Source organism: Actinomycetota bacterium (assembly GCA_041658565.1).
GTDB lineage: Bacteria > Actinomycetota > AC-67 > AC-67 > AC-67 > JBAZZY01.
The window spans coordinates 1-55,327 of sequence record JBAZZY010000005.1 but is presented as its reverse complement, the minus strand read 5'-3'; the positions used below and the strand labels follow the sequence as shown (position 1 = coordinate 55,327).

General features: G+C 65.5%; 57 protein-coding genes and 12 tRNA genes (1 of these 69 cut by a window edge). 38 read left to right on the top strand and 31 right to left on the bottom strand.

Annotated features, from left to right (window positions below; all coding sequences use genetic code 11):
- On the bottom strand, positions 1-714 hold the 5' portion of the coding sequence (locus WDA27_04870; GenBank protein MFA5890265.1) for a methyltransferase domain-containing protein. Its footprint begins 162 nt before the window's first position; 714 of the gene's 876 nt are visible here — the first part of the coding sequence; the start codon lies at positions 712-714; its stop codon lies off the left edge, out of view.
- Between the two features lie 161 nt (positions 715-875).
- Here WDA27_04870 and WDA27_04865 point away from each other — a divergent pair, with 161 nt between their 5' ends.
- The 3 genes from WDA27_04865 (at position 876) to WDA27_04855 (ending at position 5,237) form a co-directional block, all read left to right on the top strand.
- The gene (locus tag WDA27_04865) at positions 876-3,779 is read left to right on the top strand and encodes a penicillin acylase family protein (protein ID MFA5890264.1); all 2,904 of its coding nucleotides are present in this window, start codon (positions 876-878) and stop codon (positions 3,777-3,779) included.
- An 86-nt stretch (positions 3,780-3,865) separates the two neighbouring features.
- Entirely contained in the window at positions 3,866-4,627 is a 762-nt protein-coding gene (locus WDA27_04860) for a helix-turn-helix domain-containing protein (protein MFA5890263.1), read from the top strand.
- The gene (locus WDA27_04855; GenBank protein ID MFA5890262.1) at positions 4,590-5,237 is read left to right on the top strand and encodes a nucleotidyl transferase AbiEii/AbiGii toxin family protein; all 648 of its coding nucleotides are present in this window, start codon (positions 4,590-4,592) and stop codon (positions 5,235-5,237) included. Before WDA27_04860 ends, WDA27_04855 begins: the two co-directional genes overlap by 38 nt.
- Positions 5,238-5,396: 159 nt before the next feature.
- On the opposite strand, the gene WDA27_04850 is transcribed toward WDA27_04855, so the two are convergent.
- Together WDA27_04850 and WDA27_04845 are read right to left on the bottom strand one after the other, a co-directional pair.
- Entirely contained in the window at positions 5,397-6,059 is a 663-nt protein-coding gene (locus tag WDA27_04850; protein ID MFA5890261.1) for a hemolysin III family protein, read from the bottom strand.
- On the bottom strand, positions 6,056-6,940 hold the full coding sequence (locus WDA27_04845; protein ID MFA5890260.1) for an alpha/beta fold hydrolase: 885 nt from the start codon (positions 6,938-6,940) through the stop codon (positions 6,056-6,058). The genes WDA27_04850 and WDA27_04845 overlap by 4 nt, the downstream gene beginning before the upstream one ends.
- A 111-nt stretch (positions 6,941-7,051) precedes the next feature.
- On the opposite strand from WDA27_04845, the gene WDA27_04840 reads away from it, so the two are divergent.
- Positions 7,052-7,684, top strand: coding sequence for a TetR/AcrR family transcriptional regulator (locus WDA27_04840; protein ID MFA5890259.1), 633 nt, complete (start codon positions 7,052-7,054; stop codon positions 7,682-7,684).
- 293 nt (positions 7,685-7,977) lie between these two features.
- On the opposite strand, the gene WDA27_04835 is transcribed toward WDA27_04840, so the two are convergent.
- The 19 genes from WDA27_04835 to WDA27_04745 form a co-directional block, all read right to left on the bottom strand.
- Positions 7,978-8,559, bottom strand: coding sequence for a hypothetical protein (locus WDA27_04835; GenBank protein ID MFA5890258.1), 582 nt, complete (start codon positions 8,557-8,559; stop codon positions 7,978-7,980).
- 82 nt (positions 8,560-8,641) lie between these two features.
- Positions 8,642-9,424, bottom strand: coding sequence for a slipin family protein (locus WDA27_04830; GenBank protein MFA5890257.1), 783 nt, complete (start codon positions 9,422-9,424; stop codon positions 8,642-8,644).
- A gap of 232 nt (positions 9,425-9,656) precedes the next feature.
- Positions 9,657-9,728: transfer RNA gene (locus WDA27_04825), tRNA-Thr, on the bottom strand.
- A 21-nt stretch (positions 9,729-9,749) separates the two neighbouring features.
- Positions 9,750-9,821 (bottom strand) — tRNA-Phe (locus WDA27_04820).
- Positions 9,822-9,828: 7 nt separating this feature from the next.
- A tRNA-Asp gene (locus WDA27_04815) sits at positions 9,829-9,899 on the bottom strand.
- Positions 9,900-9,907: 8 nt separating this feature from the next.
- Positions 9,908-9,977: transfer RNA gene (locus tag WDA27_04810), tRNA-Met, on the bottom strand.
- 7 nt (positions 9,978-9,984) lie between these two features.
- Positions 9,985-10,056: transfer RNA gene (locus WDA27_04805), tRNA-Gln, on the bottom strand.
- A gap of 4 nt (positions 10,057-10,060) precedes the next feature.
- A tRNA-Asn gene (locus WDA27_04800) sits at positions 10,061-10,137 on the bottom strand.
- 5 nt (positions 10,138-10,142) lie between these two features.
- Positions 10,143-10,216 (bottom strand) — tRNA-Arg (locus WDA27_04795).
- A 6-nt stretch (positions 10,217-10,222) separates the two neighbouring features.
- Positions 10,223-10,295 (bottom strand) — tRNA-Ile (locus WDA27_04790).
- Between the two features lie 37 nt (positions 10,296-10,332).
- Positions 10,333-10,407 (bottom strand) — tRNA-Ala (locus WDA27_04785).
- A gap of 4 nt (positions 10,408-10,411) precedes the next feature.
- Positions 10,412-10,483, bottom strand: a tRNA-Pro gene (locus tag WDA27_04780).
- An 18-nt stretch (positions 10,484-10,501) separates the two neighbouring features.
- Positions 10,502-10,572, bottom strand: a tRNA-Trp gene (locus WDA27_04775).
- A gap of 400 nt (positions 10,573-10,972) precedes the next feature.
- Complete coding sequence (locus WDA27_04770; protein MFA5890256.1) at positions 10,973-11,833, bottom strand: nucleotidyl transferase AbiEii/AbiGii toxin family protein; 861 nt, start codon at positions 11,831-11,833, stop codon at positions 10,973-10,975.
- Complete coding sequence (locus WDA27_04765; protein MFA5890255.1) at positions 11,830-12,828, bottom strand: hypothetical protein; 999 nt, start codon at positions 12,826-12,828, stop codon at positions 11,830-11,832. Before WDA27_04765 ends, WDA27_04770 begins: the two co-directional genes overlap by 4 nt.
- Before the next feature lie 260 nt (positions 12,829-13,088).
- A tRNA-Sec gene (locus WDA27_04760) sits at positions 13,089-13,179 on the bottom strand.
- A gap of 93 nt (positions 13,180-13,272) precedes the next feature.
- Positions 13,273-13,623 (bottom strand): DUF3024 domain-containing protein, encoded by a 351-nt coding sequence (locus WDA27_04755; GenBank protein MFA5890254.1) that lies wholly within the window; start codon positions 13,621-13,623, stop codon positions 13,273-13,275.
- A gap of 17 nt (positions 13,624-13,640) precedes the next feature.
- On the bottom strand, positions 13,641-14,483 hold the full coding sequence (locus tag WDA27_04750) for a hypothetical protein (protein ID MFA5890253.1): 843 nt from the start codon (positions 14,481-14,483) through the stop codon (positions 13,641-13,643).
- The gene (locus tag WDA27_04745; protein ID MFA5890252.1) at positions 14,480-15,601 is read right to left on the bottom strand and encodes a type IV toxin-antitoxin system AbiEi family antitoxin; all 1,122 of its coding nucleotides are present in this window, start codon (positions 15,599-15,601) and stop codon (positions 14,480-14,482) included. The genes WDA27_04750 and WDA27_04745 overlap by 4 nt, the downstream gene beginning before the upstream one ends.
- Positions 15,602-16,289: 688 nt before the next feature.
- On the opposite strand from WDA27_04745, the gene WDA27_04740 reads away from it, so the two are divergent.
- Positions 16,290-18,080 carry a CocE/NonD family hydrolase gene (locus tag WDA27_04740; GenBank protein ID MFA5890251.1) on the top strand — a complete coding sequence of 597 codons (1,791 nt, stop codon included), beginning with the start codon at positions 16,290-16,292 and terminating at the stop codon, positions 18,078-18,080.
- A 277-nt stretch (positions 18,081-18,357) separates the two neighbouring features.
- On the opposite strand, the gene WDA27_04735 is transcribed toward WDA27_04740, so the two are convergent.
- The 3 genes from WDA27_04735 to WDA27_04725 form a co-directional block, all read right to left on the bottom strand.
- Entirely contained in the window at positions 18,358-19,155 is a 798-nt protein-coding gene (locus tag WDA27_04735) for an HAD-IB family hydrolase (protein MFA5890250.1), read from the bottom strand.
- Between the two features lie 241 nt (positions 19,156-19,396).
- Positions 19,397-20,053, bottom strand: a complete 657-nt coding sequence (locus tag WDA27_04730; protein MFA5890249.1) for a TetR/AcrR family transcriptional regulator — start codon at positions 20,051-20,053, stop codon at positions 19,397-19,399.
- 89 nt (positions 20,054-20,142) lie between these two features.
- Positions 20,143-20,697 (bottom strand): hypothetical protein, encoded by a 555-nt coding sequence (locus WDA27_04725; GenBank protein ID MFA5890248.1) that lies wholly within the window; start codon positions 20,695-20,697, stop codon positions 20,143-20,145.
- A 127-nt stretch (positions 20,698-20,824) separates the two neighbouring features.
- On the opposite strand from WDA27_04725, the gene WDA27_04720 reads away from it, so the two are divergent.
- The 5 genes from WDA27_04720 to WDA27_04700 all read left to right on the top strand — a co-directional run bounded on the left by WDA27_04720 (position 20,825) and on the right by WDA27_04700 (position 24,844).
- A complete protein-coding gene (locus tag WDA27_04720; GenBank protein ID MFA5890247.1) occupies positions 20,825-21,826 on the top strand; it encodes a hypothetical protein in 1,002 nt (333 codons plus the stop codon).
- On the top strand, positions 21,823-22,980 hold the full coding sequence (locus WDA27_04715) for a TadA family conjugal transfer-associated ATPase (protein ID MFA5890246.1): 1,158 nt from the start codon (positions 21,823-21,825) through the stop codon (positions 22,978-22,980). The genes WDA27_04720 and WDA27_04715 overlap by 4 nt, the downstream gene beginning before the upstream one ends.
- Entirely contained in the window at positions 22,965-23,774 is an 810-nt protein-coding gene (locus tag WDA27_04710) for a type II secretion system F family protein (GenBank protein ID MFA5890245.1), read from the top strand. The genes WDA27_04715 and WDA27_04710 overlap by 16 nt, the downstream gene beginning before the upstream one ends.
- Positions 23,775-23,809: 35 nt before the next feature.
- Positions 23,810-24,547: a type II secretion system F family protein gene (locus tag WDA27_04705; protein ID MFA5890244.1), complete on the top strand. Its 738-nt coding sequence runs from the start codon at positions 23,810-23,812 to the stop codon at positions 24,545-24,547.
- Positions 24,548-24,625: 78 nt separating this feature from the next.
- On the top strand, positions 24,626-24,844 hold the full coding sequence (locus WDA27_04700) for a DUF4244 domain-containing protein (protein MFA5890243.1): 219 nt from the start codon (positions 24,626-24,628) through the stop codon (positions 24,842-24,844).
- A 66-nt stretch (positions 24,845-24,910) separates the two neighbouring features.
- Here the strand turns inward: WDA27_04700 and WDA27_04695 are convergent, their stop codons facing one another.
- Positions 24,911-25,567 (bottom strand): response regulator transcription factor, encoded by a 657-nt coding sequence (locus WDA27_04695; GenBank protein ID MFA5890242.1) that lies wholly within the window; start codon positions 25,565-25,567, stop codon positions 24,911-24,913.
- Between the two features lie 72 nt (positions 25,568-25,639).
- Between WDA27_04695 and WDA27_04690 the strand changes: the two genes are divergently transcribed.
- Positions 25,640-26,905, top strand: coding sequence for a GAF domain-containing sensor histidine kinase (locus WDA27_04690; GenBank protein ID MFA5890241.1), 1,266 nt, complete (start codon positions 25,640-25,642; stop codon positions 26,903-26,905).
- Here WDA27_04690 and WDA27_04685 read toward each other — a convergent pair.
- A complete protein-coding gene (locus WDA27_04685; GenBank protein ID MFA5890240.1) occupies positions 26,842-27,312 on the bottom strand; it encodes a hypothetical protein in 471 nt (156 codons plus the stop codon). The genes WDA27_04690 and WDA27_04685 overlap by 64 nt on opposite strands.
- Before the next feature lie 253 nt (positions 27,313-27,565).
- On the opposite strand from WDA27_04685, the gene WDA27_04680 reads away from it, so the two are divergent.
- The 3 genes from WDA27_04680 to WDA27_04670 all read left to right on the top strand — a co-directional run bounded on the left by WDA27_04680 (position 27,566) and on the right by WDA27_04670 (position 30,807).
- Positions 27,566-28,729, top strand: a complete 1,164-nt coding sequence (locus tag WDA27_04680) for an acyl-CoA dehydrogenase family protein (GenBank protein ID MFA5890239.1) — start codon at positions 27,566-27,568, stop codon at positions 28,727-28,729.
- A gap of 2 nt (positions 28,730-28,731) precedes the next feature.
- Complete coding sequence (locus tag WDA27_04675) at positions 28,732-29,877, top strand: acyl-CoA dehydrogenase family protein (GenBank protein MFA5890238.1); 1,146 nt, start codon at positions 28,732-28,734, stop codon at positions 29,875-29,877.
- 87 nt (positions 29,878-29,964) lie between these two features.
- The gene (locus WDA27_04670; GenBank protein MFA5890237.1) at positions 29,965-30,807 is read left to right on the top strand and encodes a hypothetical protein; all 843 of its coding nucleotides are present in this window, start codon (positions 29,965-29,967) and stop codon (positions 30,805-30,807) included.
- Positions 30,808-30,811: 4 nt separating this feature from the next.
- Here the strand turns inward: WDA27_04670 and WDA27_04665 are convergent, their stop codons facing one another.
- Entirely contained in the window at positions 30,812-32,626 is a 1,815-nt protein-coding gene (locus WDA27_04665) for an ABC transporter ATP-binding protein (GenBank protein MFA5890236.1), read from the bottom strand.
- Positions 32,623-34,359 (bottom strand): ABC transporter ATP-binding protein, encoded by a 1,737-nt coding sequence (locus WDA27_04660; protein ID MFA5890235.1) that lies wholly within the window; start codon positions 34,357-34,359, stop codon positions 32,623-32,625. The genes WDA27_04665 and WDA27_04660 overlap by 4 nt, the downstream gene beginning before the upstream one ends.
- 126 nt (positions 34,360-34,485) lie before the next feature.
- Here WDA27_04660 and WDA27_04655 point away from each other — a divergent pair, with 126 nt between their 5' ends.
- The 8 genes from WDA27_04655 to WDA27_04620 all read left to right on the top strand — a co-directional run bounded on the left by WDA27_04655 (position 34,486) and on the right by WDA27_04620 (position 40,722).
- The gene (locus WDA27_04655; protein MFA5890234.1) at positions 34,486-36,009 is read left to right on the top strand and encodes a long-chain fatty acid--CoA ligase; all 1,524 of its coding nucleotides are present in this window, start codon (positions 34,486-34,488) and stop codon (positions 36,007-36,009) included.
- A 47-nt stretch (positions 36,010-36,056) separates the two neighbouring features.
- Positions 36,057-36,590 carry an aerial mycelium formation protein gene (locus WDA27_04650; protein MFA5890233.1) on the top strand — a complete coding sequence of 178 codons (534 nt, stop codon included), beginning with the start codon at positions 36,057-36,059 and terminating at the stop codon, positions 36,588-36,590.
- 72 nt (positions 36,591-36,662) lie between these two features.
- Positions 36,663-37,061 carry a response regulator gene (locus tag WDA27_04645; protein MFA5890232.1) on the top strand — a complete coding sequence of 133 codons (399 nt, stop codon included), beginning with the start codon at positions 36,663-36,665 and terminating at the stop codon, positions 37,059-37,061.
- Between the two features lie 4 nt (positions 37,062-37,065).
- A complete protein-coding gene (locus WDA27_04640) occupies positions 37,066-37,860 on the top strand; it encodes an HD-GYP domain-containing protein (protein MFA5890231.1) in 795 nt (264 codons plus the stop codon).
- Between the two features lie 14 nt (positions 37,861-37,874).
- Positions 37,875-38,618 (top strand): metallophosphoesterase family protein, encoded by a 744-nt coding sequence (locus WDA27_04635; GenBank protein ID MFA5890230.1) that lies wholly within the window; start codon positions 37,875-37,877, stop codon positions 38,616-38,618.
- The gene (locus tag WDA27_04630) at positions 38,615-39,559 is read left to right on the top strand and encodes an asparaginase (protein MFA5890229.1); all 945 of its coding nucleotides are present in this window, start codon (positions 38,615-38,617) and stop codon (positions 39,557-39,559) included. The genes WDA27_04635 and WDA27_04630 overlap by 4 nt, the downstream gene beginning before the upstream one ends.
- A gap of 94 nt (positions 39,560-39,653) precedes the next feature.
- Positions 39,654-40,118: a helix-turn-helix transcriptional regulator gene (locus WDA27_04625; GenBank protein ID MFA5890228.1), complete on the top strand. Its 465-nt coding sequence runs from the start codon at positions 39,654-39,656 to the stop codon at positions 40,116-40,118.
- Between the two features lie 103 nt (positions 40,119-40,221).
- Positions 40,222-40,722, top strand: a complete 501-nt coding sequence (locus WDA27_04620; GenBank protein MFA5890227.1) for a hypothetical protein — start codon at positions 40,222-40,224, stop codon at positions 40,720-40,722.
- A gap of 156 nt (positions 40,723-40,878) precedes the next feature.
- On the opposite strand, the gene WDA27_04615 is transcribed toward WDA27_04620, so the two are convergent.
- Positions 40,879-41,715: a formate/nitrite transporter family protein gene (locus tag WDA27_04615; GenBank protein MFA5890226.1), complete on the bottom strand. Its 837-nt coding sequence runs from the start codon at positions 41,713-41,715 to the stop codon at positions 40,879-40,881.
- Positions 41,716-41,895: 180 nt separating this feature from the next.
- Here WDA27_04615 and WDA27_04610 point away from each other — a divergent pair, with 180 nt between their 5' ends.
- The 11 genes from WDA27_04610 (at position 41,896) to WDA27_04560 (ending at position 52,351) form a co-directional block, all read left to right on the top strand.
- Entirely contained in the window at positions 41,896-42,885 is a 990-nt protein-coding gene (locus WDA27_04610; GenBank protein ID MFA5890225.1) for a GNAT family N-acetyltransferase, read from the top strand.
- The gene (mshA, locus tag WDA27_04605; protein ID MFA5890224.1) at positions 42,885-44,219 is read left to right on the top strand and encodes a D-inositol-3-phosphate glycosyltransferase; all 1,335 of its coding nucleotides are present in this window, start codon (positions 42,885-42,887) and stop codon (positions 44,217-44,219) included. Before WDA27_04610 ends, mshA begins: the two co-directional genes overlap by 1 nt.
- The gene (locus WDA27_04600) at positions 44,216-44,923 is read left to right on the top strand and encodes a PIG-L deacetylase family protein (protein MFA5890223.1); all 708 of its coding nucleotides are present in this window, start codon (positions 44,216-44,218) and stop codon (positions 44,921-44,923) included. The genes mshA and WDA27_04600 overlap by 4 nt, the downstream gene beginning before the upstream one ends.
- 35 nt (positions 44,924-44,958) lie before the next feature.
- The gene (locus WDA27_04595) at positions 44,959-45,492 is read left to right on the top strand and encodes a GNAT family protein (GenBank protein ID MFA5890222.1); all 534 of its coding nucleotides are present in this window, start codon (positions 44,959-44,961) and stop codon (positions 45,490-45,492) included.
- Positions 45,492-45,950: a YbjN domain-containing protein gene (locus tag WDA27_04590; GenBank protein MFA5890221.1), complete on the top strand. Its 459-nt coding sequence runs from the start codon at positions 45,492-45,494 to the stop codon at positions 45,948-45,950. Before WDA27_04595 ends, WDA27_04590 begins: the two co-directional genes overlap by 1 nt.
- A 469-nt stretch (positions 45,951-46,419) precedes the next feature.
- Entirely contained in the window at positions 46,420-47,331 is a 912-nt protein-coding gene (locus WDA27_04585; protein MFA5890220.1) for a proline dehydrogenase family protein, read from the top strand.
- A gap of 66 nt (positions 47,332-47,397) precedes the next feature.
- The gene (gene proC, locus WDA27_04580) at positions 47,398-48,207 is read left to right on the top strand and encodes a pyrroline-5-carboxylate reductase (GenBank protein ID MFA5890219.1); all 810 of its coding nucleotides are present in this window, start codon (positions 47,398-47,400) and stop codon (positions 48,205-48,207) included.
- 52 nt (positions 48,208-48,259) lie between these two features.
- Entirely contained in the window at positions 48,260-48,820 is a 561-nt protein-coding gene (locus tag WDA27_04575) for a GNAT family N-acetyltransferase (protein ID MFA5890218.1), read from the top strand.
- Entirely contained in the window at positions 48,813-50,300 is a 1,488-nt protein-coding gene (locus tag WDA27_04570; protein ID MFA5890217.1) for an aldehyde dehydrogenase family protein, read from the top strand. Before WDA27_04575 ends, WDA27_04570 begins: the two co-directional genes overlap by 8 nt.
- Entirely contained in the window at positions 50,297-51,469 is a 1,173-nt protein-coding gene (locus WDA27_04565; protein ID MFA5890216.1) for an acetoin utilization protein AcuC, read from the top strand. Before WDA27_04570 ends, WDA27_04565 begins: the two co-directional genes overlap by 4 nt.
- 9 nt (positions 51,470-51,478) lie before the next feature.
- On the top strand, positions 51,479-52,351 hold the full coding sequence (locus tag WDA27_04560; GenBank protein ID MFA5890215.1) for a class I SAM-dependent methyltransferase: 873 nt from the start codon (positions 51,479-51,481) through the stop codon (positions 52,349-52,351).
- Between the two features lie 14 nt (positions 52,352-52,365).
- Here WDA27_04560 and WDA27_04555 read toward each other — a convergent pair whose 3' ends face one another.
- Positions 52,366-52,743 (bottom strand): hypothetical protein, encoded by a 378-nt coding sequence (locus WDA27_04555; protein MFA5890214.1) that lies wholly within the window; start codon positions 52,741-52,743, stop codon positions 52,366-52,368.
- Between the two features lie 55 nt (positions 52,744-52,798).
- Here WDA27_04555 and WDA27_04550 point away from each other — a divergent pair, with 55 nt between their 5' ends.
- The 5 genes from WDA27_04550 to WDA27_04530 all read left to right on the top strand — a co-directional run.
- The gene (locus tag WDA27_04550; protein ID MFA5890213.1) at positions 52,799-53,587 is read left to right on the top strand and encodes a phosphatase; all 789 of its coding nucleotides are present in this window, start codon (positions 52,799-52,801) and stop codon (positions 53,585-53,587) included.
- Positions 53,588-53,655: 68 nt separating this feature from the next.
- The gene (locus tag WDA27_04545; protein MFA5890212.1) at positions 53,656-53,859 is read left to right on the top strand and encodes a helix-turn-helix domain-containing protein; all 204 of its coding nucleotides are present in this window, start codon (positions 53,656-53,658) and stop codon (positions 53,857-53,859) included.
- 72 nt (positions 53,860-53,931) lie between these two features.
- The gene (locus WDA27_04540) at positions 53,932-54,816 is read left to right on the top strand and encodes a Clp1/GlmU family protein (protein MFA5890211.1); all 885 of its coding nucleotides are present in this window, start codon (positions 53,932-53,934) and stop codon (positions 54,814-54,816) included.
- Positions 54,817-54,861: 45 nt separating this feature from the next.
- On the top strand, positions 54,862-54,960 hold the full coding sequence (locus tag WDA27_04535; protein MFA5890210.1) for an AURKAIP1/COX24 domain-containing protein: 99 nt from the start codon (positions 54,862-54,864) through the stop codon (positions 54,958-54,960).
- Positions 54,961-55,082: 122 nt separating this feature from the next.
- Positions 55,083-55,327 (top strand): SAM-dependent chlorinase/fluorinase (locus WDA27_04530; GenBank protein ID MFA5890209.1); only part of this gene is annotated, 245 nt, incomplete at its 3' end.

The following is a 55,327-nucleotide window of genomic DNA, read 5'->3' as shown; positions in this document are numbered from 1 at the left end:
CGAGGGCGCCATGATCTTCAGGAGTCGTCCGAGCAGTCCCCGCGCGAGCACATGCTCGGCGCCGCGCACCTCACCGTCGTCCTTGAGCGTGCGTGCGAGTTCGGTAGCCGCGCGATCGGGGTCATCGACGCTGCAGAACACCAGGGTGACGACCGTCGTGTCGAATACGTTGTCGCGGAACGGCAAGGCTTCGGCGCGAGCACACACCACGAACGCACCCTTTGCTTGGTTCCCGGACTGCAGGGCGCGCAACGCTTCGGGATCGGGTTCCACGGCGACCAGTCGCACCCCGGGCCGATAGAAAGCAGCGTTGCGGCCGTTTCCCGCGCCGAGTTCCATCACCAGGCCGCGCGCGCCCGAGGCGATCCTGCGCCGCCAGCGTCGAAAGCCGAGCAAGTCAACCAGATCGATGAGGCGACTCACCGCATCCGCCTTGCCGCGCTCGATCGGAAGGCCGGCCTTCTCCCACGCCTTCACTCCACCGTCGAGCACGTACACCTCGCCGCGCATCCGCCCGGCGGCAATCTGCGCGCGATGTCCGCTGCGGCAAGCCACGACGGTGGGGCCGCGCGCGTTCACTCGCAGCGCGCGCAAGAGCGAGCGGTGCTGAAAACCAGGGATCCGCTCCTGTCGCCACTCTAATGCCGTGCGCACATCGAGCAGCGTGGGCGTCCACCCGGCCGCCAAGCGCGCCGCCAGTTCAGATGGAGTCATAGTCCGACGCACGGCCGGATGAAGCATCCTTCAGACCCCGCTGCGTTTCTCAGGAGGGCACGAACTCGCGGGTTCGTCCGAGAATTCCTCGCTGTTCATGGCTGAGGATTCTACGGGGTGCCCGGGAAGGAATCAGACCGAAGGCATCGAACCGGCTTCTTATGAAGACAAGAGTGCTCGCTCTCGCCGCTTGCCTCGCGGTCGCCTCGACGGGCCTTACCGCGACGGCGCAACCGACGCAGGAAACCGTCAAGATCCTTCGCGATTCGTACGGGGTGCCGCACATCTTTGCCGACGACGACCTCAAGGGCGCTTTCGCGTCCGGGTACGCCCTTGCCGAGGACCGGCTTTTCCAGATGGAGATCTTGCGGCGCGCCGGGAAGGGCCGGCTTGCCGAACTGGTCGGCGATCAGGATGCGATCGGCGGACAGACTGCGGCCGAGTTCGACATCGCCATCCGACGGGAGTTGTACACCGAGCCTGAGCGTCAAGACATGTTCGCCGAGTTGCAAAAGACCGATCCGGCGTCGGCGGACTCATTCATGGCTTTTGTCGATGGAGTGAATCTGCGCATCGCTGAGGATCTTGCCGATCCCGTCAACAAGCTCCCGTCCGAGTACCTCGCGCTCGGAACATTGCCGCAGCCGTGGACGGTGACGGACTCGATCGCATTCGCCGCAGTGGGTCTGAGCATCTTCGGCGCGGAGGGCGGCCACGAGGTGCAGAACGCCTGCATGTTGTCGGACCTGTCTTCGCGACTCAACAGTGAGCAAGAAGCGAAAGGTGTCTTCGACGACCTGTTCTGGATCGACGACCCGGACGCGCCCACGACCATCAACGAAGGCGAGGCCGTGTGGCCGAACAAGGTCGGGCGCTTCAGCGCCGCCCAAATGGCGCTCGTGAACGATCCGCAGATTGGGCCGGCGATATGCAAGGCGGCGGCAGCCCAGCGCGCCGAAGAGGCAGCCATCGACAGCGTCGGGAAGCGGCTCGGCATCGGCGGGCTGTTCTCCCCAGGTCATTCCAACGCTCTGGTCATCGCGGGCAGCCACACCTCGACCGGGCACCCGATGCTTGGAGGTGGGCCGCAAGTCGGCTACTCGACGCCGAGCTTCTTCTGGGAATCCGGCCTGCACACGCCGCACTACGACTCGGTCGGCGTCAATCTGCCGCTCGGGCCCGGCAACATCATGGGCAGAACCAGCACTTTGGCCTTCACGATCACGTCGGGGATCGACGATCAGATCGACACATACGTTGAGAGATTGAACCCCGATAACCTCCGGCAGTACGGCGAGCCGGGTCACTGGCAGGACATGGACTGTCGCACCGAGACCTTCCTCGTGCGCATGAACCCGACCAGTCCTCCCGATTCTCCCGGCGTGTCGCCCGACGATCCGGCGCGCGCGACGCCGCCGGTCCGCCCGGTCGTTCAAGAGTTGTGCCGCACCGTCCACGGTCCGGTCTTCTTCATCGACGCGGAGAACCACGTCGCATTCAGCCACAAGAAAGCGCACTGGATGCAGGATCTGAAGGGTGCGGCGACCTGGCTGAATCTCGGCCGGAAGACGACGCTCACCGGCCCGAACAGCGTCGAGGAGGCTCTTGAGGGCTTTCCTTTCACCTTCAACTTCAACTACGCCTCGACCAGTGGTGACATCGCATACTTCCATCGTGGGCTCACACCGCTGCGTCCCGACAACACCGACCCGCGGTTGCCGCTTCCCGGACTCGGCCACGAGTGGCGCAGAGGACCGGACGGCAAGGACTACGTCGCCAACTCCGCCATCCTGACCACCGACGGCAAGAAGGCGGCAACGATCGTCAACCCCGCACAGGGCTACTTCGCCAACTGGAACAACAAGCCGATCAAGGGGTGGGGCGGAGCCGGTGAAGCGCGCGAGTTGTGGGGGCCGAGGCACCGGATGGAAGGCATCTCCCGCGAGGTCGACCGCCTCATCGCATCCGATACTCCGATCAAGTTGAACGAGGGTGACGCCGACCCCACGACAGTTCCGAGTTGCTTCACGCAAGACGACTACCGGATCGGCACCGACCCGCTCGGCTGCGTGAGTTCGGTCAACGGCATCATTCGCAAGGCGGCCACGAGCGACATCCACGCGCTTACGGTCTTGCCCTTCCTTGCCAAGGCGTTTGCCGTCGAGGGAACGTCCGTAGACTCGGTTGAGTACAAGGCGTACGAGAAGATGAAGCAGTGGAGCGATGACGGCGCGCCGCTGCTGCGGTCGGGCTCGGAGCAGACGTATCGTTCGCCCGGGGTGGCGATCTACCGCGAGTGGCGGCGCCGCTTGCAGGGCGGTCTTCTAGACGGTGCGCTCGGGTCGTACAGCCGCAGCATGGACTTCCCGCTCGTTATCGATAGCAGCAACGAGGACGATCACGGGAGTTATCTCACACCCGACAGCGTGCTCTACCACGTCCTCACGCATGACTCGGAGTTCCAGGTTCCCGGGTTACCGGCGCCGACCACGCTGACGCCTTCGCGCAACTACTGCGCACCGCAATCGTGCGTGGAGTTGATGGTGTCGACCCTGGCCCAAACGGTCGCGGCGTTGAAGACGAGATTCTCGTCGGGTGATCAATCGACCTGGCGTGAACCCGTGATCGTGAGTTCGGTTCCCTCGCTTGGTGGGGCGCCCGACATCACGATGGAGCGCATGAATCGCGGAAGCTTCAACCAATTGCACGACTTCGGGGTTGGGCCGGGATTTCGCACGTACAACGTCGTGCCGCCCGGGCAGAGCGGCATGGTTGACATTCCGACGCTGTTGGCCGGCCAGACTGCCGACGATCCGGCGGCGGCCGTCGGTGCGGGCAACCCGCACGTGTTCGACCAGAAGCCGCTATACGAAGGCTGGCGCTACAAGCCCCTCATTCAAGACCAAGGTGCTCTCGCCGGTGCGACGGAAGAGGCGGTTCCGTACGTGCGCGGCGTCGTGCCGAATCTCAACACGGCAGCCCTGCGGAACCTCGCCCGGACCATCACCCAGGCCGGAGTCCCTCTTCCCGGTGTGGATCTGTTCGGCGAGGTCTCCAACAAATAGCAACTGCGTCATTGCTGGTCAGGGGCCTGGGCAGACGCGAGGTCGTGATCGCAATATGCTGTTCAAAACGCGCTACACTGGCGCATGTGGACACGATATATTCGCTGCCGGAAGTTGCGCGTGAGTTGGGCGTGTCGGTCGATCGCGTTCGCCGGACCGCGGCTGAACTAGGCATGCGGCTGGCGCGCGCCGGCAGCGCCCGGAACGCCACCACGGTCGTGCGCCCGCAGCAGCGCGCCGTCCTGCGCTCAACCATCGGGGCAGTGCCAACCGATCGTGCCGCGCGTTGGTCCCGTGCCGACGTGCAGGTACTGGCAGCGCTCGCTCGCGCGCCCCGCGGGTTGGTGTCGGCGCGCGCGCTCGCGCGTCGCGCCGGAGTGTCCCCCGCAACGGCCCTCAAGAGTCTCTCGATGCTCACGCAATGCGGCCTTGTGCAGCAGGAGCCGGAACGGCTCGCGCTTGGACGGGTGCGCGATACGGCTATCTATCGGATCGGTCGCTCGACTTCGCTTTGGAAGACCCTCGCGCCGCGGATATCGCGCACGCAACTTCCCGTCCGACCGAGCGCGCCATTGCGGCGCGTGCCGAATGAACTTCTCCATCTCTTTTGGAATACGCACTGGAATCAGCTCCGTCTCGACAGCTCGTCGGCGTACATCGCGCGCAGGCTTGTCACCAGCGGCGATCTCGATGGACTCGCGTGGGGCGCGGCGCATCTGGATGAGGCGGCCTGGAGGCATGCTGCACAGACCCGCGGCATCAACGCTCGGCGGCGACGGCTCGCCGAGAACATTGCGCAGGAGTGTGCCCGTGATCCCCGAAGACCTTCGCGGGTTCCTTCCCGCTGACACGGTGCGCACCTGGGAGTCCGTCGGACCCTTGGTGCCGGCACCTGCGTATCTTGCCGGCGGCACGGCGATCACCGTCCACCTCCGGCATCGGATCAGCCGCGACCTGGACTTCTTCTTTGACCACGATATCGATCTCGACGGTCTGGCGAGGGCGCTCGCGGAGGCCGGTCCTTTCGCGGTCACGATGCACACTGAGACGACATTGAGCGGAGTGTTCTCTGCAACCAGGATCCAGTTCCTCGACGCGCGCAGTCATCATGCCGTCGATGACGACAGCACCGTGGGCACGCTCCGCGTGGCGTCGATGCGCGATCTCGTCGCGATGAAGTTGAAGGTCATCGAGGATCGAGGAGAACTTCGCGACTACTTCGACCTCATGGCGATCGAGCAAGCCGAACGTGGCGCCGCCGAGACGGGCCTTGGGGACTTCCTGGACAGATATCGTCCGAAGGACTCAGGATCCGCCCTGTTGCACATCGTGGAAGCGCTCGGTTACCTCGACGACGTAGACGAGGACGATCTCGTGCCGCGCACGAAGAACGAAGTCGCGAGTTACTGGACACGCCGCCAACCAGCGGTGCTCCGTGCGATGGGCCGGATCTCGTAGCGCCACGCCGGATGTTCGACTCATGGGAAGCCGGCTACGCGGAGGCCGTCTTCACGATCGGCGAGAACCTGAACCTGCTTTTCAAACCACGATTCGCATCGGTCTGGCGGGAAGTCGGACATCCGCCGGACCCTTGGGGATCAGCGCCGCGCGCGCGCGTCAGCGCGCGAGGACGAGGGTTGTGATCAGAGCGTAGTGGCACAGGCTGCCGGCGATGACGAGCGAGTGGAAGACTTCGTGGTAGCCGAAGACGCGCGGGTTCGGGTCGGGGCGGCGGCGCGCGTAGACGACGGCTCCGGCGGAATGCAGCACGCCGCCTGCGACCAGGAGCACGATGCCGGCCACGCTCAGGTTCGCGACGATGCGCGGCATGCCGACGATCGCGGTCCATCCGAGCGCGACGTACAAGACGACGCCGAGTCGATCCATGCGCTCGATGCGAGTGATCTTGAGCGTGATCCCGAGCAGCGCGATTGCCCATACGGCAACCATGATTGACGCGCGCCACACGCCGGTGAGAACCAGCACCGTGACCGGCGTGTACGTTCCGGCGATCAGCACGAAGATCGTTGAATGGTCGAGGCGTCGCATGCGCCGGCGCGCGCGCGGCGACCAGGTAAGCCGGTGGTATGAGGCGCTGACGCCGTAGAGGGCGGCCAGGCTCAGCGCGTACACCGCCGCGGAGGCGCGCGCGAGCGGGGTGCGCCCCATCGCGACCAGGGTGATGCCCATCGGGATGGAGCAGATGAACGCGATCTGGTGCAGGCGTCCGCGCATGCTCGGACGCGCGACGCCGGTTTGAGCGAGCGTGCCGACGCTCATCGCGCGCCACCCGCGCGCAGTGCGTTCGCCGAAACGGCGGCAGGCTCGGTGTGCGACAGGAAGTCGCACAGCAGTGCCGCGAAGCGCTCGGGCGCGTCGCGATGCGGATAGTGGCCGGATTCGGGCAGGATCTCCAGACGGCTTCCGGGCATCGCCTCGTGCGCGGCGAGCGCGTGCGCGACGGGGATGAACGGATCGCCGTCGCCCCACACGATCAGGGTCGGCATCTCGGACGTCAGGTAAAGACGGTCGCGCGCGCTCACGCGCTGGCCGCCCAGGTCCACGACGGCGCGGAGCGTGTGGATGAACGCGGCGCGCGCCTCGGGATCGGTCAGCGATGCGTAGCTCCGCCAGATCTCGGCGGCGGCCGGAGCGGGTCGCAGGCCGAGCTTGCCGAGCCATGAGGCGACGGCGGCGCCCGCCTTCAGCACGAAGGGCGCGTAGCCGGCGGCGAGGACGTATTCGGCGCCCGGGACGGACAGTGCCCGCAGCAGCACGCTGACCTCGCGTCCGAGGCCGCCCGAGGACACGAGGGCGAGTCGTTCGCACCTCTCGGGGAACTGGTACGCGAACTGCATTGCGATGCCGCCCCCGAGCGAATGCCCGACGATCGTCGCGCGCTCGTGACCCAGTGCGACGAGCAAGTCGCGAATGCCGGCGGCTTGGGACCCGAGCGAGTAATCCCCGCGGGGCTTGGCGGACGCGCCGTGGCCCAGCAGATCCGGGGCGATGATCGTCCCATGCGCTGCGAGGGCCGGCATGATCGGTTCCCACGTCTCGGAACTGCCTGCCATCCCGTGGATCAGGACGATCGCGGGGCCTTGGCCCGTCGTCCGATAGCCGATGCGGTTCCCGTGGATGGTCGCGTGGGTTGTTTCCACGGCGTTCACCTCGATTCGCGGCGGGCGCGACGGACGGCCCGCCGTGTCGATATTACGCGAGCGTAACTTACGGAGCCGTAGGTTACGCTCGCGTAGTATGCTTGTCAACCGATGCCGGACGACAAGGACAAGCCGAGCCGCCTCAAGGCTTCCGCGCGACGCGCGCAGCTCATCGAGGTCGGCCGCCGCGTGTTCGCCGAGCGCGGCTTCGAGGCGGCGTCCGTCGAGGAGATCGCCGACCGCGCCAAGATCTCCAAGCCGATCGTGTACGAGCACTTCGGAGGCAAGGAAGGTCTCTACGCCGTCATCGTCGACCGCGAGATGGAGCACGTCGTCGCGCGGATCACCGAGGCGATCTCCGAAGGCACTCCAAGAGAACGGCTCGAAAGCGCGGCCCTTGCGTTCCTCACCTACGTCAAGGAGCAGCCCGACGGATTTGCGGTGCTCACTCGCGACGCTCCGGTCGAGACGGCGACCGGCGGCATGTCGGGATTGCTGAACGACGTGGCCGATCGAGTGTCGAAGATCTTCGCAGCCGAGTTGAAGAAGGCCGGCTACGACACCAAGGCCGCCCCGATCTATGCTCACGCGCTCGTCGGCATGGTCACCTTCGTCGGCCAGTGGTGGACCGAGACCCGAAAGCCCTCGGTCGAGGACGTCTCGAGTCACATCGCCGGGCTCGCCTGGATGGGCCTGCGCCATCTCCCCAAACGCCCCGTCCTGGCGTGCAAACGCCGCACCTAGCGCGCGCGAAGACAGCGGAGGCGGAGAGAATCGAACCCACCCACCGGCGTTGGCCGGCGCACCGGTTTTGAAGAGCCCTCACCTTGGCCCTGATGAATGCGATGGTGTGCGCGCGAATTGCGTTTGTGTACGTCAGCAACGGTTTGTATTCCGGCTTCGTTCGGCTCGGTCCGGGCGCGTGCGAGCGATTCCGCGAGAGAGTGGTGCAAGACTTGGCGCAATGGCGGAAGCAGATGCGGGCAGTTATCCATGGTTTCAAGAGAAGGGAGCGAGTCTCCCGCAACATAGAAAACTCAACCGTGAACTGCTTGCTTGAGGAACTCAAAAGAGTAGTACGCGGCCGTTGCGTCGTAGCCGGCATCATGCCAGCGTGGTTGGTCGTAGAACTCGGCGAGTCGTTCCTCGGCGAAGCGCTTCGAAGCGCGTTTCCAACCCCTCCATCCAAGGGTCTGGCCGGCCTTGCCGGTGTCGAGGATCTCCTTCTTCCCGGCAAGGACGAAGCACACGGACGTCAGCTCCACCGACCGGCGAGAGAGCCTCCGCCACGTCTCGGGCAGGGCCTTGCGTACGAAGGGCATGTCGAAGTAGCTCACGCCCCATCCGACGGGGTGAGCTTCGGCGCCTTCGAGGCGCTGTTCGAGCCATGCGAGCAACTGCGCATCCACGAACGCCGCGGACGGTGCGGCCTCAAGGCGGTCTCGCGTGAACCCGTTCACGGCGAGTGCCTTCGGGTCGAAGATGTGTGGTCGACTCGGAAGCACGTCTGAAACGAATGGGTCATGCCCGTTCAGGTAAACGCCGATCTGGCAAACGTCATGCACGTCCAGATTTGTGCCTGTCATCTCACAGTCGAGGCCCGCGTACACGTCGGCCATCTTTCACCTTCTTTCGTTTGGTCGGGAACCACATGCGCGAGCGGGCTGGATCCGAGACTGCTTCTCTCGGACCCAGCCCTCCTCACTCGGCCTCGCGCGGAGGCTCGCGCTCGTTCTTCGGCATGACCGGGAGCGCGCCCGGCACGCCGACCACGAGCGTGCTGCCCGGCTGACCGGCGACGGCCTGGAGCATCCGGAGCTGCAGCAGCGCCGGGTTCTCCTGGACCGCGCGCGCGGCGTTTGCCAGGTTGCGAAGCGCGGCCGTCTCACCACGCGCCTTTTCGAGCGCGGCGAGTCCCTCCTGCTTGGCCTGGACCACCTGCGCGAAGATCTTCTTCAGCTCGCCGGGGAACATGATGTCCTTGATGTCCGCGGCGAGCAGTCGCAGGCCGAGCGCCGCGACCGGCTCGACGGCGATCGTCGTGAGCCGCTCGGCAAACTGCGCGCGGGTCTCGAGCAGCTCGTCGATCTTCGCCTGACCGACGATCTGGCGCAGTGCCATCTGAAGCACGAGATACATCGCCGCCGTCGCGTCGGCCGTCTTGTTGAACGCGACGTCGAGATCGGCGATCTCGTACTGCGCGGCGACGCTGACCTTGAGCGTGATGCCGTCGGCGCTCAGGACCTCCTGACCGGGGATCGTCACGAACGCAGGCCGGATGTCGATCGCGCGCACGATCGTGTCGCGCGCCCGCAGCCAGTACCGGCCCGGCTCGAGCACGCGCACGAAGCGACCGCGCCGGTAGAGCATGCCGCGCTGGAACTCGAAGATCGTGACCTTCAGGAACGGGCCGCGACGCACGCCTGCCTGAGGGCCGAACATCATCATCTGAAACTGCCGCATCGGGAACTGCTGCATGGCCATCACTCCTTTCTTGTTGTCGATTTCGAATTGCGCGACGCTCGAAGGGTCACAGACTCGAGGCGGAGGTTCTAGACCTGCAGAGCCTTGAACCTGCTGCGGCTTGACCCGCCGACCCTTGCGAGCGTGCGCGGACAGGGACTCGAACCCATTCCCAACTAGTGGTTGCCACCAAGTCGGACCGATGCGCAGAACGTCGCCCGTGATGCGGGCGCGCTGCTGGGTTGTCCCGACGAGCCGCGTGCATGACTCGAACCTGCTCCTGCTGTTTACGAGACAGCTGCTCTTCCGTGTGAGCCATCGCGGCATGAAAAGCGTGCATCTCTTGCCGCCAGAGAAGGAATCGCACCTCCGTCTCCCGGGCTTCAACCGGGCGCTCTTCTTCCTGAGCTATCTGGCGATGTTCGCGGTTCCGGCGGGGATCGAACCCGCGCCGCCGGCGTGACGAGCCGGAGTGCTCCCACTGCACCACGGAACCAATTGAGTAGCGGGCACGGGGATCGAACCCGCATCGCGCGCTTATGAGACGCGCCGGGCGCCACGCCCAACCACCCGCATCGAAGCCCCGGGCCAAGGATTCGAACCCCGACCTGCACGTCCAGAGCGTGCCGTGCTGCCAGTTGCACCAGCCCGGGCCGGTGGCTGTCAGGGCGGGATTCGAACCCGCACGGACGCGGAGTAACAATCCGCCGCGCTACCGATTGCGCCACCTGACAATGAGCACGCCCGGAGAGATTCGAACTCCCAACCTCCAGGTTCGAAGCCTGGCGCTCTGCTCCGTTGAGCTACGGGCGTGTGCAGTAGGCGCGGGTGGAGTCGAACCACCTGTCTTCCGCGTATCAGACGGACGCTCTCGCCGTTGAGCTACGCGCCTTCGTCGCGCTGTGCAGTTGTCAAAGTGCTTGCGTTCGTGGACCCGGTCGGATTCGAACCGACAGCCTCCTGGGTGCAAACCAGGCGCTCTTCCGTCCTTGAGCTACAGGCCCATCGTCGAGACGGAGGGACTCGAACCCCCAACCCCCGGATCCCAAATCCGGTGCGCTACCGTTGCGCCACATCTCGTTGGAGCAGGCGGCGGTGCACGGGCGGGAGGGATCGAACCCCCGCCTGCTGGGTTGGAGCCAGCCGCGCTCCCACTACGCCACGCCCGTTCGAAGGCAAACGAAAAGGCCCTCTTCTTCGCGAAGAGAGCCCTCAACGGGAACGAGGACGAACTACCTCTTCGCGAAACCTCCGATCTGCGCGTGCAGCCAACCCGCGCGTTGACCCTTATTTAGGGCGCGCGCGGAGAAGGCAACCTCGATATCGAGGCGCCGCATCTCTTCAGCTAAGCGTGCTCGTCTCATCGTTTCCTCGCTCATAGGTAAGCGCGGCAATGGTAGGTGAAGGCACGGCGCTCTGGCAACGGATTTTCCATGTCGGATTCCGCTCCGCTTGGCGTGGGCCTTGAGAAGCTGGCCCCGTCGCATATCGTTTGAACAGACCCCGACGAAGACCGGTGAGGTTCGCAGACCGCGCCTCCGCAGCACCTGTCCGGGGATCGGGTAGTTGCTATCCGCTTCGTTCTATCGCATCGAGCAGTCCGGTGATCAAGCCGCTCGCGTAACGGCTGAGCTGCTCGAGCCTGGGCGAGTCACCCCCGACGGTCTGCGCGTACGCGACGGGTCCGGGTGCGGTGGGAGAAGCGAACAGGGCTCGCATCGTCGCCAGTGACTCGGTGATGAACGGCTCACCTCGCACGGCAGAGGCTTGGATGACGTGAGCGAGCGCGGCCGCGCCGTGTGGCTCGCCGGCGTCGTGGGGCCATGCGTCGCACAGCCACACGATGTCGTAGGCGTGCTTGGGCTTGTCGATGTCCGCGAGCGCCTGGGCCTTGAGCGCGAGCAGCGTCGTCGGGCCCACTACGCGAAGACCGATCGCGCCGCGTTCGCCGAGCTCTGTCACTTCTTCGTCCAAGGCGACTTCGACGAAGTCGCGGGCGGCCAACTCCACGCCTCGAACCTGCAGCGCCGCGAGTTCGCTGCCGCCATCGACTTCGACCTTCCTGCGGATGCGCCGCTGGATCTCCTCATCCTCCGGGCACAGGATCTCCAGAACGACTTCGATGTCGTCTTGGATGGCGAACCATCGGAAGGAGGGTTCATCGGGTTGTCGTTGGGTGAAGCCGCAGTCCTTCACGGCTCGAACGAGGGAGACATACGCCTCCTCCTCGGCGGCGAACACCCCCACGGCGAGATCGATGTCGGAGGTGCCAACGTGCGCGGCCACGCCCGGTGCCGGCTCGGGAACCAGGAAGGGTGGAACCAGGCCGCCGACCAATACGACGCGTTCGCCCCAGGCTCGTCCAAGCTTCCACCGCAACCGGTACAGGGCGCGACGAACCGCGCGCGTGAGCTCCGGGTCGTAGGTCATGTGATGGACTCCAGCAGCGCCTCGGCGAGCTCGTCGAGCCGAGGACCGGCTCGCGACGCGGTTTCGACGAAGGCCCGTGCCGGGGAGATGATCGGAACGCCGGCATGCGTTCGATGATGCGCGTACCACAGGGGTGCCCGGCCGCCTGCGAGCCGGCGGACGGTCAGGTTCGCGGCGTCGTCATCGACCGGCTCACCCAGCGCGATCGAAGGCTCCCACGCATCATCGTTCACCAATATCTCGACGGGAGGCGTCCGGGTCAGGGTCGGCTTCCACAGTTGCGCGGCAGCCGGACCTGCCACAACCCACTGACCCGGGAGGTCGGCCTTGGCGAGCAGTGACAAGACGGCGTCGGGATCGCGGGCGGTGACGTAGAGCGCCACGCTCCGCGTGACCCCTGGGAGGTACTCCTGCGACCATCGACGCAGAAGCTCGCCGCGCCGGACGTCGAAGTATCGAGTGAATCGCCGCCCGCGCGCGCGATCGACCTTGAGCAGGCCTTCGCCTTCCAGCCGCGCGAGCACTTTCTGGATCTGCGCGATCGACGGGCCGCTCTTGAGCGCTCCCGCGCAGAGTTCCTGCAACTTCTCCAGCGACGGGAGCTGATTCATCGGATGAACAACGAGTGCCTCGGCGACCAGCTCGGAAAGCCCCCGGAGCCTCGGGCCTCGCCGCTGTGGCTGAGGAAGCTCGAGAGGACGCTCGACGTCGACGATGAGGCCTTTGAAGCGAAGCTTCAGCAAGCCCGTGGACGTCGCCAACGCCTTTACGCGCCGAGGAGGATCGCGGAGCGCTTCGGTGAGCCGAGGCCCCGCGTCGACGAAGACATTGAATGCCCCAGGGGAGGCTTGGGATGCAGCGTCGGGCCCTCGGCCGCCGATGACCTTGAGGGGCAGCCGCACCAGGTTGCCCGTGCGAGGACGCACCGCGACATCGCCGTCCATGAGGTGCAGCGTGAGATCGCCGGACGACAGGGTGCTCAGTATTTCTCGCACTCGGCTTATTTCTCGCATGATGCGAGAATAGCATCGGATACGAGAAAAGCAAGGAGTGTGATCTCCGCCGCCCCTGGCATCTGGTATCCGTTCTCAAGAGAAACGGCTGGTCGGATGGCTCAGCGCGAAAACGTTGGCCGCAGTCGTCGGAGCAGCGTGTCCGCGGGGCTGCGGCGGTCGTGCTGCGTGCGGACGTCGGAGTACACGAGCTCGGTGAGGATAAGGGCTTTCTAGAGGCGGAGGCGGAGGCGAAAGCGGAAGCGGAGGCGGAAGGAATCGAACCCACCAAGCGCGGTTAAGCGCTTCACCGGTTTTGAAGACCGGGAGGGACACCAGCCCCCATTCGCCTCCGCGCGCAGTTTACGTGCGGAAACGCGGTACGGGCTTGTCGACGTGTCCCGTGGCTGAAGCCGGGCTTCGAGCCCCCACGACCCGATTGATCGATCACTCGAAGGCGCCGGTGCGGTCTTCTTGAACTATGCGCAGGAGCGGCTCGACGTCGTCGGCGGGCGGAGCGTCGGGCACCTTCAACCACCTGCCGTGCCGGTTCGCCCAGTACAGCGTCCATGTCATCGTGTCCGGGTCGTAAAGGAACCGGGCGATCTCTCGCTTGCTCCATTCCGGCCCGAAGTCCTCGCGCCACGGCGGTCGGTTCTCGTAGATCATGATCGAGCGCCCGCGCGTCTCGACGACCCACACGAGCTGATCGCGAACATGCTCGGGGATCTTCTGATCGCAGAATCGCTTCACCTTTGCGACCGCCAAGTCGGGTAGTGCGCTGCGTTTGGTCGCCATCTCAGCCTTCGCTCGGTTTAGATCGCAGACAGCAGAGCTTCGGTCCAAGCCATCGACACTTCCAACACGCGGGCTTCCGGCATCGCGATCCGAAGGGCGCGCCCAGCCATGATGATGCCCTCGCCTCGGCGCGACCCAAACAAACCGCGAAGATGCTCGAGCCCGTTGCGTGTGGGTGGCCCCGCCGTCTCGTGTTCGAGAAGTCTTCGCATCGTCACGGCGACGTCTTCCGGCTGCATCGACGACATGAGGCGGAACACGTCCGCGGCGTCTTTGTCGATGAGACGATCCGGCCGATCAAGACGGTCGTGAATCTTGTGCGCCTTGGCAACGATCAGCGCCGCCGGGCCCGCGACTTCTGCATCGATCTCGCGCGCGTCCACCGGATCGAGCGCGCGCAAACGCATGGGGGCGTGGTCGACGAGCGCCGCCTCCAGCCCAACGGCGCGTCGCGCGGCCATGTTGCCGTGAGGGCCGAGTCGGGCTCCGCGACGGCCGCCGGGTGGCGCGACGCCTTCGGGGACGATCAAATCAACGGGTATGAGTACTGCGACACCTTCGATGCGCGCAGTTGCCACCCACACACCAGGCTCTGCGGTCCCTGGGTTCGGCTCGGAGAGCGTGAAGCCCGCCGCAGTCATCGCGGCCCCGAGTTTCGGCGTGTCATCGAGCAACGTCGGATCGAGGGCGAGGTCGCCGTCGGTCGTGTACGGCGCGATCGCGATGTCGCCGTCACCTGTGTGCAGATACACGGCTTGAGCGCCGGCGACGATGACGGCGTCACGATGCGGCTGCAGCGCTACGAGCGCGTCGAGCAGCACGCGGCGCGCCTCAACGTATCGGGGATCGACCATCATCACGATGAGACCTCTTGTAGCGAATCTGCGCGCCAAATCGACTCGTTCTCGTTCATCCAGCTCAGGATGGCCTCACCTTCGGAAGGCATTCGACCGACGCCGGTGAGGCAATCGACTGCGATCTGCGAGGGGCTCACGTAGGTGACGTCGTTCTCGCGCACGCCACGATCCCATACGACTGTGTCGAAGGGACGCATCAAGAGGACGTTCGCGCCCTCGCTTGCGGGCAAGAGACGCAGGGTCTTCGCAAGAGAGCCGGGGTCATCTGTGTAGACGGTCAGCAGGGTGGGTGCGGCAACGGGGGAGAGCCGCACAGCCGCGAACGAACCGGTTACAGCCCAACGGGCCCGCGTGGACGATTCGCGTAGTTGGTCGAGCCACGCACCGGCGCCGCCGGCTGCGATGAATCGAAGCGTTTCGTTTGTCTTGAACACGTCGTAGATCTGCGCCCATCGTCGCAGCAACGGAAGGACCGCTACTTCGTCGACGCCACCGCGCGGTGATCGTTTGATCAGCGCTTCGGAGTCGAGCGTTTCGAGGAGCCGCGACACGTACCCGGCATTGAGTTCCGTTGCCGTAGCGATGTCACGGACGCCGTAGGGCGGGCGCACATCGATGAGCATCCGGATCAGCCGCGCTGCTCGCGCTCCGCTGAGTCGAGCGGGCCCTCGCGCCGTCGGCGACGGATCACGTTGCGCGCCGTCTGTCTTGATGAGGATGAACGGATTCTCGATCCGGAGGTAGGCGTTGCCGGTGAGATCCACGTAGTTGATCTCTTCCTTGGCGAGCAACTCGCGCGTCCGAAGACTGAGCCACGGGGCGATCACGAGGATCCCAAGATCCGGAACGAATGACCGGAGGCTGCGCGAGAGTCCCCCCATGAGCCTCTCGACATCACGCGGGCCGAAGGTTCGCTTGGCCTCGATGACCAGCGTCGCGCACACGCCTCCAGGGGGGCGGATTTCGACGGCCGCATCGACGCGGGTCGAATTGATGAGGGTGCCCTCGGTTCCGAGCCTGCTCGAAGGATCGACGGCCCACGTTGGAGGCAGGGTCGCGCGCAGCCAGGCGAAGGCCTTTTGAACGAGGTCTGTTTCCCGAGGCGCACTGTTTGCTTGCATGGCAAACTAGGAGGATACCTGAGATCGTTGCTCGGATGCGGATGTTTGCTGGTCCAGCAAACAGGCCTGTACTTGGCAACATAGGGCGTTTACCAGGGAGTTTGCCCATAAGAGGGACCGGCACATGCTCTGGGGCAAATCAGACAAGATTCGGGGGGGGATGATGGCGAACAGGCAGGCTATCCACCTCGTGTGCGACTGCTGTGGCCACGCCCGGGCATTCCGCGACTCGGAGGAGGCCTTTCACGCGGGGTGGGATGGCCCACCGAACTTCTCCGGCTACATCGCGTGCGATCTCTGTCCGAGCGCGTTCATCGTCCTCGGGCAGACGGAGCGGCACGAGGCTGCGCACCAACGATGGATCGTCGGCGGAAGGCCGAGCGCGTTCTGATCGGCAGTTGCCTTCGAACGTGCATGACACTTTGTATGACAACTACGGAGGCCGGGGGAGGACGGGCGCGGCTCAGCGGATCTCTGCGGGACTCAATGACGTGCAGCAACGCGCGAAACCCCAGGTCCTAGAAACCGCGTGGTCCTCTTTGAAGACCGGGAGGGACACCAGCCCCCATTCGCCTCCGCGCGCAGTTTACGCGCGCGCACGGGGACCGGGTCGAGCAGTTCGTAGCCCCGGGAGGAGGGCGCGCGCGCGGTGTCGAAGAAGCGGCGCACAGGGTGAGGGAGGGCGTTCATGAGGAAGCTGGTCGCTGTTGCCGTTGCGATGGGTTTGGCGCTTGCGGTGAGTGGGGTGGCGCGCGGCGGAACCGTCGAGGAGAGCGGCTATATGACCGCGCGCGACGGCACGCGGCTGCGCTATCACGTGATCCGCCCCGCGGAGGGTACGACCTTCCCCGTTCTTGTGAATTACGAGGGCTATGCGGCGGGAACCTACGCGGGCGACAACGGCGTGGGAACTTACCTCGACAGATTGCTTGAGCGCGGTTTCGCGGTGGTCGGAGTGTCGGCGCGTGGAACCGGCTGCTCGGAGGGCGTGTTCGATCCCTTTTCGCTTGTGATGGGTCGGGACGGCTACGACGCGATCGAGTGGGCGGGAACGCAGTCGTGGTCGGACGGGCGGGTCGGCATGATCGGCGTCAGTTTCGGAGGCATTACTCAGTTGTTGACTGCGGCGCAGCGACCTCCGCACCTGCGGGCGATCGCGCCTTCTTCGGCGCTGAGTGATCTGTATCGCGATGTCGTGTATCCCGGCGGGATCCTCGAATACGACTTCACGTTTGCCTGGACCGGGATTCAGAAGGAGGGCGGGACCCAGGCGCTCGTTCAGCGGGCCTTGCCCGAGGGCGACACCCAGTGTGCGGTCAATTACGGCACGCACGAGGCGGGGAACGCGAACAGGAGTTACTTCATTCCGACGCTCGTCGCGGACAATCCCTACGACGACGACTTCGACGGGCAGTGGAAGGCGCGCTCGCCTGAAGCCGGCATCCCGGAGATCGACGTGCCTGCGTTCCTGTTCAACGCGTGGCAGGACGAGCAACTCCCGGGCCGCATTTGGGAAGACCTTGAGTTGTTCACCCACCCGGACAGACTCTGGGTCAACTTCTCCAACGGAAACCACGGACGCGACTACGCCTCAGCCGAGGCGCAGGATCTCACGCTCGCGTTCCTGGATCACTTTGTGCGCGACGTAGACAACGGCTTCGAAAGCCACGCCCCGGTTTCGATTTGGATGGAGACGCAGATTCAAAACGGCGGGCAGGAGAACGTCAAGACGTGGGCGATCGATCTCCCGTCGATTCCGAACCCGACCCCGCGCGCGTTCTATTTGCGCGCCGGCGGTGGGCTCGACGATGCAGCACCCGTCGCCGACGAGGCGACCGACTCGTACGCCTACCCGCTGCCGTCTCCCGACGTTGGGGAGCCGGGTCAGCAGCAGAGCGGGTACACGATGGGTCAGTTCCTGTGGAAGGCTCCGGTGCCGCCGGGTGGATCCGTTGCGTATACGAGCCCGCCGCTTCAGAGCGACCTGGTTCTCGCGGGACCGGCCAGTCTGGATCTGTGGCTCGCCTCGACGGCGACCGACACCGACGTTCAGGTTACGGTGACCGAGGTTCGTCCCGACGGCCAAGAGATGTACGTCCAGCGTGGGTGGTTGCGCGCCTCGCATCGCGCTTTGGACACCACGCGTTCGACGGAACTGCGGCCTTACCAGACGCACCTGCGAGGGGACGCGCAACCCCTGACCGCCGGCGAGCCGACTCCTCTGCGGATTGAGGTCTTCCCGTTCGCGCACGCGTTTCGTGCGGGCTCACGCTTGCGCGTGTGGATCGACGCACCCACGAGCCACACCGGGTTCTGGGCGTTTGTTCCCACACCCGATCCCGCGATCAACACCATTCTGCACGACGCTGCTCATCCGTCTCGTCTGGTGGTCGGAGTGTTGCCGGGCCAATCCGCGCAGGCTGCGCTGTCGGCGTGTGACACCATCCGCAACCAGCCCTGCCGACCCGATCCTGTCTGATGGTTTGGGCGCGGGGGAATGTCGTTGTCGGCAGCGAACATGACTTGCGGATTCGGGGACACGCACCGAACTCGGGCATGAAAAAAGGGAGGGGGCGGCTATCAATCGCGCTCTGCCTCTCGAACACTTGGCTCGAGTGCGCCTCCCGCGGCTGACCGCGCGTGGGTACCGCGCCCTCCCTTACTAATCCAACACGCTAGCACCAAAAAAGCGCGGAATCCAGGGTCCTTCGCGATGTTTTCGAGCGAGCCGCACGACTCTGCCGCGCGCGCGCCGTTTATGCAGCGTGCGAACCGCCGCGGCGGCGCATGGCGCGCCAACCGATCGCCGCGGCAGCAAATGCCGCGGCTGCGAATGCGGTTGTCGGCGATGGCTTCGAAACGCTTGCCACGATTCGTGACCGCAGCGAAATTGGACGAACGAATTCAAGTATCGGCCACTCGCGTTCAACCGCGATCGCGCGCAATTCCTTGTCCGGGTTCACCACGTTGGGGTGCCCGACGACAGCGAGCATCGGCTCGTCGGTGACTGAATCCGAGTACGCGTACGACCCGGCGAGATCGATGCCGTATCGCTCAGCGGCCTCGCGCATCGCGATGGCCTTGTTCTCGCCATAGCAGTAGAACTCCAACTCACCGGTGTAGCGACCTTCGTCGTCAATGCTTGGACGTGTTGCGATGAAGTGCGGAACACCCAAGTATTCGGCCAATGGGCGCACGATTTCCTCAGCCGACGACGACACGATGTACACGCGGCGGCCGGCCGCGCGGTGCTCGGCGATGAGGTCCAGCGCCTCTTGGTAGATCAGCGGGTCGATGATGTCGGTGATCGTCTCGCGCACGAGTTGCTGGATCTTCTCTTTCTCCCAGCCGCGCGTCAGTTCCAGCAGCGCGACGCGCATCTTCTCCATCTTGGCCTCGTCGGCGCCGACCAGGTGGTAGACGAGCTGCGCGTACAGCGACTTGATGATCAGCGCGCGGCTGATCATTCCTTCCTTCATCAGCGGTTTGCCGAATGCGAGCGTCGATGAGCGCGCGATGACGGTCTTGTCGAGGTCAAAAAAGGCGGCCTGCATTGGGCGAATACTAGCGGCGACGGCTTCGTGTGGACGTCAAATGCGCACTCCTTCGCTAAATGGTCCGTTCTGACAAGACCGGAGCCGCCCTAGGGGCGGCTCCGGGTGTCTCGCAGGCGGGGGACTACGAGACCACACTTACGCAGGACTCCGACGAAACATGTCTGAATTCTTCCCCTAGGTCACCATGAACTCGGCCGTACGTCAAGGGGTACCGAGGGGCAGGGTTCGGATGGGTGATTCAGGCGGGCGCCGGACCGAGGTCGGCCCGGTCCCAGACCTGCGGGAGAACGACTTGCTCGAAGCCATGCATGAACCAACGCGCCGTCAGTTCGACCACGGCGGCGCTCGGCACGGACGGGTCTCGCAGGAGCCAACGGGCAAGTTCCTCGGCGACGGCGATGATTGCTCGGGGAAAGACCCCGGCGGCAGGCGGGTCGGGGGCCCCGGTTGCGGCGATGACCGTTCGGGCGCGCGCCCCCAACTGCTCAACCATGCGGTCCTTCACCTGCCGCGTTCGGCGCGCGATCTCGGGGTCTGCGGTGCCGGCGTCGCCGAAGATGACTCGGAATCCCAGCGGGTCCGCCTCGGCATAGCGCAAGAACGAGGTGAGCCCAACCCGCAGCGATTCCTCGAGAGGGAGGTGGAAGGTCTCGTCGATTGCACGCGTGACGTGTTCGGAGAAGACCTGCTCCTCGCGGTCGAGTAAGGAGTAGTAGATCTCTTGTTTGCCGCCGGGGAAGCAGTCATACAACACGGCCTTGCAGACTCCGGCGTGTTCGGCGATGGCTGCCATGGATGCGTCGGCAAACCCGCCCGCGGCGAAGATCTCTCGCGCCGCATCAAGAACCAACGGGCGTCGTTTCTCCGGTCCTAAGTACTCCGCCCGCTTCCCCATGATGACCTAAGTCTAGCCCGCTGGTGGTCTGCCATTGCCCGATGAAACGGACATAACGACAATTAAACCGTCTAGTGCGGGAAAAACCGTCAGGCGGGCCGGCGGGCGACTCGGCGCAGTAGCACGACCAGCGCCAGGATCGATGCGGTTCCGGCGATTGCGAAGAACCAGATCTCGGGTTCGACGTGGAAGGGGTTCGACGTGAACCCTCGTGCTGCTGTGCCGGCGGCGTACTCGGAGATAGTTCCGAAGTGCTCGAGGCGCGCGCGCGACGCGACTTGCCCCGCCGTCAGTGCGCCGGCAACCAAGACGAATACCGGCGTCATCATTCCGCGGCCGGCGAGAGCGGGAGCAACCGAGAAGCCGGCGAGAAACGCGAGTTCGTACATTGCGAACGACAGGATGACCACGGCGATGGGAAGCTGCGCCGAGGGAACCCAGTACATCCACATCCAGTCCGGGCGCATGAGGTAAAGCGTTACTGCGATCCCGAGAACCCCGACCTGCAGGTACGCAAGGCCAAGCCGGAACGCCCGCGTTGAAAACGCGGATGCGGCAGTGGCGATCTCGCGGCGACCGGCGAAGCCGAACATCAATCCGGCCGCAAGCGATAGACCCCAATCAAGGAAGAATGTTTCGACCACCCCCTTCGTCTCGGCGGTAATTATCACCCCGAACCCGCAATCGTGCGTTGTGGCTGGGTTCTCGCGCTCCTAGGCTGCCGTCCTCCCCGCCTTCCCGTCGGTCACCGCCTGTGGAGGGCCCTTGCGGATGGAAGACATCGGAGTCGTCGTCGCTCACGACGATCCTGCGGTATGCGAGCAGATCGCCGAGGTGCTGGAGGCGGCGCGGGGCTTGTTTGTGACGGCGACTTCGGCCGACGCCGAAACCGGGCACGTGCTCGTTGCCGGGGGCGAACGGCTGGTGATGTTGCGATCGCCGCGACTGCCCCTGGTGGCACTCGCGGACGGTGAGCCGCTGCGCGCGGCGCGCGCGGCGTTGGCGCTCGGTGCGCGCGACATAGTCTGCTGGCCGCAGGAGGCGGCTCGGCTGCCCGGAGCGGTGGTACGCGCCGCATCGGGCGGTGTGCGTCGCGCGGCGTCGGGATGGGTGTGCGCGGTGGGTGGCGCGCGCGGCGGAGTCGGCGCGACGATGCTGGCCGCCGCGCTGGCGCGCGCCTGGGCTCCCGCGGTAATCGTGGATCTCGCCCCGGGGGCGGGACAGCGGACCTTCGCGACGACCGATCCGGTACGAACGCTTCACGATCTTGTGGGTTTGGACGATTGCGCGCCCGAGTCGGTCGAGGGCGCGCTTGAGCCGCACGTTGCCGGCGTCCGCGCGTTGCACGCGCGTGCGTCGGCGGACCTTCCGCCGGTCGCCGCCGTGCACGGGCTGGTCCGGGCATGTCGCGAGACGTCTCCGGTGACGGTGTTGGACTGCGGGGGCGTGACCTCGGAATCGGCGCGCGCGGCCGCGGCCGCGGCGGACGCGAGAGTCGTTGTGCTCGCCAACGACGTCGCCTCGGTCCGCGGCGCGCGCGCCTTGGCTGAACGACTCCCAAGTCCGGTGTTCTTCGTCTTGCGGCGCGAGCGACGCTCGGGAATCGCAACCCGGGATGTCGCGGCGGCGCTCGGTGCTGAGATGCTCGGAGTTGTTCCGCAGGACGGCGGCGTCGCGCGCGCCGCCGACCTCGGAGCACTTCCTCCGGCGCGGGCCCGCGCGTCACGCACGATAACGACGCTGGCGCGCGCCTTGCGAACGGACCACGCATGAACGTCGACGCGGTCACGATGCGCTCGCGCGTGCAAGAGCGGCTTCTGGCGGAGGAGCCGGCGATGATGCATGAGCCGTCGCGATGGGAACGCCGCGTGCGTGTGCGTGCTGCGGTCGCGCGTTACCTGTCCGAAGAGCGCGTCGCCGTTGCGCCCGCTGAGATGGCAACGCTGGTGCGCGAACTGTCGGACGAGATCACGGGTCTCGGTCCGCTGGAGCCGTTGCTGCGCGACCCATCCGTGACCGAAGTGATGGTGAATGGGTGCTCGCGCGTATACGTCGAGCGCAACGGACGCATCGAGCGCGCGCCGGTTACTCTCTCGGGCGACGAAGCCGTGCGTCACGTCATCGACCGGATCGTTGCCCCGCTGGGGCTGCGTATCGACGAGAGTTCGCCGTGGGTGGACGCGCGCTTGCCGGACGGATCCCGCGTGCATGCAATCTTGCCGCCGCTCGCGGTTGGGGGGCCGACGATCACGATCCGCCGGTTTTCGGCGGTCCCGCTCACCGTCGACGACCTTGTGGCGCGCGGGGCGATGCCGGCCGAGTGGGCTGAGTTCCTGGTCGAAGCAGTGCGCGCGCGCCGCAGCCTTATCGTGTGCGGAGGGGCCGGCGCGGGCAAGACGACGTTGCTCGGCGCCCTTGCGGCCCACATCCCCGACCACGAACGGGTGATCACGATTGAAGACGCGGCAGAGCTTCGTCTCCAGCGCGATCACGTAGTCGCGCTCGAGACGCGGCCGGCGAACGTCGAGGGACGCGGCCGGGTGACCGTGCGGGATCTGGTGCGCAATGCCCTGCGGATGCGTCCGGACCGAATCATCGTCGGCGAGGTTCGCGGCGGCGAAGTGCTGGACATGTTGCAAGCGATGAACACGGGCCACGACGGCTCGATGAGCACCGCGCACGCGAATTCGCCGACCGACTTGCTGCCTCGACTGGAGGCGATGGCCGCGCTCGGTGAGGCAGGTCTGTCGCAGGCCGCCGTGCGACCGCAACTGGAAGCTGCGCTTGATCTTGTGGTTCACGTTTCCCGGGTAGCCGACGGCGCGCGCCGCCTGACTGCCGTGTGTGAGGTGGTTGCGCACGACGGTGCGCTCACGCTGGAGTCGAAGTTCCAAACCCGAGGGGGTGCGTCGTGGTCGGCGCGGTGACGCTTGCGGTATGTCTTGGGATCCTGGCGTGGTTCTCCGGGCGCGCGCGACTCGGCGCGCGCGCCCGGAGCCTCGGCGGAGTGCGGCTGCGTGCTGTTGAACGGCTCGCCGTGGCGGTGGATCGCGTGTCCTTGGCCCGAGCGACGGCCGGATTGCTCGCCGGTGCGGCAGCGGGAGGGTTGTCGCTCGCGCTTGCGGGAACGGCAGGCGGGCTTGCTTGGGAACCGCTGTCTCGCGCGCGCCTGCGGCGCGCGCGATCGCAACACGTGGATCGGCAGCTCCCGGACGCCCTACGAGCGACGGCGACGGCGTTGCGCGCAGGGCGTAACCTCGCGCAAGCGATTGAGTGCGCGCGCGACGAGGTCCCTGCACCGTTGCACGTCGCGCTTGATGCAGCGGTGCGACACATGCAAGTGGGAGCCCCTCTCGGCCGCGCACTCGATGTGTTCGCGGAAACCGCCGGATCGACGGAGGCCGCGGCGGCTGCCGAAACGATGCGAATCGGCCGCGCGGCCGGCGCGAACCTGCCGGCGATCTTGGACGCGGCGGTCGAGTCGTTGGTTGATCGCGAACGACTGGCGCGCGACCGTCGCGCGGCTACGGCGCAGGCACGAATGTCTGCGATGGTGGTCGGTTCGATGCCGTTGGCTTTCTTCGTGACGGCGGGGTCCGGTGGCCGCGCACAACTCCGGACGCTGCTTCACGACCCGATCGGATGGGTGCTGCTGGCTGCGGGACTTGGGCTTGAAGCGGTCGGGTTTCTCTGGACGCGTGCTTTGGTGAGGCAGGGGTGAGGCCGACGTCGCGAGCGCAGCGGTTGCGCGTCCGTATGGCGATTGCGCCTCGTGCGCACGGTTCGGGTGTTCTCGCGAAGCTTGGTCGCGTTCTCCAGTGCGTACCGTTGGTGCGGCGCTGGGCGGAGGCGACGGAACCGCGTGCCGTCGAGCTTCGCGCGGTTCTTGTCGGCCGTTGCGCCCTCACGGCCGTCTCGACGGCGTTTCTCGTGGGGAACTTCGCTTCCGGTGCTCGTTCGCTCGCAGCGGTTCCGCTCGGCGCGTGGGTGGGCTGGCGCGTCGGATGTTCGATGCACTTGCGCAGCGACCGCGCTCGCGCGCAAGAGGTTCGGCGCGCTCTCGCGCCGGCGCTTGATCGCCTCGCGACGTGCGTCCTTGCCGGGATGAGCATCGAGCGCGCGTTGCGCATCGTCGCTCCGTCTACTCCGGGACCGCTCGGCGAGGCCTTTTCAAAGGGTGTTCGCGCGCTCGAGGTGGGGTGTCCGCGCGCGCGCGCCTATCGCCACGTGGTCGAGCACGCCGGCGGCGATGAGATCCACAGCGTGATGGCGTCGCTGGCCCGCGCGGAGCGATTCGGTACCTCGGTGTCGAGTGCGCTGCTCTCTCAGGCCGCGGAACTGCGGGCGCGCGCCCGGGCTGCAGCCGAGACCGAGGCGCAAACCGCGCCCCTGAAGATGGTCTTTCCCCTTGTGTTCTGCTTCCTTCCCGCGTTCGTGCTGTTGACGGTTGCGCCGATCGCAGTGTCGGCGATTCGCACTCTGGGGGGAGCCTGAGCGGGGAGAAGCCCTGCCGGGATCGGGCGCGCGGCGTCCGAGGGACGGGTCAAAGCGAGGGAGAGGAGGGAATCGAAGATGGGTCGTTTGTTGTTCGAGAAGGTCTGCGCCGGGTTGCGGAGGCTTGCGGCGCGCGCGCGCATCGCGGGGCAGGCCGGTCAGTCCACGACGGAGTACACGCTCGTCATTCTGGTGGCGGCCAGCATCGCGTTGCTCATGCTGAACTGGGCCAAGGGAGGAGCCGTTGAGGGCTTCTTTCAGTCGATCATGGACAAGGTCACTCTGATGTTTGCCTGATTCGCAGGCCAGTGCCCGAACGACGGCCGGGACCGGCAATAGCCGGTTCCGGCCCCGCGGGCCGCCCTAGCGATCGACGATGCCTTCGCGAACGGCCGTCGCCACCGCTTCCAGCTTCGAGTGCGCCTGCAGCTTGATCAAGATGCTCTGAGTGTGGTTGCGGACCGTGTGGGGGCTGATCACCAGCGCTTCGGCGATCGCTCCGGTGGCGAGCCCGTCGGCGAGCAGGGTCAGGATCTCGCGCTCGCGGGGTGTCAGGTCCGATCCGAGGCCGCGGTAGCTGCGGTGCAAGCGCGGGAGCACGCGCGCAAGCATCGACGGCGAGATCAGCGCCTCGCCCGCGTGAGCCGCGCGCACCGCCGCGAGCACTTCCTCGGTGGCCTTGTGCTTGGTGACGTACCCCGAGCATCCCGCTTCGATTGCCGCGACCAACACCTTCTCGTCGGTGAACGAGGTGAGCATGACAACCTTGGTGGCCGGCAGGTCTTGCTTGATCTGGGTCGTCGCTTCGGCGCCGTTGCCGTCGGGCAGGTCGAAGTCCATAAGGACGACGTCGGGCTTGCCTCGGCGCGCGCCGGCGAGCGCAGCTTCGACGGAGTGGGCCATCCCGACCACCTCGATTCCCGGCTGATCCTCGAGTGCCTTCATCAGGCCTTCGGCGAAGACTTTGTGGTCGTCTACGATGAGAACTTTGATCCGTTTTTGTGAAGTTGTGTCTGTCATGACCTCGACCTCTGGGGTTCCTGCTTCTCCGATAGACTGGATGGACCGGGCTGGCAATGCAAGGAGGCCGGCGTGGAAAACGCCACCGACTCGGACCAACAACGTAGCGGAAACGACGAACAGGGCCGGTTGGCGGCTTTCACCAGCGCGGCCGTCGCTCTGGCTTCCGAGTTGGAGTTGGACGCCCTGCTGCAACGGATCGTAGATGTTGCGCGCGCGCTCATAGGCGCGAAGTACGGGGCGCTCAGCGTTTGGCAGGAGGGCCGGATCGTCCGATTCGTGCATGACGGCCTGACGACTGAGACCGCTGAGCGCATTGGTCATCCTCCCGTCGGCAAGGGCATCCTCGGTGTGGTGCTTCGCGGCGGCAAACCGGTGCGCTCGCAGGACCTTGGGGAGGATCCGCGTGCATCGGGGTTCCCGCCGGATCATCCTCACATGCGGTCGTTTCTCGGGGTCCCGATCCGACACCGAGGCCAGGTGCTCGGGGACCTCTACCTCTCGGAAAAGATCGGCGCGGACGAGTTTTCCGACGAGGACGAGGCGATGGCCGTCAGCTTTGCGGCGCTCGCCGCGGTTTCAATCGACAACGCGGCGATGTTCTCTCGTGACCACGAGACGGTTGAGCGACTGCGCGAACTCGACCGCATGCGCGCGGACTTCGTGGCGATGGTCTCTCACGAGCTTCGCAACCCGATTGCGACCATGCGTGGGTACGCGATTCTTCTGCGCGACCGGCCCGAGAGGTTCTCGGTGAAGGAGCACAGGCGGTTCACCGAAGTCATCGTCGACGAAGCCGACCGGCTCTCGACTCTTGTCGAGGACGTCATGGACGTCGCACGTATGGAAGCAGGGGAGTTCACCTACGCCTTCTATCCCTACGATCCCCGCGCCTTGCTTGAGGAGTCCATCGAGGAGATGCGCAGCGTCGCGCCCGAACGGATGCTGATCTCGGAGGTGCCCGGCGACCTTCCGCCGATCCGCGGGGATCGCGACCGGATGAAGCAGGTCGTCTACAACCTGCTGAGCAATGCGATCCGGTACTCGTCCGACGGCACGAGCGTGACGGTGTCGGCGCGCGCTGAGGCCGACACTCTTGTAGTAAGCATCGAGGACCATGGAATCGGAATCGCGCCTGAGGACCGTCCGCGTTTGTTCCAGCGCTTCGCGCGCGTTCGCAAGCCGGGGATGGAGCACGTCAAGGGCACGGGGCTGGGTCTGTACATCAGCCGCCAAATCGTCGAGGCGCACGGGGGGACGATCTGGGTGGAGAGTCAGCCGCGCCGCGGTTCGACCTTTTCTTTCTCGGTTCCGGCGAGCGGTCCGCGGCCCGAGTGATCGCGCCGGTCGGTCTGCAGCAGGCGTGAAACCGAGTCCAACACCGACGTCGGACTGTTGAACTTGCCGATCAGTTCGATCGGGCCCGTCCCCGGCAAATGCGTGGACCCGGTCACGAAGACCACGAGCAATGGGATGTGGCTGTAGCGCGGGTGGGAGCGATAGGCGCGAATCATGCGCGCGCCCTCAGAGGTCTGGCCTTCCAGCGGGGCGAACAGCCGGCACGAGAACAGGATGACGTCGACCGTCTCTGGGACGGCGCACACGCCGCAGCGGATGAGGTCGCAGCCGCCCTTGGGCGTGCGTGACCCGCCGCACATGACCACACAGTGGCCCGCGTCCTCCAGCAGTTTCGCTTCGTAGACGGCGAGGTCGGGCTCGTCTTCCACGATCAGGACGGTCGCCATTCGGTATCTGCTCCTTGTGCTCCAGCACCATCGCGGGAACGCGTAGATCGTCCCCGCGTGGTTGTTGTTGATGCGGGGTCGGCCGGAGGGCTCCCACATCTCCGATCGCCTCCAAAGCACACTCCCGAGCGGTCGTCGCGAAAAGACCTCTCGGCACCACCATTGGGTAGTGCAGATTCCTTAGTGCACATGCGCGAGGCCGATGCAGGGTGAGTTGGCGGTGCGCACGGGGTGTGCGGGTATCATGCGCGCCATGTCTACGACGGGTGCGATTCGCAGTTCGATCTTCAGCCCCGAGCACGACGCGTTGCGGGTTAGCGTTCGCGCGTTCGTCGAGCGTGAGCTGGCGCCGTACGCCGAGGAGTGGGAGGCAGCGGGGGACTTCCCGGACTGGGTGTTCACCAAGCTCGGGGAGCAGGGCTACCTGGGTCTGGCATTCCCTGAGAAGTACGGCGGTCAAGGTGGGGACTACATCTCCACCCTCGTGCTGAAGGAAGAGATCGCGCGCTGCGGCTCCGGTGGTGTCGGAATGGCCGTCGCCGTGCAAACCGACATGGCGACGCCTCCGGTCTTGGAGTTTGGGACCGAGGCGCAGAAGCAGGAGTACCTGGTGCCTGCGATTCGCGGCACTAAGATCGCGTGTCTGGGCATCACCGAGCCCGAGGCGGGCAGCGATGTCGCCAACATCAAGACGACCGCAGTGCGTGACGGAACCGACTGGGTGATCAACGGCAGCAAGATCTTCATCACAAATGGATGCCGCGCGCATTTCTGCACGCTGGTCGCGCGTACCAACAAGGAAGCCGGTTACGGCGGCTTCAGCTTGTTCATCGTCCCGACCGACACGCCCGGATGGAAAGTGTCCAAGCGGCTGCACAAAGTCGGGATGCTCTCATCGGATACCGCCGAGATCTCTATCGAAGACGTGCGCCTCCCAGCCGAGGCTCTGCTCGGTGTTGAGGGCGAGGGATTCAAGCAGATCATGTGGGAGCTGCAGGGTGAGCGTCTCGTCGGGACGGCCGGCAGCATCGCGGGGTCGCAGTTGCTGCTGGAGCGCTGCATCGCCTACGCGAAGGAGCGCAAGGCGTTCGGAAAGCCGATCGGCAAGTTCCAGGCGATCTCACATCGGCTCGCCGAGATGGCGACCGAGATCGAGGCTGCGCGCGCGCTCGTCTACGACGCGGCCTGGAGGTTCGGCAAGGGCGAGTACCCGGTAAAGGAGATCTCGATGGCCAAGCTCTACGGCGGCCTTGTGGTTAATCGTGTCGCCAATCACGCCATGCAGATCTTCGGCGGGATGGGGTACTCGATGGAGCTGCCGGTGCAACGCGCGTGGCGCGATGCTCGCCTCATCCGCATCGGTGGCGGCGCCGACGAAGTCATGCGTGAAGTCATCGCCAAGACGATGGGTCTGTAGCCATGGAGCCACGGTTCGAGTTATTCACTGAAGAGCACGACGCGTTTCGGGTGTCCGCGCGCGACTTCATTCAGCGCGAGATCGCTCCCAACGTCGAGGCATGGGAAGAAGCCGGGGACTTCCCCCGCTCGCTGTACGAGCGGATGGGTGAGCTTGGTCTGCTCGGTCTGAAGTACGAAGAGGCCTACGGTGGGTCGGGTCCGGACTACCTGGCCGACGCCGTCCTGACGGAAGAGATCGCTCTATGCGGCTCCGGCGGTGTTGCTGCGGGAATCGGCGGCCACAAGGATCTGGGTTCGCTGTACGTCTACAAGTTCGGCGACGAGGAGCAGCGTAAGCGCTGGCTAGTTCCCTCGATTGCCGGGCGCGCTATCGGCGCCTTCGCGGTGACGGAGCCCGACGCCGGCTCCGACGTGGCCGGACTTCGCACGCGCGCGGTGCGCGACGGCGACTCGTACGTGCTGAACGGCCAAAAGATCTTCATCACCAACGGCTCCAAAGCCGACTACGTGGTGGTGGCCGTACGCACCGGCGCAGAGGGCTACGGCGGGATCTCGCTCATCGTCGTGGAGAAGGACACGCCGGGCTTTTCCTCGCGGCGGATCGAAACGGTCGGGTGGCGGACGAGTCACACCGCCGAGTTGTTCTTCGACGAGTGCCGTGTCCCCGCCGAGAATTTGCTCGGCGAGCAAGACAAGGGCTTCGTCTACATCATGCAGAACTTCCAGTGGGAGCGTTTGATCATGGCGCTGGGCGCCGTCGCATCCGCCGAGAAGATTCTCGAGATGGGGATCTCCTACGCGCGCGAGCGCGTGGTCTTTAAGCGTCCGCTTGCGAAGTTCCAGGTCTGGAAGCATCGGTTTGCGGATCTGGCCACCGAGATCACCGCGGCAAAGGCCCTCACCTATCACGCGTTGCGCAAGTTCGTCGCGGGCGAGGACGCAACACGTGAGGTTTCGATGGCGAAATGGCTGGCGACCGAGCTCGACTGGAAGGTTTCCGACGAAGTGCTGCAGGTCCACGGCGGATACGGCTACATGATGGAGTTCCCCGCGCAGCGCGCGTGGCGCGATTCCCGGCTCGGTCCGATCGGCGGCGGCACGACCGAGATCATGAAGGAGATCATCGCCAAGACCTACGGCCTGTAGGCGCAAGGACGTGTCTTCTTCCCGGCAGGAACTCGCGATCCGCCGTCAAATCAACTAGCGGATGAGCACTTTCGGTGGAGGTCCGGCATGCGGCGAATCATCTCGACTCTAATCCTCGCAGTTGCCGTTGTGGCTGCCCCGGCGGCCGGTGTGCCGTCTTCGGGCTGCGGCCCGAACACGGCGTTCGAGAATGAGCAGGTGCGGATCTGGTTCCAGGGATTCAAGGGTCACATCAAGGTGGAGAATGTTTCCGCCGAGGGCTCGTCCTTCGACGTGAAGACGGTCGCGCTGACCGAGCGCGCGGGCGATCAGGTTCTCGGGTTGATGAATCTCGAGCGGGCTTATCCGCAGGACGCCTCGGAATGCACGGTGACCCAGGAGGGCGACGAAATCGTCATTGCGTTCGGCGTGACGGCTGATGTGCGCGCGCCCGGCGAAGGCGCCCAGGGGGGCGACCGTGGCGCCGTGGGCCAGGCCCGGGTTCGGTTCGTATTTCACTTCAACACCGCGGACAACGGCTCGAAGTTCGACCTCAGTGTCGAGGACTGGCCGTGGCAGTCAACCGAGAGCACGCTGGACTTCGACCTGAATCTGATTGTCGAGGATGCGACGATTGAGCCGGCGCAAAACGGGGTCGGTTTCCGTGACTCCGACGGGAATCCGCGCGGGTACTTCGCGTGGGACCCCGAGTTCGTCGCCACCTATAGCGACGAGCACGAGGAGACGGGAACGGTCGAGTCCACGACGACCGCTGAGGGGGGTGTCGCAGGCGTCCACCTGGAGTTCGCGGGGGTTACAGCCGGTTATCGCAGCCTGTTCTACGACCCGTGGATGGGAGTGGGCCCGTATGTCGTCGTGGGGCAGTTGCTGCTGGGGGATCGCCTGCTTGTGTCCCCCCTGGAGGTTCTGCGCGGGGCACCGTCGATCTGAGTTCTCACACGAGGCTGTCGCGCCAGGCGGCGTGAAGGGCGGCGTAGTGACCGCCGGACGCGCGCAGGTCCGCAGGACTTCCGTCTTCGACAATGTGTCCGTCGTCCACGACGAGCACGCGGTCGGCAATGTCCACCGTCGACAGGCGGTGGGCGATGATGATCGCCGTCCGGCCGGCAAGCAGCGTCTTCAGTGCGCGCTGCACCAACCGCTCCGACGGTATGTCCAGCGACGATGTCGCCTCGTCCAGGATCAGGACCCTGGGGTCGGCCAGGAATGCGCGCGCGAAACTGACGAGTTGACGCTGGCCTGAGGACAGCCGCCCACCCCGCTTGCGCACGTCGGTGTCGAAGCCCTGTGGGAGGGACTCGATGAAGCGGCGCGCGCCGATCGCCTCGGCAGCCGCCACCACCTCGTCGCGCGAGGCCTCGGGGCGTCCCAGCGCGATGTTATCGGCGACGGTGCCGGAGAACAGGAAGGACTCCTGGGTGACCATCGCGACATGTCGCCGCAGTACGGCGTCAGGGATCTGCCGAAGGTCGATGTCGTCGAGCAGAACCGCTCCCGTGGTGGGATCCCAGAAGCGCGAAACCAGTCGAGCTACGGTGGTCTTGCCGGCGCCGGTCCTGCCGACCAGGGCGACGACTTGTCCTGCCGGTACGTGCAGCGATACCTGGTGCAACACCGGGTCGTTCCGGTACGCAAACGTGACGTTGTCCAGGCGCACGGCTCCGGTGACCGCAAGGGGAACGACGGGATCGGACGGTTCGGGAATACCCGGAGTCTCCTCCAGAATCCCGGACAGATTCTGCAGCGCCGCCGAGGACGCCTGCAGAAGGTTGTAGACCTGGCTCAGTTCTTGCAGCGGTTCGAAGAACCGCCCCACGTACAGAACGAAGGAAACGAGCACTCCGATCTGGAGATCTCCGTCGAGGACTCGCGTCCCTCCGTAGATAAGAACAACGGCCGTGGCTAGGCGGCCGAACAAGTGCAGTCCCGGTGCCAGGATTGAAAGCAGGCGGATCGACTCGACGTTCGCGTCACAGTAGCGAGCGTTGACGTCGGCCATGATCTCTTCGTTGCGCGCTTCGCGGCGGAAGGCCTGGACCGCGCGGATGCCGCCGAGTGATTCCACAAAGTGCACGATGACCAGTGCGACCGTGCGCCGCGTCGTGCGGTACACCACCCGCGAGCGATCACGGAACCAGCGACTCAGCAGTATCACTGCCGGAAAGACCGCAAGTGTTGCTGCGGCCAACGGACGGTCGAGCAGGACGAGCGCGACTGAGATCCCCGCAATGCTCAGCATGTTGGAGACGAGGTCGGCGATCCCGGTGGAAAGCAGATCGGTAATTGAGTCGATGTCCGACGTTAGGCGCGCGATCACCCGTCCCGACGTGTAGCGCTCGTAGAAGGACAGGCTCAGGCGCTGGAAGTGCGTGAACACGCGCCGGCGCAGATCGCGTAGGACGTCCTGGGTCGTGCGCCCCATCACCCGCAAGAAGACCCAGCTCGTGATGGACTCCACGAGGACCGCCGCAGCGAGGCCGGCGAGAACCGCGAGCAGGGTGGGAGAGGGGTGGCGGTCGGACGGTCGGATCGCGGCGTCGATTCCTGCACCCACGAGGAAGGGAACGGTCAAGTCTGCGGCGGTGTTCAGCACGATCAAGCCCGTCCCCAGCCGGATGCGGCTCCGGTACGGGCGCAGCAGCGAGCCGAGCAGATGCCTGCTGCGCCGCTGCAAGAGAGATGCGGTCTTTCCCTCGAGCGCGTCGGTATCTTCGGCGGCTACGCCCCTCCAGGAGTCGGTTGCGTTCATCGCGCATCCTCCCGGGCGTCGTGGGACAGGACGTCGCGGTACAGCGGAACGCTCTCCAGCAGTTCGGTGTGCGTTCCGGTTGCGACGATGGTCCCGCCGTCCAGCAGGGCGACGCGGTCGGCGAGCGCGAGGGTGGAGGGGCGGTGCGCCGATAGCAGCGCCGTCGTCCCTGAGAGCACGCGCGCCAGTGCCGCTTCAATCTGCGCTTCGGTGTGCACGTCGACGGCCGACAGTGGATCGTCGAGCACCAACACGCGTGGGTTGCCGATGATGGCCCGCGCCAGCGCGAGTCGCTGCCGTTGTCCGCCCGACAGTGAGTGGCCTTGCTCGCCGATGCGGGTGTCCAGTCCCCACGGAAGGTCGTAGACGAAGGTGGCGTCGGCGGTCTCGAGCGCGCGCCGGATATCGTCGTCGGTGGCGCGCGCGCGTCCGAGCAACAGGTTCTCGCGCGCGCTCATCGAGAACAGGATCGGCTCCTCGAACGCCATCCCGATCTGGCCGCGGAGAGAGTGAAGCGTTGCGTCGCGTACATCGGTTCCGTCCAGCAAGACCCGGCCTCCCGACACGTCGTGTAACCGAGGCACCAGCGATGCGACCGTTGTCTTCCCGCATCCGGTCAACCCGACGATCGCCAGCGTTTCGCCGGGACGAACCTCCAGATCCAGCCCGTCGAGCACGCGCGCCAGCGAGCCCGGGTACGCGAACGCGACGTTCTCGAACCGGATGTGTCCCGCTGCCGCGTCGATCTTGACGGCGCGAGGGCGTTCGGAGACAGACGGTTGCGTGTCCAGGACTTCGAAGACGCGCTCGGCCGCAGTTCTGGCCTGCTCGGCGCCGGCAAGAATCCACCCGACGCTTCGAATCGGCCAGGTGAGTTGATTGAGATAGCCGACGAACGCGGCGAGTCCGCCGACCGACATGCGTCCGGTCGACACGGCCCATCCGCCGAATCCCAGGACCGCCATCAAGTTGAGGTTGGGCAGCAAGTGCAGCAGCGTCCAAAACGATGCAGTCAGCCGGACGGCTTCCATGCTCGAGTCGTGGACCACGTCTGTCTGCTTGCCGAATCGATGCGTGACGAACGCGGCGCGTCCGAATGCCTTGATGATCCGGATGCCCGTCGTGCTCTCCTCGATGATCGTCGTCAGATCGCCTTCGTTGTCCTGCACCTTCCGAGATATGTCGTGGTAGCGCAGGTCGAAACGGCGCGTGAAGAGCACGACGGGGATCGCGATTGCTGCCGTGAACACCGCCAGGGGTGCGTTCAGTCGAATCATCAAGTAAAGCGCGGCTCCGAACTGAACCACGTTGATGACCAAGAACACCAGACCGAAGCCTATGAACCGTCGGATGGTCGACAGGTCGCCCATGGCCCGCGAGAGCAACTGACCCGACTGCCACCCGTCGTGGAACGACACCGGCAAGCGTTGCAGGCGCGCGTAGATCGCGTCCCGCATGTCGCGTTCCATGCCGATTGAGGCGCGCGCGGCCGTGGTCCGGCGGACGTAGGCGAGGCCGGCCTCGGCGAGGCCGACGCCGACGACCGCAAGTCCGAGCACCACGACGGTGCGACGTTCGCCGGCGCGCAGCGCATCGATTACGGCACCGACGATCGGCGGAATCGCGAGTCCCGCGCCCATCATCCCGAACCCAACCAAAAGAGAGAACGCCAAGCCGCGCGCGTGCGGGCGCGCGAAGTCGCGGCATCGGAGCAGTGCGTTGTCGGATCTCAAGGGGCTTACCCCCCGTCGGGGTCGGGGCGGAGCGACGAGGGATGTGGGTGAGTCTAGCGGCCGGGGAAGAGCACCTGCCGCGCTTTTCTTGTGTGTTTCGCATGCTGCCGGGTACCGTATTCGGCCATGAACCTAGCCATCCTTGCCGAACGTCACGTCGAGCGATACGGGGAGCGCGTGTCGCTTATCTTCGAAGGCACCAGGCTGACCAATGTCTGGCAGTTGCAGCGCAGTCGGCATTTCGCTACCGCACTCGCCGAGATCGGAGTGGTGCCCGGCGACCGTGTCGGCGTCATGCTCCCGAATTCCCCGGACGTGCTTACGTCTTACGGCGCCATCACGCGCGTCGGCGCCGTCATCATGCCGATGGTGTTCTTGCTCGCGGTGCCGGAGGTGCAGCACATCTTGCACGACTCGGGCGCCAAGGTCGTCATCACCTCGCCGGAGTTCGCGCCGAAGATCGCCGAGTCGATCGCGGGAATGCCGAGTCCCCCGATCGTGATCGTGACCGGTGCGGGTCCGTTCAGCGATGGGACGCTTTCCTTCGAATCATTGCTCGCCGGCGCGACGACCGGACATCCGATCGTCGACAGGGATTCCGACGACCTCGCAGTTGTTTCCTACACGAGCGGGACGACGGGGCGGCCGAAGGGCGTGATGTTGACCCACGGGAACCAGTTGTTCAACGCAGAGACTTCGTCTAGGGCGGTTCCGATTCACGACGGGGATGTCACGGTCATGTGCCTGCCCTTGGCTCACCTGTTCGGAATCAGCGTGATGCTGACGGGGCAGATGGTCGACGCCACCGGAGTGATGCTGCCATGGTTCACTGCCGAGGGGTTCTTTGCAGCAGTGAACGATTACGGCGTGACGTCCAGCGCCATGGTCCCGACGATGCTTACTTACATGCTGCAGCACCCCGACTTCGAGAAGGTGAACTGGTCGACCTTCCGCTGGGTGGTCATGGGAGCCGCGCCTCTGCCGTTGGAGCTGACCGAGGAGTTCGAGAAGCGCACGGGCGCCCGAGTGCTCGAGGGGTACGGGTTGACTGAAACGAGCCCGACGGCGACCGTGATGCGAATCGAAGAACGCCGACAAGGGTCCTGCGGCCGGCCGGTGCCCGGCGTCGGGATCAGGATCCTCGACGACGACGACAAGGAAGTTCCCGTGAACACCCCGGGCGAGGTCTGCATCCAAGGCCCGAACGTCATGAAGGGCTACTACAACATGCCCGAGGAGACCGCTACGGCGCTGCGCGGCGGGTGGTTCCACTCCGGCGACATCGGTCACGTCGACGAAGACGGCTACCTCTACATCACCGACCGCAAGAAGGACATGATCATTCGAGGCGGCTTCAACATCTACCCGCGGGACGTCGAAGAGGTCCTCTACGGGCACCCCGCCGTGGGCGAAGTGGGGGTCGTCGGGATCCCCGACGCGCGGCTGGGAGAAGAGGTCCGGGCCTACGTGGTCTTGAAGCCGGGGGCGGAGGCGACCGAGGAGGAACTCCTTGGGTATTGCCGGTCGATCCTGGCCAAGTACAAGACTCCCAAGTCGGTTGTGTTCACCGATGCACTTCCCAAGAACCCGATCGGCAAGATCCTGAAGAAGGACCTGCGAGAGATAGCCCGGCAGGAGATGGGTCTGTAGGTCTTGGAGGACTCCATGGGTTGCCTCGGTGCGATAGAGTCGGGCCCATGAAGGAAGGAAGGCGCCGGCTGGATCGCGTGCTCGATCCGACATTCCCAAACGATCTGCAAAGCCGCACCACGGACGAGATCCGGGCGATGCGGATGGATTGCTCTGAGGAAGAAGCCTTGCTGTCCTACGAGCGCAGGCTGATTCACGGGCGACTCGCGATTCTGCGCGCCGAGTTGGAACTGCGGGCCGGCGGGGACGAATCCGACTCAATCGTCGATCGACTGCCGCAGATCCTCGCGGGAGAGAGCAGAGGCGCGCGCGGCAGCTTCACCGCCCGAGACCCGAACATCACCTTCCAGCAGGCCAGCCGACGGGTGACCAAGCTCGTATCGGACGACACTTTGATCAACTTGCCGTCGCTTAGCGACGAAGAGATTCGCGCGCACGTTCTGGAGTTGGAGGGTGCGGAACTCGAGGTTTCCGAGACCCGCGTCCAGGTGTTTGCCGTGCTCGACAGGCTCACCGAGGAGATTGCCCGCCGCTACAAGACCGGCGAGGCCAATCCCGGCGATCTGCTCGCGAGTCTGTAGTTCTCGCGGGACTCGTTGCGCCCGATAGGGCTATAGACGGGCGGTCTGCGCTGTCTATAAGATCACTCCTGGATGAGATCGATAGTGCGTGAGGGCAGCCGCGTGCAGGTCCTCGTCGTCGACGATGACCCGCTTGTCCGAGCCCTTTTGTCTGAAGTGCTGCACGAAAGTGAGTTTGACCTCCGACAGGCCGCCGACGGCACCGAGGCGCTGCGCGTTGCCGGTGAGAACGTCCCCGACGTGATCGTGCTTGACGTGATGATGCCGGGTGTCAACGGCTTCGAGGTCTGCCGCCGTCTACGGACGGACCCGCGATTCGAGGATGTCCGCATCGTCATGCTGACCGCGCGCGACACCCCCGAGGACAAGGCGCGCGCGTCCGCCGCCGGTGCAGATGCTTTCTTTTCAAAGCCGTTCAGTCCCTTGGACCTGATCGAGATCGTGGCGGGACCACGCAAGACCACTACGTGAGACCATGATGAGAGACGAGTTCGATTCACTTCAGGAGCGAATTTCCGATATCGGTGAACCGGGAGAGTCCCCGTACCTCAACGAAGCGGCGATCCGAGGGCAGTTGCTGGCGTTTGCGCGCGATCTCAGCCGGATTCATCGCAAGGAGCGCGCGCGCACCCGGGAGCTGGAGCATGCCGTCGCCGAGATCGAGGAGTCCTACATCGCGACGATCCAGGCGATGGCCTTCATCGTCGAGGCGCGCGACGTGCACACCTTCCACCATCTCAACCGCGCGCATGACTACGCCGTCGCTCTGGCCGAGCGTGTCGACACCGTGCTGGCCGACGACAAGGTGTTCAAGTTCGGCTTCCTCCTTCACGACATCGGCAAGGTTGGGATACCCGAGCACATCCTCACGAAGCCGACACCGCTGACGCGCGAGGAGTGGGAGGTCATGCAGACGCACCCGCTGCTCGGGGGGCAGATTCTCGCTCCGATTCGGTTCCTGCGCCGGGCGATTCCTATCGTTGAGTGTCACCACGAGAGGTGGGACGGCGCCGGGTACCCGCGAGGACTCGACGGCGAGGACATCCCCCTCGCTGCGCGGATATTCACCGTCGTCGATTCCTTCGACGCGATGACGTCGGACAGGCCCTATCGGCGCGCGCTTTCGGTTGAGGAGGCGGTCTCCGAGATCGTACGCGTGGCGGGAACGCAATTCGACCCTGAGTTGGCGCACGAGTTCGCCGCGTTGTGCGCGGAGCGGATGGACGCGTGGCCGCTCGATCGCGCGGCTACGGTCGCCGGGATTGGGTAGACGCCTCGGCTAGCATGACCGCAGTGCGAGTGGTCGTGTTGTCGGACATTCATTCCAACCTCGAGGCTCTCGAGGCGGTGTTGGTCGGTTCGCGGAGCGAAGAGGCCGATCTAACGGTGGTGCTCGGCGACATCGTTGGATACGGGGCCGATCCCGAGGCTACGCTGGGTCTGGTTCGGAGCGTATCGCCGCTGGTGATGTTGGCGGGCAACCACGACCTGGCTGCCGCCGGTGGATTCGATCTATCTTGGTTTAACCCTGTGGCTGCTGCGGCCACTCGGTGGACCGCCGAGAATCTGTCGCCGGATTCGCGCGCCTTCTTGCGGGACCTTCCGGTCCGACGCCTGCACGATGATGTCTTGCTGGTGCACGGATCAGTGGTGGATCCGGTCGCCGAGTACGTGGTTCGCCCTTCGGACGCGGCGCGGAGTTTCGGCGCCGCCGACTTCGCGAAGTGCCTCTTCGGTCACACCCACGTGCCGGCGGTGTTCATGCGGGATCTTTCCGGGATCCACCACCTCGTGCCGATCGAGGGCGAGTCGATCGACTTGCCGGCCTCTTCGCGGTGGATGTGCAACCCCGGCAGTGTCGGACAGCCGCGCGACGGGGATGCGAGAGCGGCCTATATGGTTCTCGACGTGTCCCAGTGTCGCGTGACTCTGCGCCGGGTGGCTTATGACGTCCAGAGCGCACAGCGCAAGATCTGCGCGGCCGGCCTGCCCGAGGTTCTGGCCGCGCGCCTGGAGATGGGGCGATGAGCGCAGACCCGCTTGTTGTTGAAGTCGTGCGATCGGGCGTGTGCGAGAGCGTGCATCTGCTGGATGTTGTCGTTGTGGACGGTGCGGGGAATGTGGTCGCGTCGGCGGGGGACCCTTCGTGTCCCGCAGCGTTTCGGTCGTCGGCCAAGCCGATCCAGGCGCGCGCGTCGATCCGAAGCGGATGGGTGCCGGTCGACGATTCCGCGCTCGCTATCGCGTGTGCGTCTCACGGTGGAGAGCCGGCGCATGTTGCTGCGGTGCGTGCGATCCTCACGGCCGCAGGATTGCCTGAGGCGGCGCTCGCCTGTCCGCCCGACGTCCCGGTTGATCCCGCAGCGGCGCTGGCGGTTTCGGCGCGCGCCGCCATTTACCACAACTGCTCCGGAAAGCACGCGGCGATGCTCGCTGCTTCGATTGCGGCCGGCTGGTCGCCGGAGCGGTATCTCGAGCCGGATCACCCCGTCCAGCAGGCGGTGCGGGAGCTGGTCGCCGAGCTCTTCGGGACCCGTCCGCGCGAACTCGTCGATGGTTGCGGTGCTCCGACGGTGGTGGCGGAATTGGCGGTGCTGGCGCGCGCCTTCTTGCGCCTCGATGGGGGACCGGAGGCCGCAGCGATGCGCGCACACCCGTTTCTCATCGGCGGAACCCGGCGTGTGGACACCGACGTGATGACTGCGGTTCCGGCGTTACTCGTGAAGTCGGGGGCTGAGGGTTTGACCTGCGTCGCCGGGCCGGGCATCGGAATTGCTCTCAAAGCCCGAGACGGAGCGGCTCGCCCGCGCGGCCCGGCCCTGCTGTACGTGCTGAACGCTCTCGGACTCATCGACCAATCCCAGACCGAAGCGCTTTTCGAGCATGGAACCGGGCCGGTTCTCGGGGGCGGCCATCCCGTTGGGCGGGCTCGCGTCCGGGGGCGGTTGTCCGGGTCGGGTATTCGCTAACTGGTGTTAAAAGAAACGCTAGCTGCGGGCTTGCACTCGGTGCGCGCTCCTGCTAGCCTCCGTATCAGTCTGCAACGATCACAAGGACGGACAAGTGGCGTTGAGCAAGGTAGGGGAACTCGGCAACTTCATCCGCGATCAGCGGCGCACTGCGCGGCTGTCGTTGCGGAAGATGTCGCAGATGGCCGGGATCTCCAACCCGTACCTCTCGCAGATCGAGCGGGGGTTGCGCCACCCGTCGGCGGAGATCCTCCAGGCGATCGCCAAGGCTTTGCGCATCTCGGCAGAGACGCTCTACGTCAAGGCGGGAATCCTGGAAGAGCGCGAGGGCCAGGACTTAGATCCGGTGACCGCGCTGCTTCGCGACGCGACCCTCTCCGATAAGCAGAAGCAGGTCCTCGTTGAGATTTATCAAAGTTTTCGTCACGAGAACGAACTGGAAGACGGTGGACGCGTCACGAGCGTGGCCGCCGCGAAGGGGCGTAAGAAGGCCGTGAACACGTCTTCCAGTGTCTCCGAGACTACGGTCCCGGTGAAACAAGTGAGTACAAGCGTATGAAACTGGCGGGGGGACGGAGACCGCAGGCTCTCGCAGCCCTCACCCGGCTGGCTCCCCTTCGTCCTCCCGCCGTCAAACCTGAATCCCTGAGAGGGGGTACACGATGAGTACTGCAAAGAAGGCCATCGCAACAGCCGTCGGTGCCGGAACTGCTGCTCTGACGAAAGCTCGCGAGCTGCCGCAGCGTGTAATCACGCTGTCGAGTCCGCTCAAGCCGAACGTCGTCATCGACCTTCGCCAGATCCCCAAGCAGATCCAGTCGCTCGGCGCTTCGGTGCCGTTGCTGGCCACGGAACTGGTCGACGAGGCCAAGAAGATCTCCGACTTGGCGACGACGCGTCTGACCAAGGCTTACGTCGACTTGGCTAAGTTGGCGCAGGGCACAGTCATCAAGCCGAAGGCAGCCAAGCCGAAGGCAGCCAAGCCGAAGGCAGCCAAGCCGAAGGCAGCCAAGCCGAAGGCAGCTTCCGCGCCCAAGGCAGCAGTCAAGCCGAAGGCCGCGTCCAAGCCGAAGCCTGTCGCGAACTCGAGTGTGGAGACCGCGTCGACTCAGGAAGCCGCGCCGGTTGTTCCGGTCGTCACGGAAGTCGCTCCGGCCGAGTAAGACCCGTCATTCTCAAAGAGCCCGGCTTGCCGGGCTCTTTGCGTTAGGCGGGTGTGCGCAATCCCTCGGGGATTGACGGGACGGAGGGTGGGTCCTTGCGTTAGGCGGGTGTGCGCAATCCCTCGGGGATTGACGGGACGGAGGGTGGGTCCTCCTTTACTGCCGAGGTAGTGAAAGGGTTTCCGGGGGCTTGTTGAACTCGTTCGGATACCGCGCTCCCGATAGGTATGCGTACGCGATGCCGACTATGACGCCGCCGACGATGTTCCCCGGTACCGTCCACGCGAGATTGCGGGCCATTTCTCCCACAGTTGCGGATCCCTGGAAGATTCCGAGCGAGAACAGGGTCATGTTCGCCACCGAGTGCTCGAAGCCCGCAGCGATAAAGGCCAGCAGCGCCCACCACAGGACGGCCAGCTTTGCCCCATCGCTCTTGGTCCGCATGGCCATCCACAGGCCGAGACATACGAGCATGTTGCATAGTGCGGCGCGCCAGAAGAGCTGCCCGCCGGTCGCCGCGTTCTTGGCCTCGATGAGTTTGTGAACGAGTGCAATGCCCGGCGCCGGTTTGCCGGCGGTCGCGCCGGCTGCGAGTGTGCCCGCTGCGTGAACGAGCGCTGCGAACGCGACCGAGCCCACGAGGTTGCCTATGAGTGACGCGACCCAAACCCCGGCCAACTCGCGGGCTTTCACGGCCCGGGTGCAGAGCCCTTGGATCATGTACATGTTGTTCCCGGTGAATAGATCCGCACCGGCGAACACCACGAGCGTGAGAGCGATGCCAAACACAGCCGCCCCGACCAAGGCGCTGAACGGCGATCCAGCCGCGACGAGAGGGGCCTTCACGCTCAGCAGAAGAACAACCGCGATTCCAACAAACGCACCGGCGAGTGCGGTGCTTGTGAGATAGCGCCCAAAGTTCTGCGAGTGACGCGCCTTCAGGGTCGCTGCATTGCCGGCCTCGGCCATCGCTTCCACAATCGAAATGGGCATGGTCGAACCCTCTGTCCGGCGTGGGACGAGGCGTGCCGTTGGGCGAGCCCCGTGGGTGCGGCGAGCACTCTATCACCTACGGTCTAAGTAGGAAATCTTGGCACAAGCGATTGCCGGACCCCTGTCGCCTCTTTTCGAGGTGGGAAATCGCCCCCCAGCCGATGCTACCCTTCGGGGTCCATGGACTCCGTCGTGCGTTTCGGCCTCGAATCCCTGACGGATGTCGCGGGGGCGTGGGCGTTGCTGTGGGAGTCCGATCCGTCCTCGACGCTGTTCCACCATCCCCAGTTTGCCCGGGCGTGGATCCCGGCGTCCGATCCAAGCGCGCGCCCGGCGCTGATCGAGGTTAGCGACGGTACGGATCTGGTGGGGCTTGCACCTGTGAGCGTCGGCCCCGATGGCGTTTTGCGCTTCTTCCTCGATCCCGAAGTTACCGACTACCTTGGTCCGATCTCGCGCCCGGAACTCCGCGACGTGGTGGCCGAGTGTGCGTTCGAGGCCATGGCGACGATTCCCGGGTGGACCGAAGCCGACTTCGCCGGGCTCGACGCCGACTCCGGGTGGGTAGAGGCGCTCGCGCGCGCGGCTAAGGCCGCAGGGCTCGAGGTGCAGGAAGAACCGATGGATGTCGCGCCCCGAGTGGGACTGCTCGGCGACTTCGAAGCGTATCTCGCGGGGTTGAACAGCAAACTTCGCCATGAGATCCGACGCAAGGAGCGGCGGCTTGCGCGGGAGCACGAGTACGCGATTCGGCTGTCCGACGTCGCAACGCTGGACGACGATCTCGAAGCTTTCTTCCGGATGCACCGCGCGTCGGACGGTCCGAAGGGGCATTTCATGCACGAAGGCGCGGCGAGCCTTTTCACACGTATCGCTTCGGCGTTTCTGCGACACGGGTGGCTGCGGCTTGCATGGCTCGAATCGGCCGGTGTTCCGCTTGCCGCGGTGTTCTCCTTCAGCGCGCGGGGCACTTGGAGTGTCTACAACTCGGCGTACGACCACCGTCACCGCGAACTTGCTCCGGGCATGGTGCTGATGGCGGAGACAATGCGTCTTGCGGCAGAAGAAGGATGCCATACCTTCGATTTCCTGAGGGGATCCGAGCCGTACAAGTACCGCTTTGGGGCTATCGATGCGTCGGTCCGGCGGTTGCGGGCGCGGCGAACGTGATGCGGTCGCGGACGGAGCGCCGGACTGAGAGCGGGGGAGATCGCGCCGTCGCTCGCGTAGCGCTTCTCTCGGTGCATACGTGTCCGCTGGACCAGCCCGGGACCGGCGACTCCGGGGGGATGAACGTCTACGTGCGCGCGGTTGCGCATCGTCTTGCCGAGATGGGTGTGTCCGTCGACGCGTTCAGTCGCTGGTCGGGAAACTCCGAGCGGGTTCGTGAGGTCGAGCCGGGGGTTCGGGTCATCCACCTCGCGGCGGGGCCGCCGTCTCCGGTACCCAAGCAAGACCTGGGGAACCACTTGTCGGAGTTCTTGTACTCCCTGCTGAACTTCGATGCGACCGAAGCGACGCGTCTTGGTACCGAGGGGCCTGTCTACGACATCGTGCACAGCAATTACTGGCTATCCGGGCGCGTCGGGCGACTCGCGGCCGAGCGGTGGGAGCGACCGCTCGTGCACTCATTCCACACGATTGGGCGGGTGAAGAACCAGAACCTCGGTTCGGGTGACACTCCCGAGCCGGCCGCGCGCATCGCGGCTGAGGATCGAATTGTTCAGACTGCCGACTGTCTTCTGGCACCGACCGCGGACGAGGCCGCCGACCTCATCGCCCACGGAGCCCGTCCTGATCGAGTGCGCGTGGTCCCTCCGGGGGTCGATACCGATGTGTTCAAACCTGGTTCGCGATCGGCTGCACGCCGCCGGTTGGGACTGGACGATCGGCGACCGGTGGTGTTGTTCGTAGGGCGTTTGCAGCCCTTGAAGTCCCCCGACATTGCAGTGCGCGCGCTCGCTGAGGTCGTCGCCGCCGACCCCGAACTCGATCCCGTCTTGGTCATGATCGGCGGCCCCTCCGGCGCCACGGGGATCGGTCCCGAGGGGATGCGCGCGCTCGCCGGGTCTTGTGGAGCCGCTGATCGCCTCATGCTTCGCGCTCCCGTGCCGCATGCCGAGCTGGCCGACTACTACCGAGCTGCGGATGTCGTCATCGTGCCGTCGCGAAGCGAGTCCTTCGGCTTGGTGGCGCTCGAAGCGGCGGCGTGCGGAACTCCGGTCGTAGCAACAGACGTCGGCGGACTCCGCACGACCGTGAGGCACGGCGCGACTGGGCTGCTTGTGCCGGGAGCTGATCCGGCCGCGTTCGCGCGCGCGCTTGCCGACATCCTGTCCGACCCGGCGCGCGCGGGGGCGATGGGTGATGCCGCGACGCGGTTCGCGCGCCGGTTCGACTGGCGGTGCGCCGCGGCGGGACTGCTCGAGGTCTATGAGGATCTCACGGGAGAACGAAGCTCCGCGCGTTCGGCCGAACACCGCGACGACCTCGTGTCGTCGTGACGGTCGCGGACGCCGGGAGCGCGGAGGTTCGGCGCGCGCTCATCGTTGGGGCACATCCTGATGATCCCGAGCTGTTTGCCGGAGGAACGGCCGCCCGGTGGGCGCGCGCGGGCGCCGCGGTCCGGTTCCTGCTGCTCACCGACGGCCGGATGGGGACACAAGATCCAGACGCCGATCTCGGGGATGTCGCAAGGAGTCGGATCGATGAGGCCGTCGCCGCAGCCGCTGTGATCGGGGCTGAGGCGCCGGTCTTCGCGGGTTTCCCCGACGGGGAGTTGGTCGCGCATAGGGCGGCGGCAACCGAGGTGGTCGCGCGCGCGATTCGGGAGTTCCGACCCGACGTCGTCGTTGGGCACGATCCGTGGCGCCCCTACGAGCCTCATCCGGATCATCGCGCAGCGGGATTCGCGACGTGCGACGGGGTTGTGGCCGCGCGCGAGTGGCACGCTCTCCCGGCGCTGCGTGCCGCAGGGCTTGACCCTCATCGTCCAAGGGAGGTCTGGCTGATGGGAACCGGCGCGCCCGACCGCTTCGTCGACATCACCGCGACTTTCGAGTCAAAGGTTGCCGCGCTCGCCGCGCACGCCGGCCAGTTCGCGTCGGTAAAGGGCTGGCGCCGTCGTGTCGAAGACTGGAACGCCAGGATTGGGGCCGAGGTGGGCTGCGGGTTCGCCGAGGCCTTCCACGATTTCGCCGTTTCCTGAAACCGGCGATACGTCCTTCCCGCTACACTTTGAGCATGTTCACGGGTAAATGGGTTGTTCTGCGGCGCGTGGAGCCGCGGGACTACGCCGATATTCAGCGCTGGCAGAACGACCCGGAGGTCTTTCGCTGGATGGACTACACCAGTCCGTTTAGCCTGGAGGACATCCGCGCATCTGAAGAGCGCGCCTGCGCGGAGGGTTATCCGTTCGTCATCACCATCGAGGGCAAGGCCGTCGGGCGCATTGGGTTGAACAACATCCGTCCGCGGGATCGGATGGCGTCGCTATACGTGTTCGTCGGCGAGGAGTCGGCGCGCGGCCGAGGGTACGGGCTGGACGCACTTGTGACATTGCTTGGGTTCGCCTTCGAGGAACTTGATCTGCGCAGGGTCGAGTTGTGGATGCTCGACGGGAACGATCGCGCCCTTGCCGTGTACAAGTCGGCAGGGTTTGAGGAAGACGCCCGCCTTCCCGAGCGCTCCTTCAAGGATGGGGAGTACGTGGCGCACGTAGTCATGAGCGTTGATCGCGACGGCTACGCCCAGGCGCGCGCGGCGCTAGAGGTGTGATGTCGGCCGCCGAGGTAGTGCAATGCTTCTTTGACGCTTCGGGGATCCAGCACCGGCGCGTGGACGATACCCACTGGATTGCTGAGTTGGCCGGCGAGCACAAGTCGTCGATCCCAATCGCGATTTCGCTTACGGGGCAATGCGTTGAGGTCGAGGCGTTCTTCATGCGGAGGCCTCAGGAGAACCAGGAGCGCTTCTACGAGTTGCTGCTTCGACGGAACACGCGCGCCTACGCCGTTTCGTTCGCGCTCGACGAAGCCGGTGACGTGTACCTGGTAGGCAGGCGCGCGATTGCCGGACTCGACGAGGACGAGATGGACCGCATCGTGGGCTCGGTTCTGGTCGAAGCCGATGGGTTGTTCGACGCCGCCGTTTCCATCGGTTTTGCGAGCTACCTCGAGGCGGACCTTAGATGGCGCGCGACCCGCGATGCGGAAGCCAATATCCACCGCGCATAGTGCTTGCAAAGATTCGCAAACTGGGTTTCGCCCTATGCGCACCCGCTGACCTGCGGAAATGCATCGCGACCAGGGGTTTTCCCCGTCTTGATTGACTGAATTGGCGTGATATCTTTTGCATGCCCCGAGCGGCCGGGAACGGCCGGAAGGGGGAACCGACCGGAAACGCGACGGACGGGCCGAGGCGACGAGCCGAGCCCACGCGGATCCGCAGGCAGACGGGAAGGACTTGTCCGGACCGATCGTGCGGCGGTAGACGCGAGGCGAGGTACGAGCCGAGTGACCGAACGGCGCCGACACCGGGAGGAGCCCTCTGAAAAGCCGGGAAAGTCGGTCGGGGCGCTAAGGGTCCGGGGAGTCTGAGGGCGAAGGAAAGCGAGGCGTTCGCGCCGAGCGGACCGAGCCGGTAGGACACCTCGGACCCTTTGCCTTGCCTTCGCAGCGAGGCATGGCCCCCTAGAATCAGGCCGTGTTGCGCTCCCTGGTGCTGGCCGTTGCGAATCGCCGGGTCGTTCGCCGCGCGGTCACCGGAGGCCTGGGACGCCGGGTCGCCTTGCGCTTTGTGGCCGGAGAAAGCGTTGACGATGCAGAAGTCGCCGCCCGCTCGCTGAACGAGGCCGGCGTCGACGTCTCGCTGGATTTCCTCGGAGAAAACATCGTTGACGTCTCGCAGGCGGACGCCGCGCGCGAGGTCTACATCGCGGCGATCGAGCGGATCGTGGATGCGGGCCTGCGCGCGAACGTGAGCATTAAGTTGACGCAACTCGGGCTGGATTTGGATACGGAGACGGCGATCTCCAACGCCGTCTCGATCGCCGCGCGCGCCGCCGTCGCTGGGACTTCTCTCACTCTGGACATGGAAGACCATCGATACACCGACCGCACGATAGACGGATGTGTTCGCGCAGCCGGTGAATTCCCGGGCAGTGTCGGAGTTGCGTTGCAGGCTCACCTCCGGAGAACGCCGGCGGACCTCGAACGCGTGAGCGCGATTCCCGTGCCCGTGCGGCTGTGCAAGGGCGCGTACCGCGAGCCCCATGCGATCGCGCTTACGCGTCGCCGGGACGTCGACTGTGCGTTTGCCCAACTCGCGACTCGGTTGATGGCCTCACAGGCTTACGCGATGATCGCCACTCACGACGAGCGGCTGATCGAGCATGCGGCACGTGCGGCGGCGCGCGCCGGGCGCGCGCGGGATTCGTTCGAGTTCCAGATGCTCTACGGCGTGCGCCGGGAGTTGCAGAGGGATCTGGTGGCCCGAGGCTTCCGCGTTCGGGTGTATGTGCCGTTCGGCAGCGAGTGGTACCCGTACTTGATGCGTCGGATCGCCGAACGTCCGGCAAACGTGCGCTTTTTTGCCGAGGCGATGCTGCGCGGATGACTCGAGCGCCCTGACGGGGGTTCGTCTCGGGTAGCATTCTCGCAAGCGCGGCAGTGGAGGCGACCAATGCACAGGCTTGCGATCATCGGCGGCGGCAAGATGGGAGAGGCGCTTGCGGGCGGACTCCTGCATGCCGACTGGGTGCCGTCGGACATCATCGTTGCGGAAATCCACGAGGAGCGGCGCGCATTGCTCGCGCGGACTCTCGGCGTGGACGTCACCGCCGATATCGCGCATGCCGCCGAGGATGCTGAGACGATCGTTCTCGCGATCAAGCCGCAGGACATGGAAGCCTTGCTGGAAGAGATGTCCGGGTTCGTGCGCGGGAATCAGTTGGTCATCTCGATTGCGGCGGGGATCCCTATCGAGATGATCGAGCGTCGTTTCGGCAAGGACGTTCCCGTCGTGCGCGCGATGCCGAACATGGCGGCAATCGTGCGGGAAGGGGCCGCCGCGATCGCTGCCGGTAGTCATGCTACGCCCGAGCACATGGCGCGCGCCGACGCCATCTTGTCGGCAGTGTGCCGCATCGTCCACCTGCCCGAGCGCTACCTGGACGCCGTCACCGGCGTTTCAGGGACCGGTCCCGCTTACCTCTTCTTCTTGGCGGAGTCCCTGATCGAGGCGGCGGTCGGCGTAGGCCTGCCGCGCGAGGTCGCCACTGAGCTGACCGTGCAGACCCTCGTCGGTGCCGCGCGAATGCTGCGAGAGACTGGGCGTCATCCCGTGGAGCTGCGCGAGGAAGTCACGTCTCCCGGCGGGACGACGGTGGCCGCGATGCGGGTGCTGGAGCGCGCCGGAGTTCGTTCGGCGTTCCTGGACGCGGTGCGGGCGGCGACCGATCGCTCCCGCGAACTCGCCGAGGGCCATTCCTAGTCCGGTGACTCGTTCTTTCCCCTTCCGCGCCCGAGACGGCCGGAATGGGGTTGTGCGCGTAGCCCGCTGGAGAGACGCGCGCGCCTGCCTGGCGATCACGTGGGAAGCGATGCATGAGCGGCCGCGGACGTTGTCGGTTACCGAGGGGGAGTTCTGGGACCGGCGTGAGTGGCGACGCAATCGCCTCGGGTGGGGTGACCGTGGGACGACGCTGGCTGCGGAAATCGACGGCAAGGTGATCGGGACTCTTTCGTGTGCGCGCGGCTCGCGCGCGGCCAACCGTCACGCCGCGGAGTTTGGAATCATCGTTGGGCGAGCCGCGCGGGGGCTGGGTGCCGGGCGCGCGCTGATCACCGCGGCCGAGGTCTGGGGAGTCGAACATGGGGTTCTCCGGATGACCTTGGGGGTCTTCCCCTACAACGAGCGCGCGCTGCGGCTCTACGAGTCGCTTGGGTATGTGCGCGAGGGCGTGGAACGCGACGGAGTGATGTTCCCGGAGGGCGGTATCGACGTGATCCGCATGTTCAAGCGAATCGGACCCCCTCGGGTGCGCGCGCGCGGCTACGATGAGGTTCCGGCAACCGGCGCGACGGAAGGTGAGGGCGATGGTTGAACAGCATCGGTCCATCTATGTCGGAGGGAAGTGGGTTCCAGGCCATTCCGGCGAAGTCTTCGAGGTCCGCAATCCTGCGAATCGTGACGACGTTTTAGCGGAGTTCGCGCGCGGTGATGCTGCCGACATCGATGCCGCCGTAGGGGCCGCGAATGCGGCCTTTGGATCTTGGATGCGCACGCCTGCCCCTAAACGTGCCGATTACGTTCTGCGCGTCGGCTTGATGCTCGAGCAGCGCAAAGAGGAACTGTCCCAACTGATGGCGCGCGAGATGGGAAAGACACTCAGGGAGTGTCGCGCCGACGTGCAGGAAGGCATCGACTTCGCTATCTACATGGCCGGAGAAGGCCGGCGGATGTTCGGAGTTACGACCAAGAGCGAACTGCCCGACAAGTTCTCGATGACCGTGCGGCATCCGATCGGCGTCGCGGCGCTCATCACGCCGTGGAACTTCCCGATCGCGATCCCGACGTGGAAGCTGTTCCCCGCGCTGGTTTCGGGGTGCACGGTTGTCTTCAAGCCGGCGGAGGACACGCCGCTGCTCGCGATGCACTTGGTGCGCATGTTCGAGGAAGCAGGACTCCCGGCCGGAGTGTTGAACTTCGTTCCCGGCATCGGCGAGGAGGCGGGGGCGGCTCTGGTCGATCACGCCGATGCCCGCTGCATCTCGTTCACCGGATCGCTCGATGTCGGTCGGCAGATCAGCGTCAAGGCGGCCGGACAGATGAAGCGGGTGTCGCTCGAACTCGGTTCGAAGAACATCTTGATCGTAATGCCCGACGCGGACCTCGACGTCGCCGTTGAGGCCGGCGCGTGGGGTGCCTTCGCGACGAGCGGTCAACGGTGTACGGCGACGAGCCGAATCGCGGTTCACGGTTCTGTGATAGATGAGTACCGGGAGCGTCTTCTGGCGCGCGTCGGCGGCATGAAGGTCGGCGCCGGAACGGACCCCGCCACCGATCTTGCTGCCGTCATCAACGACAAGCAGAAAGCGCGCATTCTCGAGTACATCGACATCGGACGCGGTGAGGGTGCGCGAGTGCTGACGGGCGGCTACCCGCTCGAAGACGGTGAGTTCGCCAAGGGGAACTTCATTGCACCGACGGTGTTCGATGGGATGACTCCAGACATGCGCATCGCGCAGGAAGAGATCTTTGGTCCGGTAACCGGTTTGATCGAGATCGGGTCCCTCGACGAAGCGATCTCGGTGGCGAATTCCACGCAGTACGGCTTGTCGTGTTCGATCTACACCCGCGACATCACCAACACTTTCAAGGCTATCGAGGGGCTGGAGTTCGGGATCGTCTACATCAATGCACCCACCATTGGAGCGGAAGTCCAACTTCCGTTCGGCGGCATGAAGTCCACGGGCAACGGTCACCGCGAAGCGGGGCCGGTGGCGCTCGACGAGTTCACCGAGTGGAAGTCGGTGTCCGTCGACTACTCCGGGCGCGTGCAGAAGGCTCAAGGGATCGATTGAGCGAGCGCGTCGCCGTCGTCTGGGACGATGATTACCTCGCGTACGACTTCGGGATGAAGCATCCCCTGAAACCGATTCGCGTGAAGCTCGCCGTCGAGCTGTCGCGCGCGTGCGGGCTGCTCGATCTGCCCAACGTGACGATTGTCCGGCCGCGCGCGGCCGCGCGCGCCGAACTTCTCACAGTTCACCTTCCTGAATACGTCGATGCCGTTGAGTCGATCTCGACCTTGGATCCGTCGCCTTACGCGGACTACGGGTGGGGGATCGGGGTGTCGGATAACCCCGCGTTCGCGCACATGCACGACGCGAGCGCGCTGATTGCGGGCGGATCGATCGTGGCGGCAGAGGCTGTGTGGAGCGGATCGGCCGAGCACGCGTTCAATCCCGCCGGGGGACTTCACCACGCGATGGCCGATCATGCGTGGGGATTCTGCGTTTACAACGATCCCGCGATCGCAATCCGGTGGCTCCTGGACAACGGCGCGTCGCGCGTTGCCTACGTAGACGTGGACGTCCACCACGGCGATGGGGTTCAGGCTGCGTTCTTCGGGGACCCGCGGGTTCTGACGATCTCACTGCACGAGACCGGTGAGTATCTATTTCCGGGCACTGGGTTCGTGGGTGAGATGGGACGCGGCGACGCGGAAGGAACGAAGGTCAACGTCCCGCTCCCTCCCTTTACTTCGGACGATCCCTATCGCGCCGCTTTCGAGCGCGTCGTGCCGCCGCTGCTGGAAGCGTTCCGTCCGGAAGTGCTCGTCACGCAACTCGGGTGCGACACGCACGCGACCGACCCCCTGGCCGACCTCGCCCTCACCACGCGTTCGTACCGCTACCTCGCGGAAGCGTTTCACCGCCTGGCTCACGATGTGTGCGGCGGGCGCTGGGTGGCCGTCGGCGGCGGCGGATACCAGATCTACGAAGTCGTTCCGCGCGCGTGGACGATCTACCTCGCCGAGATCGTCGGTGGGTCCGTGCCCGAGATGATCCCCGCCGAATGGGTGGATCTCGCACGGTCCAAAGGGGCGCAGGTATTGCCGACGCGCTTCGACGATCCGAGGGTTGTGCTGCCGGCCGGTCGACGTGAAGAGGCGGCCGAGCGCGCGCGCCGCTCCGCCGACGAAACCGCCGCGCGCATCTTCCCCTTCTTCGGGATCGGCTCTGGCTAGGATCGAGGGATGATCTGTCCCATCTGCCGTGAATCGTCGGTTGACCTCAAGGCGACGCCGAAGCCCTACACGTTTTACCGCTGCAGAGCATGTGGCGTGTACTTCGCCGATCCGCGTCCCAAGCCTGAGCAGACCGGGGAGTTGCACACCGACGCGTACTACGCGGGGGGGGCGCGTCCAGACGAAGACGTCCACGAGGCAGCCTCGAATGAGGTCGCTGCCTACCGGAGTCGGGAGCTTCTCGAATTGCTGGGCCGGCCGGGCCGGTTGCTCGATGTTGGATGTGGGACCGGATTCTTCTTGGCTGCTGCACGCGACGTCGGGTGGCAGGTTCAGGGCGTCGAGCCAAGTGCGGCTGCCGCAAACCACGCGTCCGCGGTTTTTGGTGTGCCTGTGTGGGAAGGGTTTCTGGAAGAAGCGCAATTCCCTGATGGCAGCTTTGACGTCATCACGCTTATCCACGTCCTCGAGCATTTGCCCGATCCGCGCTCCCTTATCAAGGAGTCGCGCCGGTTGCTGGCCCCTGGAGGAATTCTGCGCATCGCTGTGCCCAATGCCCGTGGGTTGCTGTATGCCGCCTACAACATTGTTCACAGGTTGCGTGGGCGCTACGGCCGGACCAAGTTCTCGTGCAGCCTTTTCCCGCCGTTTCATGTCTTCGCGTGGGATGCCGGCTCATTGCGCACGCTGCTTGAGATGGAGGGATTCGCGATCCAACGTATGTTCACGGTCGGCAAAGGAGATGCGCGCTACTACGCCGTGGCCGATTGGCGAGCGACCGGCCGGCATTGGCGGATGACCGCAGGCATTGAGCGTGTTGGAGCGGTGCTCGGACGCGGAACACTGTTAGAGGCGAGCGCAAAGAAGGCGCTTGGCGAGTAGTGCGCAGGCAGGACCTAGAACCGGTCGGGTCCGCGCGGGGTGCGAGAGTTCCCTTGCCATGAGTTCTTGCGGCCGCCGGCAAGGGCGCGCGCAAGTAGCAGCACGCCGACCACGACGAGCGCGCCGGCGAAGATCGGGACGTTGCGGTCGCGGCCGAGCAGGTCGTTGACCCCCGACAGTAAGAAGCCGAGACCACCCGCCCACAAGATCAGTCCGGCGCTGTGCCCGGCGGCCTTCTGTGCGATTGCGGACAGCAGCAGGATTCCCCCGGCTACCGTCGCGGGGATTCCCGTGGAGAGGTCCGCCGTGATGACGATGCCGGCCCAGATCAGCAGGAGGCCCCAGGTCGCGGTCTCAATGCGGCGTTCGCCGGCGGACTTTAGGAACCACATGCGTCCGATGCTACACCGGCGCCGTCGGCGAACGCTCGATAGACTCGCTGCTCATATGACCCCCGAACTTCGAACCAGGCTGCGCGCGCACCTGTTGGCATCACGCATCTCCGGCGACACCGGAACCTTGCGCGGGCACTGCGTATACAACGCCGAGGCTCTGGCCGACGGCGACCCGGACAAGTTCTTGGGTGTCGGCGCGCGCGGGCGTGACGCGGCCGGCATCATGCGCGCAGTTGCTGCGTTGTGCGGCTGTTCGGAATCGCTGGAGGAGCGTGATGGGCCCGGCGTTATCGACCCCGACCGAACGCTCGCGGGACTCGAGGCACTGGGAGATCGGCTGGGGGACGCCGCAGCGGCGGGGGAACGCTTGCTTATCGTTACGGGCCACCCTTCGGGCCTGTTGCCCCTTTATCAAGCACTGGCGCGCGCCCTGAGCGACAAGGGGGCCCGACTGCTCACGCCGATGGAGGATGTCGACTTGCGGCCGCCCGACGGACGCTCGAACCGCTGGTGGTTCCGCTACTTCGACGGCGTCGCGGTGCTGCTTGGCGGCGTCGATTTGGTGCATACCCACGAGAGTTGGCCGATGGATGCCCTGCTGGATTCGCCGGAGGTTCCCGACCTCGTTCTGGCGGACCACGGCTTCGCCGGGGCCGCCGCGACGCGCGGGTTCGACACTGCGTGTCTAACCGACGTCAACGACCCTGCGATCGCCGTTGCCTGGGAAGACGGGCTGATCGGTTGTGCCGTTCCGCTCGACGACAACCTTCCGCCCCGTGCGTACGCTCCGCTTCAGGAGTACCTCGTCGGCCGGATCGCAGGGGCTGGAAGAAACGGCTGAAACAGAAGACTCATTTATCACCAGACGTGTACAGGTGTATCCTAGGGGTCTCAGCGGAAGGAGCTCGGTTGGCGAGTGAGTCCTCGTCCAGCGGCCCCCGATTTCTTACTGCTTCGGAGGCCGCTGAGCGTATGCGCGTTTCTAAGATGACCGTGTACCGGCTGATTCGGGCGGGCAGCATTCGTGCGGTCCAGATCGGCAAGGCTTATCGCGTTCGTGAAGACGATCTTGAACGGTACCTGGATTCGAGCTACGTGAACTCGGCCGACTGATCCGCCGAGGTTGACGCACGGTATCTCGCTACCGCCTCTGCTGTGGGGCCGTTACGACGTGGGGCGGATTGCATGGATCAGTACGACAGGCTGCTTGCTCGGATCGTCGAGCGCGGGGGGATGGTCGTCGCGCTCGGGGGGTTGGATTCGGGCAAGACGAGTTTCTGCCGCATGTGCGCGGCGGTCGCAGTGCGCTTGGGGAAGACGGTTGCCTACATCGACGCCGACGTAGGGCAAACCACCGTCGGGCCGCCGGCTACCATCGGGCTGAAGTACTTGTCGACCGACGAGGATCTGGAGCCGGATCGCCTGGCGCGCGCCGACGCGCTGTACTTCGTGGGCTCGACTTCGCCGCAGGGGCACCTGTTGCCGATGGTCGTTGGGTCGATGAAGCTCGCCGAACAAGCGCGCGCGACCGGCGCGCATCTGATCGTGGTTGACACCACGGGCTTCATCGGCGGGACCGTCGGTCAGGTGCTGAAGATGTACAAGGTCGAGGCGCTGGGTCCGGATTGGGTCGTTGGGTTTCAGCGCGGTGAGGAACTTGAGCCGATCCTCGGCGCCATCCGTCGAGCGCTTCCGCCGGAGGTTGAGTCCCTTCCAGTGCATCCGCAAGTGGTTCCTTCCGGGGTTGAGCAGCGGTCCGAGCGACGCCGCAAGCGCCTTGAGGGGGTTTTCGAACCGCCGCTTCAGCGGTGGAAGGTCAAGGCCGGCGTGTTCGTGCCGGCGATTCCGCCCGAACTCGACCCCGCAATGCTCGAAGGCCTGCTGGTCGGTATGGAGGACGGCAAGGGCAATTGCATCGGGTTGGGCATCCTGGAATACACCGCCGAGGGCTTGCACATGGTCTCCGCCGTCTCGGAGGGCGCTAAGGCCCTTCGGTTGGGAACTTTGCGCGTGTCATCCGACTATCACACCACCCCGGTGGACCTGCGGGAGATCTTCATTTCCGACTAGCGCGGTTTCCCGGTAGACTTCCCGGTCTCACGCACAGGAGACTTGATGGGTTCGATCGTAAAGAAGCGACGCAAGAAGATGCGCAAGCATAAGCACAAGAAGCTGCTGAAGAAGACGCGCTGGCAGCGTCGCCAGAAGGGCTGATCCCCCCGGCGCCGCGCGCCGGTCTATCTCCACACTCCGCGTGCACCGCACCGGCCGTGCCGGGTCCGCTAGCATCGGGCCTGTAGGGCCGTGTGCCGGTGTGCGCCCGAGGAGGTGGAAAGATGAGCCTTGCCTTCCGGTTTCTGACGTTTCTGTCGGACTACGGCCTGGAGGACGAGTTCGTCGGCGTCTGCCGCGGCGTAATAAAGCGTTTCGCGCCTGAGGTTGAGGTGCTCGACATCTCTCACGGGATTCCGCCGCAGGACATCTCCGCGGGCGCCGCGGTGCTGGCGCAGGCGGTTCCGTACATGCCGTCGGCGGTGCATCTTGCCGTGGTCGATCCCGGTGTCGGAACGGACCGGCGGGC

What these genes read in the sequence shown, in the direction of transcription:
- WDA27_04865 (MFA5890264.1), top strand. Translation starts at nt 876, where the DNA reads ATGAAGACAAGAGTGCTCGCTCTCGCCGCTTGCCTCGCGGTCGCCTCG.
- WDA27_04850 (MFA5890261.1), bottom strand. Translation starts at nt 6,059, where the DNA reads ATGAGCGTCGGCACGCTCGCTCAAACCGGCGTCGCGCGTCCGAGCATG.
- WDA27_04840 (MFA5890259.1), top strand. Translation starts at nt 7,052, where the DNA reads ATGCCGGACGACAAGGACAAGCCGAGCCGCCTCAAGGCTTCCGCGCGA.
- WDA27_04835 (MFA5890258.1), bottom strand. Translation starts at nt 8,559, where the DNA reads ATGGCCGACGTGTACGCGGGCCTCGACTGTGAGATGACAGGCACAAAT.
- WDA27_04830 (MFA5890257.1), bottom strand. Translation starts at nt 9,424, where the DNA reads ATGGCCATGCAGCAGTTCCCGATGCGGCAGTTTCAGATGATGATGTTC.
- WDA27_04770 (MFA5890256.1), bottom strand. Translation starts at nt 11,833, where the DNA reads ATGACCTACGACCCGGAGCTCACGCGCGCGGTTCGTCGCGCCCTGTAC.
- WDA27_04755 (MFA5890254.1), bottom strand. Translation starts at nt 13,623, where the DNA reads ATGGCGACCAAACGCAGCGCACTACCCGACTTGGCGGTCGCAAAGGTG.
- WDA27_04745 (MFA5890252.1), bottom strand. Translation starts at nt 15,601, where the DNA reads ATGCAAGCAAACAGTGCGCCTCGGGAAACAGACCTCGTTCAAAAGGCC.
- WDA27_04740 (MFA5890251.1), top strand. Translation starts at nt 16,290, where the DNA reads ATGAGGAAGCTGGTCGCTGTTGCCGTTGCGATGGGTTTGGCGCTTGCG.
- WDA27_04735 (MFA5890250.1), bottom strand. Translation starts at nt 19,155, where the DNA reads ATGCAGGCCGCCTTTTTTGACCTCGACAAGACCGTCATCGCGCGCTCA.
- WDA27_04730 (MFA5890249.1), bottom strand. Translation starts at nt 20,053, where the DNA reads ATGGGGAAGCGGGCGGAGTACTTAGGACCGGAGAAACGACGCCCGTTG.
- WDA27_04720 (MFA5890247.1), top strand. Translation starts at nt 20,825, where the DNA reads ATGGAAGACATCGGAGTCGTCGTCGCTCACGACGATCCTGCGGTATGC.
- WDA27_04715 (MFA5890246.1), top strand. Translation starts at nt 21,823, where the DNA reads ATGAACGTCGACGCGGTCACGATGCGCTCGCGCGTGCAAGAGCGGCTT.
- WDA27_04705 (MFA5890244.1), top strand. Translation starts at nt 23,810, where the DNA reads ATGGCGATTGCGCCTCGTGCGCACGGTTCGGGTGTTCTCGCGAAGCTT.
- WDA27_04700 (MFA5890243.1), top strand. Translation starts at nt 24,626, where the DNA reads ATGGGTCGTTTGTTGTTCGAGAAGGTCTGCGCCGGGTTGCGGAGGCTT.
- WDA27_04695 (MFA5890242.1), bottom strand. Translation starts at nt 25,567, where the DNA reads ATGACAGACACAACTTCACAAAAACGGATCAAAGTTCTCATCGTAGAC.
- WDA27_04685 (MFA5890240.1), bottom strand. Translation starts at nt 27,312, where the DNA reads ATGGCGACCGTCCTGATCGTGGAAGACGAGCCCGACCTCGCCGTCTAC.
- WDA27_04680 (MFA5890239.1), top strand. Translation starts at nt 27,566, where the DNA reads ATGTCTACGACGGGTGCGATTCGCAGTTCGATCTTCAGCCCCGAGCAC.
- WDA27_04675 (MFA5890238.1), top strand. Translation starts at nt 28,732, where the DNA reads ATGGAGCCACGGTTCGAGTTATTCACTGAAGAGCACGACGCGTTTCGG.
- WDA27_04670 (MFA5890237.1), top strand. Translation starts at nt 29,965, where the DNA reads ATGCGGCGAATCATCTCGACTCTAATCCTCGCAGTTGCCGTTGTGGCT.
- WDA27_04665 (MFA5890236.1), bottom strand. Translation starts at nt 32,626, where the DNA reads ATGAACGCAACCGACTCCTGGAGGGGCGTAGCCGCCGAAGATACCGAC.
- WDA27_04655 (MFA5890234.1), top strand. Translation starts at nt 34,486, where the DNA reads ATGAACCTAGCCATCCTTGCCGAACGTCACGTCGAGCGATACGGGGAG.
- WDA27_04650 (MFA5890233.1), top strand. Translation starts at nt 36,057, where the DNA reads ATGAAGGAAGGAAGGCGCCGGCTGGATCGCGTGCTCGATCCGACATTC.
- WDA27_04645 (MFA5890232.1), top strand. Translation starts at nt 36,663, where the DNA reads ATGAGATCGATAGTGCGTGAGGGCAGCCGCGTGCAGGTCCTCGTCGTC.
- WDA27_04640 (MFA5890231.1), top strand. Translation starts at nt 37,066, where the DNA reads ATGATGAGAGACGAGTTCGATTCACTTCAGGAGCGAATTTCCGATATC.
- WDA27_04635 (MFA5890230.1), top strand. Translation starts at nt 37,875, where the DNA reads ATGACCGCAGTGCGAGTGGTCGTGTTGTCGGACATTCATTCCAACCTC.
- WDA27_04630 (MFA5890229.1), top strand. Translation starts at nt 38,615, where the DNA reads ATGAGCGCAGACCCGCTTGTTGTTGAAGTCGTGCGATCGGGCGTGTGC.
- WDA27_04620 (MFA5890227.1), top strand. Translation starts at nt 40,222, where the DNA reads ATGAGTACTGCAAAGAAGGCCATCGCAACAGCCGTCGGTGCCGGAACT.
- WDA27_04615 (MFA5890226.1), bottom strand. Translation starts at nt 41,715, where the DNA reads ATGCCCATTTCGATTGTGGAAGCGATGGCCGAGGCCGGCAATGCAGCG.
- WDA27_04610 (MFA5890225.1), top strand. Translation starts at nt 41,896, where the DNA reads ATGGACTCCGTCGTGCGTTTCGGCCTCGAATCCCTGACGGATGTCGCG.
- mshA (MFA5890224.1), top strand. Translation starts at nt 42,885, where the DNA reads ATGCGGTCGCGGACGGAGCGCCGGACTGAGAGCGGGGGAGATCGCGCC.
- WDA27_04595 (MFA5890222.1), top strand. Translation starts at nt 44,959, where the DNA reads ATGTTCACGGGTAAATGGGTTGTTCTGCGGCGCGTGGAGCCGCGGGAC.
- WDA27_04590 (MFA5890221.1), top strand. Translation starts at nt 45,492, where the DNA reads ATGTCGGCCGCCGAGGTAGTGCAATGCTTCTTTGACGCTTCGGGGATC.
- proC (MFA5890219.1), top strand. Translation starts at nt 47,398, where the DNA reads ATGCACAGGCTTGCGATCATCGGCGGCGGCAAGATGGGAGAGGCGCTT.
- WDA27_04570 (MFA5890217.1), top strand. Translation starts at nt 48,813, where the DNA reads ATGGTTGAACAGCATCGGTCCATCTATGTCGGAGGGAAGTGGGTTCCA.
- WDA27_04560 (MFA5890215.1), top strand. Translation starts at nt 51,479, where the DNA reads ATGATCTGTCCCATCTGCCGTGAATCGTCGGTTGACCTCAAGGCGACG.
- WDA27_04555 (MFA5890214.1), bottom strand. Translation starts at nt 52,743, where the DNA reads ATGTGGTTCCTAAAGTCCGCCGGCGAACGCCGCATTGAGACCGCGACC.
- WDA27_04550 (MFA5890213.1), top strand. Translation starts at nt 52,799, where the DNA reads ATGACCCCCGAACTTCGAACCAGGCTGCGCGCGCACCTGTTGGCATCA.
- WDA27_04540 (MFA5890211.1), top strand. Translation starts at nt 53,932, where the DNA reads ATGGATCAGTACGACAGGCTGCTTGCTCGGATCGTCGAGCGCGGGGGG.
- WDA27_04535 (MFA5890210.1), top strand. Translation starts at nt 54,862, where the DNA reads ATGGGTTCGATCGTAAAGAAGCGACGCAAGAAGATGCGCAAGCATAAG.